The following is a 57,671-nucleotide window of genomic DNA, read 5'->3' as shown; positions in this document are numbered from 1 at the left end:
TGTGGGCCAGCCGGAACAGCCGTACCACCAACGACTACTACGCCGGCGGGCGGGAGTTCTCCGGGGCGCAGAACGGGCTCGCGATCGCCGGCGACTACATGTCGGCGGCGTCCTTCCTGGGCATCGCCGGGCTGATCGCGCTGTTCGGCTACGACGGCTTCCTCTACTCGATCGGCTTCCTGGTCGCGTGGCTGGTCGTGCTCATGCTCGTGGCCGAACTCGTGCGCAACTGCGGGCGGTTCACCATGGCCGACGTGGTCGCCTTCCGGATGAGTCGCAAGCCGGTGCGGACCGCGGCGGGGGCCGCCACGATCGTGGTCTCGATCTTCTACCTGATCGCGCAGATGGTCGGTGCGGGCACGCTGGTCGCGCTGTTGCTCGGGGACGGCGGCGGCTCGGCGCAGACCTGGACGATCGTCGGGGTGGGCGCGCTGATGGTGGTCTACGTGACCTTCGGCGGGATGAAGGGCACCACCTGGATCCAGATCGTCAAGGCGGTGCTGCTGCTCGGCGGCGCGATCCTGATGACGATCCTGGTCCTGCTCCGCTTCCACTTCGACCTCAACGAACTGCTGCGCACCGCCGCACACACCAGCGGCCACGGCCGGCACTTCCTGGAACCGGGCCTGAAGTACGGGAAGGACCTGACCAGTCGGCTGGACTTCATCAGCCTGGCGATCGCCCTGGTGCTCGGCACCGCAGGTCTCCCGCACATCCTGGTGCGGTTCTACACGGTGCCCACCGCGCGCGCCGCGCGGCACTCGGTGATCTGGGCGATCGCCCTGATCGGCACGTTCTACCTGCTCACCATCGTGCTCGGGTTCGGCGCCGCGGCGGTGCTCGGGTCGGATCGGATCCGCACGTCCAACGCGGCGGGCAACACCGCGCTGCCCCTGCTCGCGGAGGAACTCGGCGGGGGACCGGACACGTTGGGCGGCGTGGTGCTGCTCGCGGTGATCGCGGCGGTGGCGTTCGCGACCATCCTCGCGGTGGTGGCCGGCCTCACGCTGGCCTCCTCGGCGTCTTTCGCGCACGACCTGTACACCAATGTGATCCGCACCCGGGAGACCGACGAGAAGAGCGAGTTGCGGGCCGCTCGGCTGTCCGCGATCGTGATCGGCGGGATCGCGATCGGGCTGAGCCTGTCCGCGCAGAAGCTCAACGTCGCGTTTTTGGTCGCGCTCGCCTTCGCGGTGGCCGCCTCGGCGAATTTGCCGACGTTGCTCTACACGCTGTTCTGGCGGCGGTTCAACACCAACGGCACGGTGTGGGCGATCTACGGCGGGCTCGGTTCGGCGCTGTTGCTCGTGTTGTTCTCGCCGGTGGTCTCCGGTGGCAAGACCCCGCTGATCACCGGGGTCGACTTCCACTGGTTCCCGCTGGAGAACCCGGGGATCGTGTCCATCCCGATCGGCTTCCTGTGCGGCTGGATCGGCACGTTGCGCTCCGACGAGGCGGCGGACGAGGCGAAGTACGCCGAGTTGGAGGTGCGTTCGCTGACCGGGGCGGGGGCCTACTGACGGTGCGTCAATAGCCGGGCCCGCATGCTGGTCGGGCGGCCCTCGCCCTTGCCGCAACTCTCCGGCCGGGCGGGGGCCTCGGCGCGCGCGTCCACCGCGACCGTCCAGGTGCGGCCGTCGGTGTGGTCGACCCGGATCGTCCAGCCGCCGTCGTCCTCGGCGCGCTCGTCGTAGACGGACAGCGCGTCGGCCCGGCGTTCGCCGCAGTCGGCGCGGACCGCGAGCTCGGCGGCCTGGCCGGCCCGGGAGTAGGTGGACCGGCCCCGGCAGTGGTCCGGCACCATCTCGCCGCGCCGCGCGGCGGTGAGCACGGCGCCCGCCGAGCCGGGGTCCAGGCGGCCGTACAGGTAGCCCTGCGGGAGCACCGCGGCGGTCGGGGCGAACCGGTGACCGCCCAGGTGGGTGACCTCCCAGGTGGCCTCGGGGAAGCTCACGGCGAGCGCGGCGGCCAGCGGTCGACCCGCCACCGCGCAGCAGCGGTCGCGTTTGCCGTTCGTGCACACCAACAGAAGCGGCTCGGCGACCGGCTCGCCGATCGAGGGCTCGGTCGGTCCGGCCAGCGCGACCAGGTCGAGCGTGAGCAGCTCGGCGGCGGTACGCACGCGCAGTCGGCGCAGCCAGGTGCCGCCGGGCTCGGTCCAGGCCAGGAAGACGGCCCGGAGACCGTCGGGGGCTGTGCCGGCCTCGTCGGCCGGGATCCGGCCCGGCTCGTCGGGCCTGCGGATCAGCGCGGCGCGGAAGCCGGCCCGGTCGGCGCGTGCGTCCAGTTCCCGGCCCACCTCGGCGTCCAGGCCGCGGCTGCCGGTCAGCGCCTTGGCGGCCCACGGGCCGGGGTGTTCGACGAGCAGCCAGCCGCGGGTGGTCGGCGCGGTGCCGGCCAGCGGTTCGGCGAGTTCACGGGAAAGAAAGACGCAGGTGGCCACGACTGTGCACCTTATGGCGTCCGCCTCCGGGGCGACCTGATCGACCCCGCCCCGAGCGCCCGGTGCGGCCGACCCCGGTACGGTTGTTGCACACGGTAATGATGGGAGGCGGCCATGCCCCAGGGACGGCCCGACGGGAGCGCGGCGATAGCCGGCTTCACGTTGGACGACGCGGTGGCGCTCGCCAGGGCCGCGCACGACGGTCAGTTGGACAAGGGTGGCCATCCGTACATCACCCACCCACTGCGGGTGATGAACCACGTCGAGGGCACCCAGCAGCGGATGGCGGCGGTGTTGCACGATGTGATCGAGGACACGCCGGTGAGCGCGGACGACCTGCGCGCCGCCGGGGTGCCGGAGCGGGTGGTGGCCGCGGTGATAGCGCTGTCCAAGCTGCCCGGCGAACCGCTGGAGGTCAGCATCGCCCGCGCGGCGGCGGACCCGATCGCGCTGGTGGTCAAGCGGGCCGACATCGCGGACAACCGGTCCGAGGCCCGGCTGGGCCAGCTCGACGCGGCGACGCAGGTGCGGTTGCGACACAAGTACGCGCGCTCGATCGAACTCCTGGAGGAGTTCGCCGCGCGCTGAACGATGCGGTCGACGAACGGGTGAGGCCCCGCGGCGAGGGACGCCGCGGGGCCTCGGTGTGTGGGGCCGGTCAGGCGGTGCCGGGCGGTCCGCCGACCACCTCGACGGGCTTGACCAGCGGTGTCCCGGAGCCGTCCCGGCGCGGGTCGAGCGCGGGCAATTCGACCGGCGCGCCCTTCGCGTCCGCGGCCCGGGCAGGCTGCGGGCCCGCCCAGGCCAGCCGCAGGGTGGTCTCGCCCTTGAGGAAACGCTGGCAGCGCACGCCGCCGGTGGCCCGGCCCTTGCGCGGATACTCGGCGAACGGGGTGACCTTGCAGGTGCCGTATTCCGAACCGAACAGCGCGTCGCCGCTGTAGGCGGCGACGGTGACCACCACGGCGTCCGCGCCCGGATCCACCGCGGTGAACGAGATCACCGACTGCTTGGTGCCGAGCTTGATCCCGGCCATGCCGCCCGCCGGGCGGCCCTGCGGCCGGACCATCGACGCCTGGAAACGCAACAACTGCGCGTCGTCGGTGACGAAGACCAGGTCCTCCTCGCCGGTGCGCAGCTCGACCGCGCCGACGATCGAGTCGCCCTCGCGCAACGCGATCACCTCCAGGTCGTCCTTGTTCGCCGGATAGTCCGGCACGACCCGCTTGACCACCCCCTGCGCGGTGCCGAGCGCGAGCCCGGGGGAGTCGGCGGACAGCGTGGTCAGGCACACCAGTCGTTCGTCCGACTCGAGCGAGACGAACTCGGACAGCGGCGCGCCGCCGGCCAGGTTCGGCGCGGTCGCGGTCTCCGGCAGCGCGGGCAGGTCGACCACGTTGATCCGGACCAGCCGGCCGGTGCTGGTGACCGCGCCGACCTCGCCGCGCACCGTGGCCGCGACCGAGGAGACCACCAGGTCGTGCCTGGCCCGATCCCCCTCGGGCGGCAGCGGGCCGCCGGTCGAGGTGCGGGCCAGCAGGCCGGTGGAGGACAGCAGAACGGTGCAGGGCGCGTCGGTGACCTGGAGCGGGACGGCCGCGGCGGAGACCTCCGCCGATTCCAGGAGCACCGTGCGGCGCGGCGTGCCGTACTTCTTGGACACCGCGGCCAACTCGTCCGAGACGACCTTCCGCAGCAGCTTGTCGTCCTCCAGGATCGTGGTCAGCTCGGCGATCTCGGCGCGCAGCCGCTCCTGCTCGGCCTCCAGTTCGATCCGGTCGAACCGGGTGAGCCGGCGCAGCGGGGTGTCCAGGATGTAGGACGCCTGGATGTCGGACAGCGAGAACGTCTCCATCAGACGTTCCTTGGCCTGCGCCGAGTTGTCGCTGGAGCGGATCAGCTCGATCACGCGGTCGATGTCGATCAGCGCGACGAGCAGACCGTCGACCAGGTGCAGCCGCTCCTGGCGCTTGCGGCGGCGGAACTCGCTGCGCCGGCGGACCACCTCGAAGCGGTGGTCGACGTATACCTGGAGCAGTTCCTTCAGACCCAGGGTCAGCGGCTGGCCGTCGACCAGGGCGACGTTGTTGATGCCGAAGGTCTCCTCCATCGGCGTCAGCTTGTAGAGCTGCTGGAGGATCGCCTCGGGGTTGAAGCCGTTCTTGATCTCGATGACCAGCCGCAGCCCGTGCGAGCGGTCGGTGAGGTCCTTCAGGTCCGCGATGCCCTGGACCTTCTTGGCCTGCACCAACTCCTTGATCTTGGCGATCACCCGCTCCGGGCCGACGTTGTACGGCAGTTCGGTGACCACGATGCCCTTGCGGCGCGCGGTGACCGACTCGATCGTCGCGGTGGCGCGGATCTTGAAGGTGCCGCGGCCCTTCTCGTAGGCGTCGCGGACGCCGCCCAGACCGACGATCCGACCGCCGGTGGGCAGGTCGGGACCGGGGACGTGGCGCATCAGGTCGTCGAGATCGGCGGTGGGGTGGCGGATCAGATGGCGGGCCGCGGAGACCACCTCGACCAGGTTGTGCGGGGGCATGTTGGTGGCCATGCCGACCGCGATCCCGGAGGCCCCGTTGACGAGCAGGTTCGGGAACGCGGCGGGCAGGACCCCCGGTTCCTGTTCCTGACCGTCGTAGTTGGGGCCGAAGTCGACGACGTCCTCGTCGATCGAGTCGACCATCAACATCGCGGCCGAGGACAGCCGGGACTCGGTGTATCGCATCGCGGCCGGCGGGTCGTCGCCGCCGAGCGAGCCGAAGTTCCCGTGGCCGTCGATCAGCGGCAGGCGCATCGAGAACGGCTGTGCCATCCGCACCAGGGTGTCGTAGATGGGGCCGTCACCGTGCGGGTGCAGCTTGCCCATCACCTCGCCCACGACGCGGGCGCACTTGACGTAGCCCCGGTCGGGGCGCAGGCCCATCTCGGCGGCTTGGTAGAGGATGCGGCGGTGCACGGGCTTGAGCCCGTCGCGGGCGTCCGGCAGTGCCCGCGAGTAGATGACCGAGTAGGCGTACTCCAGGAAGGAGCCCTGCATCTCGTCGACGACATCGATGTCGAGGATGCGTTCCTCGAAGTCGTCCGGTGGCTGCGGACCGGAAGTTTTCGTACTACGGCGGGCCATGCGCGGCGTTGCTCCTTTGCTTCTTCGGGCCGGCGCCGGGCCGTGTCTCCCGTGTCCGCCCGAGGGCGGCGCGGCCGGGGACGGCCCGCACGGCGTGCCCATTGTGGCGCGCCGGTGCGACATGTGAGTGCATCGACCCGGGTGACAGCGTGCTTGAGGGCCGTGCGAGGGGGGAAGGACAGCCCTTTGGCCCACGGTTGTGCCGCAGTCTCCGGCCGCCGTCCGAGCAGGAAAAGAAAGGGTTCCGCGATGGACGACAAGCAGATCCGCGAACGCATCACCGACATGGTCGAGCAGGAGCGTGCCCTGCGCGAACAACTTGCGCAAGGTGTGATCGGCACCGGCGAGGAGCACGGCCGACTGGCCGAGGTGGAGGCCGAACTCGACCGATGCTGGGACCTGTTGCGGCAGCGGCAGGCGTTGCGCGACGCGGGCGCGGATCCGGCCGCGGCCGCCGCGCGGCCCGCGCGCGAGGTCGAGGGCTACCAGCAGTAGCCGTCGGGCCGCGCATCGTCGCCGCTTCGCCCACCGCGAACAGCCCCACGAGCGGGAGTCGAAGGAGTCCTTCGCGTCGTTAGGGTGAGGGTGGCCGCCGTCGCGGCGGTCACCCTCCAGGAGAGGACGGATGGGCTTATGGCAGGACCGGCGACTGCATCGTTGGGGTTCACCGCGACCACGCACACCCTCGGCAACGGGCTCCGCGTGGTGCTCTCGGAGGACCACGTCGACCCCGTGGCCGCCGTCTGCCTCTGGTACGACGTGGGCTCACGGCACGAACGGCCCGGGCGGACCGGGCTCGCGCACCTCTTCGAGCACCTGATGTTCCAGGGCTCGGCCAACGTGCACGGCAACGAGCACTTCGAGTTCGTCCAGTCCGCGGGCGGTTCGCTCAACGGCACCACCAGTTTCGAGCGCACCAACTACTTCGAGACGATGCCCGCGCATCAGGTCGAACTCGCGTTGTGGCTGGAGGCGGACCGGATGGGCGGGCTGCTGCGGGCGCTGACCGAGGAGAGCCTGGACAACCAGCGCGACGTGGTCAAGAACGAGCGCCGGCAGCGCTACGACAACGTGCCCTACGGCACCGCGTGGGAGCGCCTGGTGGCGATGGCCTTCCCCGAGGGCCACCCGTACCACCACATGCCGATCGGCTCGATGGCCGACCTGGACGCCACCTCGCTGGCCGACTGCCAGGCGTTCTTCCGGACCTACTACGCGCCGAACAACGCGGTGCTCGCGATCGTCGGCGACGTGGACCCCGAGCAGACGCTCGCGTGGGTGGAGAAGTACTTCGGGAGTATCCCCGCGCACGACGGCAAGCCGGTGCCCGCGGACGGCGCGTTGCCCGCGCTGCTCGGCGCCGAGTCGCGCGAGGTGGTGCACGAGGACGTGCCCTCGCCGGCGCTGATGGCCGCCTACCGGATGCCCGCCGACGGCACCCGCGGCGCGGACGCCGCGGACATCGCGCTCACCGTGCTCGCCGAGGGGGAGAGTTCGCGGCTGAACACCCGCCTGGTGCGGCACGACGAACTCGCGGTCTACGCGGGGGCCGGGCTGATGCGCCTGTCGGGCACCGCGTCGGTGGCGATGCTGGACGTGAAGGCGTCCGGCTCGGGTGCGGTGGAGGCGATCGACGCGGCGGTCGCCGAGGAACTCGCCCGGTTCGCCGCCGAGGGGCCCACCCCGGCCGAACTCGAGCGCGCGCAGGCCCAGTTGGAGCGCGCCTACTTGGACACGATGGCCACCGTCGGCGGACGGGCCGACGAACTGTGCCGCTACGCGACGCTGTTCGGCGACGCGAACCTGGCGTTCACCGCGCTGGACCGGCTCCTGGAGATCACGGCCGAGGAGGTGCGGGCGGTGGCCGCCGAGCGCCTGGTGCCGGACAACCGGGCGGTGCTGGTGTACGAACCGACCGACGACGCGGACGAGAACGAGGAGCAGGTCGCGTGACCCAGACCGGCGAGATGGTGTTCCACCCGCGCCCCGGCGCGGGGGTGGCCCGCGAATGGACCTTCCCCGCGCCGCGGCGCTCGGTGCTCGGCAACGGCCTGACCGTGCTGCGGGTGGACCGGCCCGGCCAGAAGGTGGTGGCGGTCGAGCTGGTGCTCGACTCGCCGCTGGCCGCCGAGCCGACCGGGTGCGAGGGCGTCGCGACGATCATGGCGCGGGCGCTGACCGAGGGCACCGACAAGATGGAGGCCGAGGAGTTCGCCGCCGAGCTGGAGAGCTGCGGTGCGACGATCCACACCGACGCCGACCACCCCGGCGTGCGGGTCGCGCTGGACGTGCCCGCCTCGCGCCTGGAGCGGGCCCTGGGGCTGCTCGCGGACGCGATGCGGGCGCCGGCCTTCCCGGCGGACGAGGTGGACCGGCTGGTCCGGCAGCGCCTGGACGAGATCGTGCACGAAATGGCCAGCCCGCCCCGGCGGGCGGCGTTCGCGCTGAACGCGACCCTGTTCGACGACTCGGTGCGGCTGTCCCGGCCGCGCGCGGGTACCGCGGAGAGCGTCGCGCGGGTGGATCGCGCGGCGGTGTGGGACTTCTTCACCGCTCACGTGCGCCCGCAGACCGCGACCCTGGTCGTGGTCGGCGACTTCGCCGGCGTCGATGTCACCGGCGTGCTCGAGCGCACCATCGGCACCTGGAGCGCGGCGCCCGCCGAGCTCTCGCAGCCGGGCCCGGTGATCGCCGACGACCACGCGCGCGTGGTGATCGTGGACCGGCCGGGCAGCGTGCAGACCCAGCTGCTGGTCGGGCGGACCGGACCGGGCCGCGAGGACGCCTCGTGGCCCGCCCTGAGCATCGGCACCTACTGCCTGGGCGGCACCCTCACCTCGCGCCTGGACCGGGTGCTGCGCGAGGAGAAGGGCTACACCTACGGCGTGCGGGCGGCCAACCAGTCGTTGCCGGGCGGCTCGCTGCTGGCCATCCACGGCTCGGTGGAGACCGACGTCACCGGCCCGGCCGTCGCGGACCTGGTCACCGTGCTGCGCACGCTGGCCGCCGAGGGGCTGACCGACGGCGAGCGGGACGCGGCGGTACAGAGCATCGTGGGGGTGGCGCCGCTGAAGTACGTGACGCCGCGCGCGGTGTGCGACTCGCTCGCGGACATGGCCGCCGAGCGGTTGCCGGACGACTACCTGCCGGAGCTCTACCTGCGGCTGGCCGCGGTGCGGACCGAGGACGCCGCCGCGGCGGCGTCCGCCGGGTTCGACCCGGAGCACCTCGTGGTGGTCCTGGTGGGCGACGCGGGCAAGATCCGCGAGCCGCTGGAGGCACTCGCGCTCGGACCGGTCACGGTCGTCGAGTAGCGATGCTGCGGCGGTGGGCCGAGCACAACGGCCGGCCCACCGCCAACGCCTGTTGCTTGGGGCACTTACGGTAGACCCATGACTCAGCCTTTGCCGGGCGCCGGGCCCGGAGAGACGACGGCCATCCCACCGATCGACAGACCCGACGGGAAGGAAAGCGAACCCATCGTGCGCTCCGGTGTGGGACTGACCACCGCGGATGTCGCGGAACGGGTCGCGAGAGGGGACGTCAACGACGTCCCGGTGCGCTCGAGCCGATCGACGACCGAAATCGTCAAGGCGAACGTCTTCACCCGCTTCAACGCCGTGATCGGCGTGCTCTGGCTGATCATCCTGTCGGTCGGGTCGGTCAAGGACGGCCTGTTCGGCTTCGTGATCATCGCCAACACCGGGATCGGCATCATTCAGGAGATGCGCGCCAAGCGCACCCTGGACCGGCTCGCGGTGATCGGCGAGTCCAAGCCGGTGGTGCGCCGCGACGGTCAGGCGGTCGCGCTGTCGCCCTCCGACATCGTGCTCGACGACGTGATCGAGCTGGGCGCCGGCGACAAGGCCGCGGTGGACGGCGTCGTGGTCGAGGCCGACAACCTGGAGATCGACGAGTCGCTGCTCACCGGCGAGGCCGACCCGGTGATCAAGCGTCCTGGCGATCCGGTGATGTCCGGCAGCTTCGTGGTGGCCGGCAACGGTGCGTTCGCCGCGACCCGGGTGGGTCGCGAGGCCTACGCCGCGCAGCTGATGGAGGAGGCCAGCAAGTTCACCCTGGTCGCCTCCGAACTGCGCAACGGGATCAGCACGATCCTCAAGTACGTCACCTGGATCCTGTTCCCGGCCGCGATCGCGCTGATCATCAGCCAGTACCGGCTGGAGAACACCACCGGGCGCGAGGCGGTGACCCGGATGATCGCGGGCATCGTGCCGATGGTCCCCGAGGGCCTGGTGCTGCTCACCTCGCTGGCCTTCGCGGTCGGTGTGGTGCGCCTGGGTCGCAAGCAGTGCCTGGTCCAGGAGTTGCCCGCGATCGAGGGGCTGGCCCGGGTGGACGTGGTCTGCCTGGACAAGACCGGCACGCTCACCGAGGGCGGGATGAACGTCGCCGAGGTGCGCGAGCTGACCGAGGGCCTGCCGGTCCGGGCCGCGCTCGGCGCGCTCGGCACCACCGAGCCCCGGCCGAACGCCAGCCTGGCCGCGATCATCGAGGAATGCCCGGCCGTACCGGGGTGGACGTCGGTGGAGAGCGTGCCGTTCTCCTCGGCCCGCAAGTACAGCGGCGCGACCTTCGAGGTCGACGGCGCGCGGGCCACCTGGTTGATCGGCGCCCCCGAGGTGCTGGTGACCACGCGGGCGCACGGCGAACTGCTCGCCGAGGCCGAACGGCTCGGCGCGCAGGGCCTGCGAGTGCTGATGCTGGTGCGTACCGACGCCTCGCTCGCGCACACCGTGGACTCGCTGGTCGGCGGCCCGGACGGGTCAAACGTGACGCCCGCCGCGCTGATCGTGCTCGAACAGCGGCTGCGACACGACGCGGGCGCGACCCTGGACTACTTCGCCGAACAGGGCGTCGCGGCCAAGGTGATCTCCGGGGACAACGCGATCTCGGTCGGCGCGGTGGCCGCCAAGCTGGGCATCAAGGGCGCCGACCACCCGGTGGACGCCCGCACGCTGCCCACCGACCAGAACGCACTCGCCGACGTGCTGGAGGCCAACACGGTCTTCGGCCGGGTCACCCCGCAGCAGAAGCGGGACATGGTCGCCGCCCTCCAGTCGCGCGGCCACAACGTGGCGATGACCGGCGACGGCGTCAACGACGTGCTCGCGCTCAAGGACGCCGACATCGGCGTGTCGATGGGCTCGGGCAGCGAGGCCACCAAGGGCGTCGCGCAGATCGTGCTCCTGGACAACAGCTTCGCCACGCTGCCGTCGGTGGTCGGCGAGGGCCGCCGGGTGATCGGCAACATCGAGCGGGTCTCCAACCTGTTCCTGACCAAGACCGCCTACTCGGTGCTGCTGGCCATCCTCGTGGTGATCGCCAACGTGCCCTACCCGTTCCTGCCCCGGCACCTGACCCTGCTGGCCTGGTTCACCATCGGTACGCCGGCCTTCTTCCTGGCGCTGGCGCCGAACAAGGAGCGGGCCCGGCCCGGCTTCGTCAAGCGGGTGCTGCGCTACTCCGGGCCGTCCGGGGCGATCGCCGGCGCGGCCACCTTCACCGCGTATCTGCTGGCCCGCTCGCACTACGGCGCCACCGACGCCACGCGTACGGCGGAGACCTCGATCGCGACCCTGACGTTGTTCCTGGTCGGCCTGTGGGTGCTCGCGATCATCGCCCGGCCGTACACGTGGTGGCGGATCGCGTTGGTCCTGGTGATGGGGGCCGGGTTCGCCACGGTGTTGACCGTGCCCTGGTTGCAGAACTTCTTCGAACTCAAGCTGGTCGGCACGCAGATGCCGTGGACCGCGGTCGGTCTCGCCATCGCGGCCGGGCTGCTCCTGGAGGTGGTCGCCTACTGGAACAAGCGCCGGTTGGCGAACGAGGTGGCGGCCTGACCGGCTGCCGACGCACGCACGCGGGTCGGACCGGTGACGGTCCGGCCCGCGTGCGGGTTTCGGGCCCACCACCACCGCTACCGCTCGGCGAGTGCCAGGGCCGTGCCGAGCAGCGCCGAGCCGCCGGCCAGGCAGGCGATGAAGGCGCGGCGCCCGCGCGGCAGTTCGCGCCGGTGTACGCAGGTGATCAGCGTGTCGCCGAGGTCGGCCGCTGCGCCCGCCAGGGCCCAGGGCCGGACCGGCTCGCCCCGGACCGCCGTGTACATCGCGCCCGCCCCGAGCGCCACGTCGCGCCCGCCCAGCGCGCGGGCGAACACCAACGCCCCCGTGCGGTCCGCGTCGGCGCCGATCCACGGCCGGGACACCCGGGGCGGATCGAGCAACGCGACCACGCCGAGCGCCGCGCGGGCCGCGCCCCAGCCGAAGGTCGCCGGGCGGACCAGCCGGTCGGCGAAACGTTCCGTAGTCGTCACACCCGGCACGGTATCGCTCCCGGGTCACTCCAGCGGCGGGTGATTTCGTGCATTAGCCTCGCCCTGCCGTACACACGCACCGGCGAAAAACGAGCGGTCGGCGCCGTCGTGACGATCCGTCACGCATCCACGGGGGTGGAGGGAGGCGTCGGGTCGCACCACGGGGATGGAGAACCACGTTGTACCTGCGCAAGCCCGCCGTCTCGGCACTGCTGATCACCGCTTCCGTCGTCGCGCTCACCGGCGGATGCGGCCTGATCGACAAGGCCAAGGGCGACGACAAGGACGACAAGAAGGACGACAAGAAGAACGCGGCGACCACCGCACCCCAGACGCCCGGCGGCACCGGCGGCGCACCCGCCACCCAGCCCGGCGGCGGTCAGGGCACCGCGCCCGGCACCGCGCCGGCAACCGGCAAGCCCGGCGGCGGCACGATCGACGTGAACGCCAAGGACTTCTGCAACCTGCTGACGCCGGCCGAGCTCAAGGGCGTGGTCGGCGGCGAGGTGGCCCGGACCAAGAACGATGCCACGCTGCGCTCCTGCCGCTACTACGGCCCGGCGGACACCCCGCTGGTGGACGTGCAGTACTTCACGCACAGCGCCAGGCTCGCGGGCACCCCCGACAGTGTGCTGGCCAAGAACGACCTGGCGAAATTCGGGCAGAAGATCACCGATCTCGGCCCGTTCCCCACGCTCTACGTGCCCGGCGGCGGCACCTACCCGGCGCCCACCAGCCCCCAGGTCTACTTCGCCAAGACGCACGGCGACCTGGTCGTGGAGGCGCACGTCTCGCTCACGCCCTTCTCGAAGGACCTGCCGCGCGCCCAGCACATCGCGGTCGCCAAGATCGTCGCGGACCGGATCTGAGCCGCGGCCGCGCCGCGCACCCGTCGGGGCCGGACCGCGGTCCGGCCCCCGATCCGGGCTCAGTTGCCCTTGAGCTCGGGGAAGTCCTCCTCGAACCATTCGAGCGGGCCCCGCCCGGCCAGATCGCCGTCGTGCAACTCACGCTCGCGGCCCCGCAGTTCGACCCGGCGGATCTTGCCGGAGATGGTCTTGGGCAACTCGGCGAACTCGATCCGGCGGACCCGCTTGTAGGGCGAGAGCACCACGCGCGCGTGCCGCAGGATCGCCAGTGCGGTCTCCCGGGTGGGCTCGTGCCCGGGTGCGAGCACGACATACGCCTTGGGCACCGCGAGCCGCACCGGGTCGGGTGAGGGCACCACCGCCGCTTCGGCCACCGCGTCGTGCTCGATCAGCACGCTCTCCAATTCGAACGGCGAGATCCGGTAGTCGGACGCCTTGAACACGTCGTCGGAGCGGCCCACGTAGGTGATGTAGCCGTCCGTGTCCCGGGTGCCGACATCGCCGGTGTGATAGAAACCGTCGCGCATCGACTCGGCCGTACGCTCCGGGTCGTCGAGATAACCCGTCATCAGACCCAGTGGCCGGGCGGCCAGTTCGAGGCAGATCTCGCCCTCGGCGCCGGGTTCGGCGACCACCTCGCCGGAGATCGGGTCGACCAGCGCCACGGCGTAGCCGGGCAGCGGCCGGCCCATCGACCCCGGACGCACCGGCTGTCCCGGCGCGTTGCCGATCTGCGCGGTGGTCTCGGTCTGCCCGAAGCCGTCCCGGATGGTCAACCCCCAGGCGGCCCGCACCTGTTCGATCACCTCCGGGTTGAGCGGCTCGCCCGCGCCGATCACCTCGCGCAGCGCGGTGCGCCAGCCGCCGAGGTCCTCCTGTACCAGCATCCGCCACACGGTCGGCGGCGCGCAGAACGAGGTCGCCCCGCAGCGCACCATGGTGTCCAGCAACGGCCGGGCGGCGAACCGCTCCTGACGCACGATCAGGATGGTGGCACCGGCATTCCAGGGGGCGAAGAAGTTGCTCCACGCGTGCTTGGCCCAGCCGGGCGAGGAGATGTTCAGGTGTACGTCGCCGGGCCGCAGGCCCAGCCAGTACATGGTGGACAGGTGCCCGATCGGATAGCTCGTCTGGGTGTGGCCCACCAGCTTGGGCCGCGCGGTGGTGCCGGAGGTGAAGTACAGGAGCAGCGGGTCGGTCGCGGCGGTCGGCCCGTCGGGGGTGAACGGCTCGAACGGCTCGTCCGCGTCGTGCGCGTCGGCGAACGTCAGCCAACCCGGAGTCGGTTCGCCCACCACGATCCGGGTCCACTCGCCCGGCACCTCGGCGAAGCCCTCGGTCACCGCCGACTCGGCGATCACGTGCGCGACATCGCCCCGGGTGACCCGGTCGGTCAGGTCGGCCGGCGCCAACATCGTGGTGGCCGGAATGATCACCGCGCCCAGCTTCATCGCGGCCAGCATCGCCTCCCACAATTCGAGCCGGTTGCCCAGCACGAGCAACACCCGGTCGCCGCGCCGCACCCCCCGCGCGCGCAACCAACCGGCGACCCGGTCCGAGCGCCGGGCCAGTTCGGCGAAGGAGACCTTGGTGTCGGTGCCGTCCTCGGCCACGATCCACAACGCGGTGGTGTCGTTGTCGCGCGCGATCGCGTCGAACCAGTCGAGCGCCCAGTTGAACTCGGTGGGATCGGGGCGCGGGAAGTCCCGGCACGCGGTGGGCTGATCCTCGCGGTGTTCGAGCAGGAAGTCGCGCGCAGCGCGAAAAGCCTCGGTCGCACCCGTCGTCATCGCCGAATTCCTCCGTCTGTCGTGCCGTGTCGCGATACCTCGGCACCGCGTCGTGGGTGCCGGAACGCACCCTCGCATCACCCGTTCGAGCGGTCAACGACCGGGACCGGGCTCCGCACGTTGACCGTCACGGTGCCGGGCCGCAAGACTCCGGGAAGGCATGGAACCAAGCGGATAAAAATGATCTTGATCTGACAAACGGGACCGTAATTGACAGACAGTACGGGGCGATCCGGTCCACGTGTGCTCGTCCTCGCCGACGACCTCACCGGTGCCAACGCGACCGCGGTGCGCTTCGCCCGGCGCGGCATGCGCACCCTGGTCACCGGAGGGCCGCCTCGGGAATGTGTCAGCGCGCCGGACGTGCTCGTGCTGGACCTGGCCACCCGGCATCTGCCCGGAGTGCAGGCCGCCCGCCGGGTGGTCGCGGGCGCGTCCGTGTTCCCCGACGTGCCGCTGGTGGCCAAGCGGGTGGACAGCACGCTGCGCGGCAACCCCGGCGCGGAGACCGCCGCGTTGCTCCAGGTCCTGGACACGCGCTCGGGGCCGCCGGTGCGCGCCCTGGTGGTGGCCGCGCACCCCGAGGCCGGGCGGACCACCGAGGGCGGCATCCACCACGTGCACGGCGTGCCGATCGCGGACAGCGAGGCGGCCCGCGATCCGTTCGACCCGGTGACCTCCTCGTGTGTGCTGCAGACGTTCGACGCGATCGACCGGCCGATCGCGCACGTCCCGCTCGACGTGGTGCGCGGCGACTCGTCCGGCCTGGCCCGCGCGCTGCTCGACCCGGGCGCCCGGGTGCTGGTGTGCGACGCGGTCACCGAGGCCGACGTGGAGACACTCGCGCTGGCCGCCGCCGCCGCGGCCCTGGGCGGTGAGCTGCGCTGGTTGCCGGTGGACCCCGGGCCGTTCGGCGCGGCCCTGGTCGGCGCCCTCGGCACGGTGCCCACCGGGCGGCCGGTGCTGGGCGTCGCGGGCAGCCTGAGTCGGCTCAGCCGTGAGCAGATCGCCGAGACCGATCGCCGGCTCGGCGCCCGCTGGCTGGAGGTGGGCGACGCGCCCGATCCGGTCCGGGTGGCCGCCGACCTGGTGGCGCTGGCCCGCACCGGCACGGCGCTGATCGGGATCCGCACCCGGGTGCCGGACCGGGTCGACCCGGTGCTCGCCGCGCGGCTCCCGGTGCTGCTCGGCGAGGCGGTCCGGCGCACCCTGGTGGCCGCGCCGTTCGCGGGGGTCTTCGCGACCGGCGGAGACATCGCGGGCGCGGTGTGCACGGCGTTGGACGCGGACGGGCTCGCGGTGGAGACCGAGGTACAGCCGCTCGTGGTGGCCGGCCGGCTGGTCGGCGGGCCGCACGACGGGCTGCCGTTCGCGGCCAAGGGCGGCCTGGTCGGCGACGCGCACGCCGCGGTGGCCTGCGCGCTGCACCTACGGATGAGATCCACCGTCGCGCCGGCCGCGCCGATGGTGGTCACGGTTGGGGAGATCGATGGCTGACGGCGTTGGGCACCCGCGGCCCGTGGTCGCGCTGACCCTGGGCGACCCGGCCGGTATCGGTCCGGAGATCGTCGCCCGCACGCTGGTCGACCCGGGCCTGCCCGGCCTGGTGCGGTGCGTCGCGGTCGGCGACGCCGCGGCGCTGCGGCGCGGCGCCCGGGTCTGTGGGCTGGACCTGAGGGTGCGGCCGATCGACTCCCCGGAGCGGGCGCCGGACCCGGACCCGATGGTGGTCGACATCCTGGACACCGCGACCGTCACCGACGCGACGATCGCCGACGCGATGCCGTGGGGGCGGGTCGGCGCTCCCGCGGGCGCCGCGGCGCTCGCCGCGATCGAGCGCGCGGTGCGAGTCGCCGAGGCCGGGCAGGTCGACGCGATCGCCACCGCGCCGATCAACAAGGAGTCGATCTGGGCGGCCGGCTCCCGGCAGTTGGGCCACACCGAACTGCTCGGCGAACTCACCGGCGCCGTACACCCGGACACGATGTTCGTGGTCGGCGGCCTGAAGATCTTCTTCACCACACGACACGCGTCCTTGCGCACCGCGCTCGACCTGCTCACCGCCGAGCGGGTGGACGCGGCGATCCGAGCGGCGCACGACGCGCTGCTCGTGTTCGGCGAGGACGAGAACCCGGTGCTCGCGGTGGCGGCGGTCAACCCGCACGGGGGAGAGGGCGGCGCGTTCGGCGACGAGGAGATCACGATCCTGCGACCGGCCGTCGAGCGGGCCCGGGCGGCCGGGCTCGAGGTGGTCGGTCCGATCCCCGCCGACGCGGTCTTCCATCAGGGGCTGCGCGGGCGCTACGCGGGGGTGCTGTCGCACTTCCACGACCAGGGCCACATCGCGGCCAAGACGTTCGACTTCGACGGCACGATCTCGGTCACCGTCGGCCTGCCGATCCTGCGCACGTCCGTCGACCACGGCACGGCGTTCGACATCGCGGGCACCGGCGCCGCCGAGTACGCCTCGATGCGCGAGGCGGTCCGCGCGGCGGCCCGATTCGCGCACGCGGTACCGAGGATGCGCGCCCGCTGGCCGCGGGTGACCGGCGGACCGGAGCCGGCGGGCCGGTGACCGGGCGCGGGCACTCGCTCCCGCGTCCGTGCCTCGGTCACCGGACCGATTCGGTGTCGTGGGTGCCGTCGGCGCCTGCGGCGGGCCGCCGGCCGTCCGTCGGCCGAGTCAGCCGATGGTCAGGGCCCTCGCGATCCGGGCCGCCAGGTCCGCGTTGCCCAGGATCAGGGCGACGTTGGCGGCCAGGCTCGCGCCGCCGGTCTCGCGGTGGAAGAACTCCAGCAGGTACGGAGTGACCGCCTTGCCGCGGATCCCGCTCGCGGCCAGCGCGGCCAGTGCCCGATCGAGCACCCGATCGTGCAGGACCGGATCCAACTGCTCGGCCCGAGGCACCGGATTGGCCACCACCACGGCGCTGCGCCCCAGTCCGAGCGCCTCGTGCGCGCGCACCACGTCGGCCACCTCGTCCGCGGTATCCACCCGCCACTCCAGGCGATGGCCCGAATCGGCCAGGTAGAACCCGGGGAAGGCATGCGTACCGAACCCCACCACCGGCACGTTGAGCGATTCCAACCGCTCCAGCGTCGCGCCCACGTCCAGGATCGACTTGATCCCCGAGCACACCACGGTCAGCCCGCATCGGGTCAGCGCGACCAGATCCGCCGACTCGTCCCAACTCTCCCGAGCCTGCCGATGCACCCCGCCGAGCCCGCCGGTGGCGAACACCCGGATGCCGGCCTGATGCGCCAGATGGGCGGTCGCGCCCACGGTGGTCGCGGCATGCCCGCCCCGCGCGGCGATCAGCCCCAGATCACGCATCCCGGCCTTGAGCACATCCCGCGAGGTGGCCACGAACTCCAGCGTCTCGGGGTCGAGGCCGATCGACGGGCGACCGTGGACCAGCGCGATCGTCGCCGGAACGGCGCCCGCGGCCCGGACCCGGCTCTCGATCTCGCGCGCCACCCGCAGGTTGTCCGGACGCGGCAGCCCGTGCGCGATGATCGTGCTCTCCAGAGCGACCACCGGTCGCCCCGCGGCGAGCGCGTCCGCGACCTCCGGCAGGATCCGCAAGCCGTTCACCGGAAGCACGCTACCGGGCGCGAGCGGCAGGGGCGCCGCATACGCGCCGGGACGCGGCGGCTCGGCGTCGCCCCGGCGCTCGGATACTCCGATGATCATGGCAATCCGCCGTCCCGCCCCGACCCGCGCTCAGTGCCGGGGCTGGTACAGCACGGCGGTCCAGCCGTCCGGCCCGGTCACCCGCGCGCGCACCTCGTGCGGGCCCTCGACCGACTCGCCCACGGTGAACCCGCCCTCGCGCAGCGGCACCAGCGCCGCGTCGAGGTCGGCGACCTTGACCATCACCGACGCCGACTCGCCTTCTCGATCGGTGCCCGCCAGCGCCAGGCGACCTCCGTTGACGTCGAATTGCGCCCAGCGTTCCCCGTCCACGAAGGTCGGTTCCGCGCCGAGCACCGCGGTCATGAACCGCACCGCGGCGGCCATGTCGGCGACGGGGAAAGCGGCGGACAGGCCCTGAGCGGACATGGGATGCCTCCTACGGCGAGAGACGGGCACGGTATCTGATGGTCTATCAGGCGCACCGGACACCGGCCGAGTCGGGTCGGCGCCAACCCACCGACAGCGCGTCCCACCGGTTAGCCTCACAACCGTGGAGCCCACCGACACCGCAGGTCCGCCGGCCGAGCCCCCCGCGCACTGGGAGGCCGACGTCGTGCTGCGCGACGGCGCGACCGCCCACGTACGCCCGGTCGGTCCGGACGACGCGGGTCGCCTGGTCGACTTCTACGCGCGCGTCTCGGCCGAATCCAAATACCTGCGCTTCTTCACGCCCTACCCCAGGCTGTCCGACCGCGATGTGCGCCACTTCACCACCCACGACTGGGTCGACCGGGTGGGCCTGGGCCTGTTCGTCGGCGACGAGATGTTGGCGATCGTGCGCTACGACCGGATCGGCCCCGACGGCCGCTCCGTGCGCACCGGCCCCCAGGGCCGCTCCGCCACCGCCGAGGTGGCCTTCCTGGTCCAGGACGACCAACAGGGCCGCGGCGTCGCGTCGGTCCTGCTCGAACACATCGCCGCGGTGGCCCGCGAACGCGGCATCCGACGCTTCGTGGCCGACGTACTGCCGTCCAACCGGCGGATGGTCACCGTGTTCACCGAGGCCGGCTACACCCAGCAGTCCGCGTTCGAGGACGGCGTGGTCCGACTCACCCTGGAACTCGCGCCCACCGAGACCTCACTGGGCGTCATGCTCGGCCGTGAACACCGCGCCGAGGCCCGCTCGATCGCGCGCCTGCTCACCCCGCGCTCGGTCGCGGTGATCGGCGCCAGCCGGCGCGAGGGCACGGTCGGCCACACGCTCCTGGCCAACCTGCGCGCCGGCGAGTTCACCGGCGAGGTGTACGCGGTCAACCCGAAGGCGGGCCGCGAACCGATCGACGGCGTGCCGACCTACGCCTCCGTACTGGACATCCCCGGCCAGGTGGACCTGGCCCTGGTCGCGGTCCCCGCCGACGCGGTCCGGCAGGTGGTCGAACAATGCGGCCGCAAGGGCGTGCACGGCCTGGTCGTGGTCTCCTCCGGCTTCGCCGAGACCGGCCCCGAGGGCCGCGAACGCCAGCGCCGACTGGTCCGCGCCGCCCGCCGACGCGGCATGCGGGTGATCGGCCCGAACTGCCTGGGCGTGCTCAACACCGACCCCGAACTGCGGGTCAACGCGAGCCTGTCGCCGCGGATGCCGCGCCGCGGCCGAGTGGGCATGTTCGCCCAGTCCGGCGCGCTCGGGATCGCCATCCTGGAATCCACCGTCGGTCGCGGCATCGGCTTGTCCACGTTCGTTTCGGCGGGCAACCGCGCCGACGTCTCCGGCAACGACCTGCTCCAATACTGGGAGGACGACCCGGCCACCGACGTGGTGCTGCTGCACCTGGAATCGATCGGCAACCCGCGCAAGTTCACCCGCCTCGCCCGCCGGGTCTCGCGCAGCAAACCGGTGGTCGCGGTCAAATCCGGACGGCACAGCCAGGGCGTCCCGCTCGGCCACGTCACCCGCGCGCTGAGCCTGCCCGACTCGGCCGTGGACGCGCTGTTCCGCCAGGCGGGCGTGATCCGGGTGCCCACCGTCGCCGAACTCTTCGACGTCGGCCAACTGCTCGCCTACCAACCGCTGCCCGCCGGCGACCGGATCGCGATCATCGGCAACTCCGACTCGCTCGGCCTGCTCACCCAGGACGCCTGCGCCAGCGCCGGCCTGAACCCGCTGCGCCCGGTCGACCTGACCACCTCCGCGACCGCCGACGACTTTCGCGCCGCGCTCGCCGACGCGCTGGCCTGCACCGAGACCGACGCGGTGATCACCGTGTTCATCCCGCCGCTGACCACCTCCGGCGACGAGGTCGCCGGCGCGATCGCGGACATGGCCGGACGGGCGGCGGAGATCGGCAAGCCGTTGCTGACCACCTACCTCGCGCACGAGGGACTGCCCACCCAACTGCGCCGACTCGACGCGGACGGGGTGCCCGCGTTCGGCTCGGTGCCCTCCTACCCGGCGCCGGAGAACGCGGTCCGCGCGCTCGCCGAGGTGGTGCGCTACGCCGCGTGGCGCCGCCGGCCCACCGGCCGGGTGCCCGAACACCCCGAGGTACGCACCGACCACGCCCGCGCGCTGGTCCGCGCCCGGCTCGGCGGCGAGGACGCGGCCGGCCTGTCCCCGGCGGACGCGGCCGAGCTGCTCGACTGCTACGGCATCGAACTGCGGCGCGCGGTAAGGGTGGACGGCGAGGACGCGGCGGTCCGCGCGGCGACCGAACTCGGCTACCCGGTCGCGCTCAAGACCATCGCCGAACATCTGCGCCACCGGGTGGACGTGGACGGTGTGCGGCTCGACATCGGCGCCGAGGCCGGACTGCGCCGAGTCTTCCGGGAGTTGACCGCCCGCCTGGGCGGCCCGGACCAGGCCCGCCTGGTGGTGCAGTCGATGGCGCCGCACGGGATCGCCACCGTATTGGGCCTGACCTACGACGAATCCTTCGGCGCGGTGCTCTCGTTCGGCCTGGCCGGACCGGCCACCGAACTGCTCGGCGACGTGGCGCACCGCCTGGTCCCGGCCACCGACCAGGACGTGGCGGACCTGGTCCGCGAGGTCCGGGCGGCTCCGATGTTGTTCGGATATCGCGGCGCCCGTCCGGTGGACGTGCCCGCCCTCGAGGACATCCTGCTGCGGCTGTCCCGGCTGGCCGACGACCTGCCGCAGGTGACGTCGATCGAACTGAACCCGGTCGTGGTGGCCCCCGAGGGCGCACACGTACTCGGCGCGCTGATCCGCCTGTCCCGCCCCCCGGCCCGCACCGACCTGGGCCCGAGGTCCCTGTCCCGGCCGTAGCCGGTGCGCACCCGGATATCTCGCACGTGGGCATTTCGTACCTGGACGTTTCTTAGGAGGACATACGGAACCGCCGCCGTACTCACATGCCACCCCGAGCTGTGGCACCTACGTACGGCGACGGCTCCGGGCCGGATCCGCTCCGCGGCATGCCCCTCCGCGCCTGCCCTCCACATGGCCGCGCATTTCATGCCGTTCGACGCTTTCCGGACCGAGCCGCCCCGCGCCGGTCGTTTCCCCGAGTGTCCCCGGCGGCGAGGCGGTGTCACTCGTACCCCCGCCCGGGGGCCCGAGTGTCGTGAGAGATCCGCCGGTGCCACCGTCTACACGGCGCGTCCCTGTTGCCCCGGCCGGGCCTCTCGAGGGATCAGTCAACCCCGCCGAACCGTCGAACGGGAGGGCGCACGGAAGGCGCACGGTGGCGATCCGTGGATGCCGTACCCACAGTGCGCATCCACCTCACCCGTTCGGGCCTGTCATTACGTCGACAAACCGTCACCATTCGGCAACGGCCGGTATGCGACCCGATCTTCGGACGAGGTGGATGGCGCACGTGTGCCCCCGGAGGTGCCAGGATGGGGGTATGGCTAAGACCACCACCTCGACCCAGGGGCTGCGCACGGCCATCGAGCGCAGCGGTTACTACCCGAGCCTCGTTGCCGACGCGGTCGAGTCCACGATCGGCACCGAGCCGGTCGACGCTTTCCTGGTGCACCAGGAGACCACGTTCGATTCCAATGAGGTCCGCCGCCACATCACCGTTCTGGTGCTCACGCCAGGCCGCTTCCTGGTCAGCCACACCGACGAACACGCGCCGGACGACACGTCGCCCACGCCGTACGCGACCACGTCCACCGAGACGGTGCGGATCGACCGACTCGAATCGGTCGTGGTCAGTCGCGTCGTGGGCAACCCCGCCGAATACGTTCCGGGCGCCCCGCCGCGCGAGGCCGTGCTCACCATCGGGTGGGGCGCGGTCGGTCGGATCGACCTCGAACCGGCAGGTTGCGCCGACCCGAACTGTGAGGTCGATCACGGCTACACCGGTTCGCTGACCGCCGACGACCTCTCGCTGCGGGTCAGCGAGGCCGCCGACGGCCCCGAAGCGGTCGAGCTCACCCTCACGTTCGCCCGCGCGCTCTCCGAGGCCGTGGCCGGCATCAACCAGTGAGCGCCTCCGTTTGGCTCGACGAACAACCCCCGGTCCCGTTGCCCCGCTACGGGACCGGGGCGCTGTCCGACCTGATGCCCTCCATAGCCGCCTCCCTCGGTCTGCCGGGGGAGCGGAACCCGCTCGGCCTCGCGCCCGCGCGCGCCGCGTGCGTGTTCCTGATCGACGGCCTGGGTTGGGAGCTGCTGCGGGCGCATCCGGTCGAGGCGCCCTACCTGCACTCGCTCCTGCCCACGTCGTTCGCCGGCAGCGGTCGCCCGCTGACGGCCGGCTTCCCGGCCACCACCGCGACCAGCCTCGCCTCCTTCGGCACCGGGCTGACCCCCGGGGTGCACGGCCTGGTCGGCTACTCGACGGTGGTGCCCGGCGAGAACCGGCTGATGAACCAACTGCGTTGGGCCGACGACGTGCGCCCGCGCGACTGGCAGCCCTATCCGAGCGTGCTGGAACGCGCCGCGGCGGCGGGCATCACCGTCGCGCAGGTCAACGACGCGATGTTCGAACACACCCCGCTGACCAAGGCGGTCCTGGCCGGGGGCCGCTACTACGGCGCGGAGTTCGGCGAGCCCAGAGTCAAGTCCGTACACCGGCAACTCGCCCGACCCGGACCGGTCCTGGTCTACACCTACGCGAGCGAACTCGACCGCTGCGGCCATGGCACGGGCGTCGACTCACCCGAGTGGCGCGCCGAACTGCGCCGGATCGACGGGGTGGTCCGGGCACTGGCCGAGGGGCTGCCCGCCGACTCGGTGTTGTACGTGACCGCCGACCACGGCATGGTCGACGTGGCCCCCGAACACCGCGTCGATGTGGACGCCGACCCGGGCCTGTCCGCCGGTGTCGCGCTCCTCGGCGGCGAGTCCCGCGCCCGGCACGTCTACACCCGGCCCGGTGCGACCAAGGACGTGCACGCGATCTGGGACGACATGCTCGGTGACCAGATGTGGGTGGCCACCCGCGAAGAGGCCATCGACTCGGGCTGGTTCGGCCCCAAGGTCGAGGATCGGGTCCGCCCTCGCATCGGCGACATCGTGGCGGCGGCCTTCGGCGACATCGCCGTCATCGCCTCCCGCCGCGAACCGGGCGAAGCCCGCCTGATCGGCGTCCACGGCTCGATGACGGCGGCGGAGCAGTCGGTCCCCCTGCTCGAAGTCCGCGCCTAGTTCGCGGCCGCAGGGCCCTGCCGGGTCGGGGGACTCGGTTCGCTCGCGACCTTCGTCTTCGCGGATGGTCGCCGGGCCCACGCCGGCCACGGCAAAGGGGCGGTCTCCTCGGAGCCCGCCCCTTTGCCGAATCCCGCCTGATTCAGGCCTGGTTGCGCCTCTTCGAAGCGACGAGCGTGGCGACGCCCGCAGCGGCGCCGAGCAGCAGGACGATCTTGAACAGCTTGCCCATGGGAATGGACCCCCTCGATGGTCGGACGATATGCGTCTCCCGGCCGAGGAAGGTCGCGGGCGGCGCGATTCCGTGTGTACGTAGGCGCACGGGTCCCGTCGATCCCGGACCCCGTTTCCGGACGGGAGCCCGTCGGACTCGACTCTACGTCACCCGTTTGGTTCAAGGGTGGAGTGGTTTCCGGTCGGAGTGGCGAGCTGGGTTCGGCCGCTCCGCCGGCCCCGATCGGCACGCCCGCTATTCCGGGTCGTTCGGGTTGGACGCCACCGCGATCACGTTGAACACCGCGCCCTGTGGGTCCTGCAGGGCCGCGACCCGGCCATATGGCGATTCCTCCGGCCCGCGCAGCACCTTGCCGCCGAGCGCGTCGACCCGATCGACCGTCTCGTCCGCGTCGCCCACCGCGAAATACGCGGCCCAGTGCGGCGGCGGCCCGTTGCGGGCGCCCGCGACGCCGCCCCGCGGCACGTCGCCCACCTGGAATGTCGCGTAGTCGAAGTCGGCGTCGGACATGTCCTGGTAGGTGTAGCCGAACGCCGCCGCGTAGAACTCCTTGGCCCGCGCGCTGTCCGGCGTGTAGAGCTCGTTCCACACCACCGCGCCGGGCTCGCCGACCACCCCCGCGCCGAGGTGGTCCCGCGCCTGCCAGATGCCGAACACACCCCCGGTCGGATCGGCCGCGAGCGCCATCCGGCCGAGCGTCTCGACCTCCATCGGCGGCACGATCACCCGGCCGCCGGCCCCGGTGATCCGGCGGACCGTCGCGTCGGCGTCGTCCGCCGCGAGGTAGGTGGTCCAGGCGATCGGCCCCTGCTGCGCCGGCGTCCGGTCCAGCAGGCCGGCCACCGGGCGCCCGTCCAGCGCGCAGGTCGTGCAGTGCCCGAGGTGGGCCGGACCGAGCTCCCCCTCCCAGCCGAACAGCCCCCGGTAGAAGGCCAGTCCGGCCGCGACGTCGGGCACCGCCAGGTCCACCCAGCACGGCACCCCGGTGGGATATCGCGAGGTCCAATCGCTCATCACTGCCTCCTCGGCAGACGGTGACAAATTCGGGCAATACGAAGTCGATGCTGCCACCCGGGTCGGACATCTGCTCGTCGCCGGCCGCCGTACGCGGCAGGATGCCGGTATGAGTTCCCTGATCAGCGCGGCCGATCTGGCCGCCGCCCTGGACGGTTTCGGGCCGCCGCTGGTGCTCGACGCCACCTGGCAGCTCGGCGGCCCGCCCGGCATCGACGCCTACCGGGTCGCCCATGTGCCCGGCGCCCACTTCGTCGACCTCTCCACGGAGTTGTCCGGACCACACACCCCCACCGGCGCCGGCGGCCGGCATCCGCTGCCCGAACCGGCCGCGTTCGGTGCGACCATGCGCCGGTTCGGGGTCGGACCGGAGACCGACGTGGTCGTCTACGACGGCGGGCAGAGTGTGGCCGCGGCCCGCGCCTGGTGGCTGCTGCGCTACTTCGGCCACGACCGGGTGCGCGTGCTCGACGGCGGCCTCGCGGCCTGGACCCGGGAGGGTCGGCCGGTCACCGACGTGGTGCCGGAACCCGCCGAACCGGGCACGTTCGTACCGCGCCCGGGCACCCTGCGCCGGCTGGACGCCGAGGAGACCGCGGCCCTGGTGGCCGCCGGTGGTGTCCTCCTGGACGCCCGCGCCGGTGAACGTTTCCGCGGCGAGACCGAGCCGATCGACGCGAAGGCCGGGCACATCCCCGGCGCGGTCAGCACGCCGGCGACCGAGTACACCCACCCCGACGGCCGCTTTCGCGAACCCGCCGAGCTGGCCGAATACTTCGCGGCCAAGGGCGCCGTCCCCGGCGCGCGGGTCGCCGCGTACTGCGGCTCCGGCGCGACCGCCGCGCACGAGGTGCTCGCCCTGTCCCTGGCCGGCATCCCGGCCGCGCTGTACGCCGGTTCGTGGAGCGACTGGATCACCGACCCGCGACGCCCGGTGGCCACCGGGGAGTAGCCCCTCCCGCCGAACCCGCGGAAAAGGAGCCGAGGGCCCGGGTAACGGACCCTCGGCTCCGGAAACCTCGATCGACCCCATCGATCATTCCCGCCGCTTGCGCCTGCTCCCGAAGACGATCTCGTCCCAACTGGGCACCGTGGCCCGGCGACCGGGACGCACGCCGTCCGCCTCGGCCTGTCGGTCGGTGCTGCCGACCAGTCGCTCGCGATGCGGCCCGACCACGCCGCGCGGTACCAGCACGTTCTCGTACGCGCTGCCCGCGCCCGCCGCGGCGGCCGGTGCCTGGGCGTCCTCTTCCTCGATCGCCTCGGCCCGCTCCTGGCGCTCGGCCCGTTCGGCGCGCTCGACGCGTTCGATGCGATCCGGGCGCTCGGCGCGTTCGATGCCGCCCACGCGCGGGCGCTCGGCCAGCGCGGTGACGTCGATCCGCATCGGCCCGGGGGAGGCATGTTGCGGCTGACCCTGCGGTTCGCCGCGCAGTCCGGGTACGGCGTCGAGCAGGCTGGTGATCGCGTCGTCCTCGTTCTCGCGCGGGATCGTGGCCAGGCGCGGTCGGAACGGGAACGGGGTCTCGGACGCGGCCGGGTGCTCGCCGATCAGCGACCGGGCCTCGTCGTCGTTGGTGGTGACCAGGCGTCGGGGCGGGTCGAAGCTCCAACTCGCCGAGCCCAGCTCGCCGTCGGCGCGGTAGAGCAGCAGGATCTCCCAGCTGCCGTCGTCGCGCCGCCACGAATCCCACTGCACCGACTCCGAGTCCGCGCCGCGCAGATGCAGCCGCTCGGTGACGATCTCGCCGAGCAGCGGCCCGGTGGTCTCGCCCTGGCGGCGGATCGGGGTCTTGCGGGCACGTTCGGCCATGAAGGCGCGCTCGGCGAGTACGGGACCCTCGAAGCGGCGCACGCGGTCCACCGGGATGCCGGCGAGCTGCGCGACCTCCTCCGCGGTGGCCCCGGCCCTTATCCGGGCCTGGATGTCCCGCGGGCGGAGCTGGCTTTCGACTTCGATCTCGATCTGGCCGAGTCTGGCGCGGTCGCCCCGGACGGCGGCGCGGAGCCGTTCGTCGATGGGCAACATGTACTCAGTGCCGTCGGCAGCCTTCAGCACCAACCGTGTGCCGTCGTTGCTGACGGCCACGACACGCAGTTCGGGCATGGGGACCTCCCGGGTGGTGCCTGCCGACGTCACCTGCGTCGTTGCTCCCGCTACGAGTGTGACCTGCCCAGCCTCGACAAAGCCACAACCTGACCGAGTTGTCCGGCGTGTCGGATTTATTACCTGACTGGCCGAATTGCCCTGGTTACACCATTTCGGGTAGATGCCGGGGCGGTGCCCCACCCTGACCCCTGCGGTTGGTCGCCTCCCCCTTCGCGCACGGGTCGTTCCGGAACCTGGCGTGAACAGTACTCCATTCGGGGGCTCTACCGGGACACACCGCGCCGCATCGGCGCGTCCCGTTCGGAGGAGTCGTTTTCGGCCGTCCGGGGTGATGTCGATCACAAGAATGAGCCGATCGGAACGATACGGATGGGCTGTTCAGTCGTAATCAGGGTGAAGTCCTGTTTTTCATGATTAGCCGCTGTCCGTGACCGAATGTGCGATGAACATGCAAGGAAAGTGATGCCGGAAAGGACCGGGAGTGAACGCCGCCGGATCGATGTCAACGTGGTGCAGGTCGTGGGCAGTGCCCTGGCGGCGATCTCCTCGGCTTTCCTGCTCTCCACGCTCGGTGTCGCCGGGACGGTGATCGGCGCGGCGCTCGCGAGTGTGGTCGCCACGGTGGGCAGCGCGCTGTACGTCCACCTCTTCCGGCGCACCGGCGAACAACTGCGCGAGGTATTGGTCCAGCCGAACGAGGGTGGCCCCGGGCCACTGCCCGGCACGCTCGATCCGCGGCCGGCGGCGGCCGAGACGATGGTGCTGCCGGTCGGTGGCTACGAGTGGATCGAGCCCGCCGCGACCGGCGCGGACGAGGTCGAACCCGCCTCGGACGGCCCCGAGCGGGTCTGGCTGGCCCGCTCGCTGATCGGGGCCGTACTGGTGTTCGTCGTCGCGATGGGTGTCGTCACGCTCGCCGAGACCGCGATCGGCCGCTCGTTCGCGAGCCTGTTCGGACACGGCGGCGGGAGCGACTCGACCATCTCGCGGATCGTGGACAACAAGCCCGCCCGGCACGAGACCCCGCGCCCGCCGAGCGGTTCGACGCCGGCCCCCGACGCGTCGGCGACGCCGGAGCCGACCCGCAGTGCGGCCGGCGGCGACAAGGGCACCTCGGGCGAGCCCGGCGGCGCTACCCCGGCCCCCTCGACCACGCCGGCCACGCGCCCGAGCGGCACCCCCTCGTCCGATCCGACCACGTCCAAGCCGCCGACCACGTCCCGGCCCACCACCCCGCCCGCCGACGGCTCGGGCGGCGGTGCGGGTGCGGGTGCGGCGAACGGTGGCGCGGCGGCCGGCGGCAGCGCGCTCGGCGGCGCCGACCACGACCCGCGGTCCGACGCGGCAGCCGGGACCGACACCACCCGGCGCTGAACCGCGCGCGGCGGCCCGGCCGGCACCCGCGCCCGCTCAGTCGCCCAGTACCCGCCGCAGGTATTCGTTGCCGAAGCGGCGCTCCGGGTCCACCCGGTCCCGGAGCGCCGTGAAGTCGGCGAACCTCGGATAGAGCTGCGCGAGGCGGTCCGCCTCGCGGGTGTGCATCTTGCCCCAGTGCGGGCGCCCGCCGTGGCCGACCATGATCTTCTCCACCTCGGTGAAGTAGCGCTCGTGCGGCGTCCCCTTGTACATGTGCACCGCGAGGTACGCGGTGTCGCGGCCGTACGCCGTGGACATCCACAGGTCGTCCGCCGGGGCCACCCGCACCTCCATCGGGAAGCCGATGGGCAGCCCGGCCGCCTCGACGAAGGCCCGCACCTCGGTCAGCGCGGCAGTGGCCGCGGCGCGCGGCAGGGCGTATTCCATCTCGATGAAGCGCACCCGGCGCGGGCTGGTGAACACCTTGTGCGAGGTGTCCGAGTAGGTACGCGCGGACAACGCGCGGCTGGACAGGCGCGCGATCGTGGGCACCGTCCGGGGCGCCGCCCTGCCGACCCGGCAGGCCAGCGAGAACACGCCGTTGGACAACAGTTCGTCGTCCAGCAGGAAACGTGCCTTGGACAACGGCTGCGCCGGCCCCTCGATCCGGTTGTTCCGCTTCACATTGCAGTTGTCGGTGTGCGGGAACCAGTAGAACTCGAAATGTTCGTTGTCCGCGCACAGCGCGTCGAAGTCGGCGAGCACCGCGTCCAGCTTCATCGGCTCCTCGCGCGCCTCCAACACGAAGCTCGGCTCCACCGCGAAGGTCAGTGCGGTGACGATGCCCAGCGCGCCCAGGCCGACCTGGGCACCGGCGAACAACTCGGCGTTCTCGGTCGGGGAACACGTGGTGATCTCGCCGTCGGCCAGCACGATCTCCAGGCCGCGGATCTGCGCGGCCAGCGAACCGGACGCCCGACCGGTCCCGTGGGTGCCGGTGGAGGTCGCGCCCGCCAGGGTCTGCACCGCGATGTCGCCCATGTTGGTCAGCGCCAGGCCGTACCCGGCGAGCAGCGCGTTGAAATCGCTCAGCCGCATCCCGGACCCCACCGTCACGGTCCCCGCCGCCCGGTCCAGCGCGTGCACCGCGGTCAGTCCCTCCGGGCGGATCTGCACCCCGTCGGTGACCGCGACCGAGGTGAACGAGTGCCCCGCGCCGACCGCCTTGACCGCCAAGCCCTGCCCGGCGGCCCGGCGGACCGCGGCCGAGACCTCCTCTGCGGAGCGCGGGGTGAGCACCGAGTGCGGTCGCGCGGACTGGTTTCCGGTCCAGTTCCGCCACGTGGGCGGCGTCTTGGCAACGGCGGGGGTGGTGCTGCTCAACGCGTTCCTCCTGGGGTCGCCGCGGGATCTGCCGGACACTACTCGCGCGCCCACGGACCCGGAAGGGTTCGCGCGTCGATCCGCCGCAACTGACCTCCTCCGCAGGTCGGGTGCGGGGGAGGGGGTCCGCGATGCGAGGATCACAGGCATGCACGCGACACCGGCCCCCGACCCCAGTCCGTTCGACGCGCTCCTGGTGCTCTCCTTCGGCGGCCCGGACGCCCCCGACGAGGTGCTGCCGTTCCTGGAGAACGTGACCGCGGGACGCGGGGTGCCCCGCGAACGCCTCGAGGAGGCCGCCGGGCACTACGCGCACTTCGGCGGCGCCAGCCCGATCAACGCGCAAAACCGCGCGCTGATCGCGGCGATCGAGGCCGACCTCGCCGCGCACGGGCCGGCCCTGCCGGTCTACTGGGGTAACCGCAACTGGCGCCCCTACCTGGCGGACACCGTGCGCCGGATGGCCGACGACGGGATCCGCCGCGCCGCGGTCCTGGTGACCAGCGCCTACGCCTCCTACTCGGGCTGCGCGCAGTATCACGAGAACCTGCTCGCGGCCCAAGGCGAAGTCGGCGACCGGGCCCCGGCGTTCGACAAGTTGCGGCACTTCTTCAACCACCCCGGCTTCGTCGAGCCGCTGGTGGACCACGTGGTGGCCGCGCTGGCCGAACTGCCCGAGCCGGTCCGCACCGGCGCCCGACTGGTCATGGTCACCCACTCGATCCCCACCGTCACCGCGCGCACCGCGGGCCCCGACGGGGACGCGTACGTGACCCAGCACCGGGAGACCGCACGCCTGGTCGCCGAGGGCGTGGCGCGCGTGGTCGGGCGCGCGCACGACTGGGACCTGGTCTACTCCAGCCGCAGCGGGCCGCCTCAGGTGCCGTGGCTGGAGCCGGACGTCAACGACCACCTGGTGGCACTGGGGCGGGGCGGTGCGGTGCCCTCGGCGGTGCTGGTGCCGATCGGATTTCTCTCCGATCACCTGGAAGTGGTCTACGACCTCGACGTGGAGGCCGCCGCGACGGCCGCGCGGATCGGGCTGCCGATCAGCCGGGCCGCGACCACCGGCGCCGACCCCAGGTTCGCCGGCGCGGTGCGCGAACTCGTCCTGGAACGTGCCGCGACGCTGCGCGGCGAGGCGCCCGCGCGCTGCGCGCTCGGGGTGTCGGGCGCGGCGCACGACGTGTGCCCGATCGGCTGCTGCCCCGACCCCAGGGCGCTGAGCGCGAACCCCCGGGCGCTGCCCGCCGACCCGGCGACGGCCGCCCGGGCGCCCCGCGGGCAGGCGCTGCTCGGCCGAGCCGCCGGCAGGATGGCCCCATGACGATCGACACCGCGGAACTCCTGGCCATCGCCCGCGACGCGGCCCGGCACACCGGCGGCTTCCTGCTGCACGAGCGGCCCGCCGACCTGGGCGTGGCGGCCACCAAGAGCAGCCCCACCGACGTGGTCACCGAGATGGACACGGCCGCGGAGAAACTGATCATCGAACGTATCCGCACCCATCGGCCCGACGACGGCTTCCTCGGCGAGGAAGGTGACGCGAGCGAGGGCAGCAGCGGCGTGCGCTGGGTGATCGACCCGATCGACGGCACCGTCAACTACCTCTACGACCTGCCCGGTTGGTGTGTGTCGATCGCCGCCGAGACGGCCGAGGGCACGTTGCTCGGCGTGGTCGAGGTGCCGGTGGTCGGCGAGACGTTCCACGCCGTGCGCGGCGGCGGCGCGTACCGCAACGGCAAGCCGATCCGCTGCCGCCCCTCGGCCTCCTCGGACCGGGCCCTGGTGGCCACCGGATTCGGCTACACCGTCGAGCGGCGCACCCGACAGGCCGCGGTGATCGCCGCGCTGCTGCCCCGGGTGCGCGACCTGCGCCGGGCCGGCTCGGCCGCGATCGACCTGTGCTCGGTGGCCTCGGGACGGGTGGACGCCTACTACGAGCGCGGGCTGAACCCGTGGGACGTGGCGGCGGGCGCGCTGATCGCCCGCGAGGCCGGCGCCGAGGTGGTCGAGGACCTGTGGCCCGAGCCCGACGGCTCGACCGTGTGCCTGGCCGCGCCCGCCGCACTGCGCGCCGAACTCGAGGCGGCACTGGCCGCTCTGCACGCGTAACTGCGCACACCCGTGAGGCCCGGATCGTCTCGATCCGGGCCTCACGGGTCCTGGCGTTGCTCGCCCCGACAGCCGAACCCCCGGCGTCCGCTGGGGACCTCGCCGGGGGAGAACAAAAAAGTACCGCTGTGTCGTGGTGCGTTGGCTCGGGTCGGTGTGGCTCAGGCGCTTTCCGGCAGCACCCGCACGCCGTGCTCCGACGCCATGCGCAGAAGGTCGTCCAACTCGGACTGCTCGACCTCGACGAGGAAATCGTCGCCGGTGTCGCAAGCCTGCTTCAAAGCCTGTTCGGTCTCACGTATGCGTCGCAGTACGCCGGCCGTGAATTCGTCCATAAGGCCGCCCCAATGTCACTCGTCGTCGCCGGTTTCGGTTGTCCTACCCCCCGTGCAACGCCGGGGAAACCACCGATCCGGGCCTTTGCCGCCGCCTGATCGAGGGGCCTGACCAGCGGCCTTGCGCCGACCAACGGCCCGGTGTCGGACTTTCCGGGGCGTACCGGAATCCTTCCCTCCCGCAGGGGGTGCCGTAACGTCCGGAGGCGGTCCACCGCCCGGCGCACCCGGCGCACCACCCGCGCCGGCTCCGGTCCGCAGGCCGGCTTACCGGGGCTTTACCGGGGGGCGGGGGAAGATGGAGAACGGATCCGTCCGATTCGTGGATCCATTCCATTCAGCGAGCAGGAGGCACAGCCGGTGCGGGTTCTCGTAGTCGAGGACGAGCAGCTCCTGGCGGACGCGGTCGCGACCGGGTTGCGCCGGGAAGCCATGGCCGTCGACGTCGTGTACGACGGGGAGGCGGCGCTCGAACGAATCGCCGTCAACGACTACGACGTGGTGGTGCTCGACCGGGACCTGCCGATCGTGCACGGCGACGACGTGTGCCGCGCGGTCGTGGACACCGGCATCCCCATGCGGGTGCTGATGTTGACCGCCGCCGGCGATGTCAGCGACCGGGTCGAGGGCCTGGAGTTGGGGGCGGACGACTATCTGCCCAAGCCGTTCGCGTTCAGCGAGCTGATCGCCCGGGTGCGGGCGCTGGGCCGGCGGGCGGTCTCGCCGCTGCCGCCGGTCCTGGAGCGGGCCGGCATCCGGCTGGACCCCAACCGGCGCGAGGTGCTGCGCGAGGGTGTGCCGGTGCACCTGTCGCCCAAGGAGTTCGCCGTCCTCGACGTGCTGATGCGCGCGGACGGCGCGGTGGTCTCGGCCGAGCAACTCCTCGAGAAGGCCTGGGACGAGAACACCGACCCGTTCACCAACGTCGTGCGCGTCACCGTGATGACGCTGCGCCGCAAGCTCGGCGAGCCGCCCGTCATCCTGACGGTGCCCGGCGCCGGATACCGCATTTGAGGACCGCCATGAACGACAGCTCTCGGGCCGTCCCGGCGGAAGCCGGCCAAACCGCGACCGGCTCCGCGGAGCCGGGCCCGGGCGCCTCGACCGCGCCCGCAAAGCCGGGCCCGGCGGCCCGGTCCGGCCCACCCCCGCGCCCGGGCCGGCCGCCCCAGCCGCCGCGCCCCAGCGCGCCGCCCACCCCGGGCGCACCCGCCGCGCCGGTCCCACCCGGTGGCTCGGGCGCCACCGGCGCGCCGCCCAGGCCCAACCGGGAACCCGTTCGCGATCCACAACGCCCGGCCGCCGGCGGCCGGCGGCTGATCCTGGGTCGGGACGCGGACGACGCGGCGGAGATGTCGCGGCTGTCGCGGATGGCCCCCTCCCAGCTCCCGGCGCTGCTGCGATCCACCATCAAGATGCGGCTGACCGCGCTCTACGGCGGCATGTTCCTGATCGCCGGAGTGCTCCTGCTCGGCACCGTCTATCTGCTGGTGCGGCAGAGCCTGACCGAGGGCCGGCTGAATCTGAGCCTCGCGCCGAACACGTTGATGACCATCAACGGGGTGCCGATGACACCCGATCAGTTCGAGCAGTGGCAGACCATCCAGCAGATCCACCAGCGCGACACCGCGCTGAACTCGCTGCTCCAGCAGTCGCTCCTGGCCCTGCTCCTGCTGTCGGTGGTCGCCTTCGGGTTCGGCTACGTGATGGCCGGGCGGGTGTTGCGCCCGCTGGGGCGGATCACCGCGATCGCGCGCGAGGTGGCCGGATCCAACCTGCACCGGCGGATCGACCTGGACGGCCCCGACGACGAGTTCAAGGAGCTCGCGGACACCTTCGACGACATGCTCGACCGGCTGGACCGGTCCCTGGAGTCGCAGCGCAAATTCGTCGCCAACGCGTCCCACGAGCTGCGCACCCCGCTGGCGATCAACCGCACCCTCCTGGAGGTCGCGCTCGGCGATCCGGAGGCGTCCGTCGAGCTCAAGCAACTCGGCAAGACCCTGCTGGCCACCAACGAGCGCAGCGAGGGCCTGATCGAGGGCCTGCTGCTGCTCGCCCGCAGCGACAACGAGCTGACCGAGCGCAAGCCGGTGGACCTGGCCGAGGTGGCCCGGCGCGCGGTGGACCAGACCGGCGCGGAGGCCGCCGAGCGCAAGGTGACACTGCGCGACGAGCTGGGTCCCGCGGTGCTCCAGGGCAACGGGGTGCTCCTGGAGCGGGTCGCGATGAACCTGATCCAGAACGCGGTGCGCTACAACCGGGCCGACGGCACCGTCGACATCTCCACCGAAACCGGCGCCGGGGTCTCGGTGCTGACCGTGACCAACACCGGCCCCGTGGTGCCCGGCTACGAGGTGGACAACATGTTCGAGCCGTTCCGGCGGCTGCGCACCGAGCGGATCGCCAGCGACAAGGGTGTGGGCCTCGGGTTGTCCATCGTGCGCTCGATCGTGCGCGCGCACGGGGGCTGGATCGAGGTCGAGCCCCGTGACGAGGGTGGCCTGATGATGCGGATCGGCTTCCCGACCGGTTGATCGCCGGGTGCGGCGGCCCGCTCGACCGGGCCGCCGCGACCGAACCGGCTCGCACGTATGTACGAGAGTCGGGGATCACATTTCCGTCTGGGGGTGGAACCAACCTACGCTGTCGTAAGTTACGGAATCGTAGGGACGCGTCGTGCGGGCGATGCACAGCGTCGTCCTCCGTGTCTGCCACCTTTACGACGTTGTCTGCCGATGCCCTGGAGAGCCGATGAACCTTCTCGCCCCCGCCCCGACCGGCGCCGACCTGCTCCATGAGTTGGAGCAGGTCGTCGCCGTCGAGCTGGACCGCCACCTGGCCGTGGCCAAGGAGTGGTTCCCGCACGAGTACGTGCCGTGGAGTGCCGGTCGCGACTTCGACGGTGTGCTCGGTGGCGAGGCGTGGACCCCGGAGGAGTCCGGGCTCACCGACGTCGGCCGGATAGCTCTCACGCTCAACCTGCTGACCGAGGACAACCTGCCCAGCTACCACTACGAGATCGCCGCGATGTTCGGCCGCGACGGCGCGTGGGGCACCTGGGTGCACCGCTGGACGGCCGAGGAGGGCCGGCACGGCATCGCGATCCGCGACTACCTGATGGCCGCCCGCGCGGTGGACCCCGTCGCGCTCGAGCGCTCGCGCATGGAGCACATGGAGGCCGGCTATCAGGGCGACCACATGGACAACCCGCTGCACGTGATCGCCTACGTGACCTTCCAGGAGCTGGCCACCCGGGTCTCGCACCGCAACTCCGGCCGCACCTGTGGCGACCCGATCGCCGAGCAGCTGCTCGCGAAGGTGGCCACGGACGAGAACCTGCACATGGTCTTCTACCGCAACCTGCTCAAGGCGGCCTTCGAGATCGCCCCCGACCAGGCGATGCGCGCGGTCACCGAGATGGTCACCGACTTCCGGATGCCCGGACACGGGATCAGCGGCTTCGAGCGCGCGGCGGTCAAGCTCGCGGTGGGCGGCGTGTACAACCTGCCGATCCACCAGAACGACGTGATCCTGCCGGTGCTGCGCCACCTCAAGATCATGGAGCGCACCGACCTGGGCCCCGAGGGCGAGAAGTCCCGTGAGGAGCTCGCCCTGTTCCTGGGCGACCTGGACTCCCAGGTGGTGCGCTTCGAGGAGCGCCGGCTGGCGCTCGCGGCCCGCAAGGCGGCCAACCGGGCCTGAGCCCGAGCCCGACCACGACCGGGTCCGCCGCCCCCTCGGGGACGGCGGACCCGGGTTCCGTATTCGTGGCCTCAGCGCTTGCGGGTCGCGCCCAGCGACTCCTTGAGGGCGACCTTGCCACCCATCCGCAACACCGCGCCCTCGTACATGCGCGCGGCCAGCCGGACCAGCCCCACCAGGGCGAGCAACGCGATCGCCAGCGCGGCGACGTTCTCCCATACGGAGACCTCGTCGGCGGCGGTCAGGGTCGGCTGGAGCATCGCCGAGAACGGTGGGACGTAGGCCAACACGTGGGCGAGCGTGCCGCCCTCCCGGCCCAGGAACACCGCGGCCAGGAACGAGGCGATCAGCAGCGACGACATCGGCGTGACGACGTTCTGCAGATCCTCCTGGCGGGAGACCCGGGCCGCGGCGGCGGCGAACATGCACGCGTAGATCGCGTAGCCCACCACGAACCACAGCAGCACCAGCACCACCGGATAGACCATCGCGCCGGTCAACTCGACGGTGCCCAAGGCGGACGCGGCGGCCATGCCGACCACTGCGGTGACCAGCATCTGCAACAGGCCGAGCAGCCCGATGCCCAGGATCTTCCCGGTCAACAGCGCCCGCGCGGGCACGGTGGCCAGCAGGATCTCCACGATCCGGCTCGACTTCTCCTCGACCACACCGCTCGCCACCCACATGCAGAACAGCATCAGCATGCCGTAGAGCACGAGGGTGCCGACGAAGGCGATGCCCTTGCGGGTGTCGCGCTGCTTGGCCTTCGGATCCAGGGTCGTTTTGGGCATCGGGGCGATCGCCGACGCCTGGTTCACCGCACCCGGGTCGATGCCCGCCGCGCCGAGGCGCTGATCGCGCTCCACGGTGGCCCAGGAACTCTGCAGGACGGCCGCCAGCGGATCGGGCAGTTTGCTGTCCACCAGGATGCGACCGTTGTCCACGACGGCGTCCAGTTTCCCGTCGGAGAGCGCCTTCTCGGCCGCTGCGCGGTCGGCGACCGCGCCGACCCGCACGTCCACGTCGAGCAGCGTGGCCTGGCGCTCCGCGGTGCGCGCCAGCTGGGCCTGCTGCGGTCCGAGGAAGGCCACGTCGTAGCTCTTCGAGCCGCCGCCGAGCGCGGCCGGGACGGCCACCGAGGCCAGCAGGATCGCCAGCATCACGCCGACCGAGATCTGGAAGCCCCGATCCCGGATGCGCTCGGTGAACTCGCGCCGCGCGACCAGCCGGACGGCGGACCAAAACGTGCTGTCGCCGGATCTCATGCGCCGACCTCCGTACCGTTCACGACCTCACGGAAGAGTTCGGCGAGCGAGGGCGTCGCGGGCGCGAACGCCAGCACCCGGCCCGCCGCGCGGGCCGCGTCGAGCAGCGCCTGCTCACCGGTCCCGGAATGCAGTTCGACCAGCGTTTCCTCGCCCTCGACGGCGAGCACCGCGAGGCCGGGCAACTCGTTCGCCCAGTCCGCGGGCGCGCCCGCCACCCGTACCCGATAGCGCACCGCGCGCCGATCCCCGCGCAACTCGGCCACCGTGCCCGAGGCGTGCATCCGCCCGCCGTTGATGATCCCGACCGCGTCGCACAACGACTCGACCAGTTCGAGCTGGTGACTGGAGAAGAGCACCGATGCGCCGGCGGCGGTGCGCTCGCGCAGCACGCCGGCCATCACATCCACACCGACCGGGTCCAGGCCGGAGAACGGCTCGTCCAGGACCAGCAGCTCCGGCTCGTGGACCAGTGCCGCAGCCAGCTGGACCCGTTGCTGATTGCCCAGCGAGAGGGACTCCAGGCGGTCCTCGGGGGCGCCCGCCACGTGGAGCCGCTCCAGCCAGTGCCCGGCCGACGCGCGCGCCGCCGAGCGGGTCATCCCGTGCAGCTCGGCCAGATAGACCAACTGGTCCCGGATGCGCATCTTGGGGTAGAGCCCACGCTCCTCGGGCATGTAGCCCCAGCGCCGACGGACCTCCCGGTCCACCGCCGCGCCGCGCCAGCGGATCTCGCCCGCGTCCGGCGTCAGAACACCCAGCGCGATGCGCATGGTGGTCGTCTTGCCGGCCCCGTTGGTACCCACGAATCCAAACATTTGGCCCGGTTGCACGCTCAGCGAGAGGTCGTCCAGGACGACCTTCCCGCCGAATCGCTTGTCCAGGCCCGACAACTCGAGCACGAATCTCCCCGTATGGTTCAGCCCCCCCATATCGCACTTATATACGGGTCGATCGGGAGCGGCCAAACCTGCTTTCGAGTGTGCGATCCGACACACCCGGGTGAACCTCGCGCGGCCCGTCGATCAGTCCACGCGGCGCAGGTCCCGACGGAATCGGCGGCCGTTCTCGACGTAGCTGCGCACCGCCTCGGCGAATGCCCCGGGCGCGACGGCGTTCTCGCGGATCCTCGCGGGCACTCCGAGGGCCATCGCGTAGGACGGCACCTCGATCCGGTTTCCGACCACCGCACCCGCTCCCACCAGGGCACCCGTGCGAACCACGGCCTGATGCATGACCACCGCGCCGTTGCCCACCAGGCAGCGGTCCTCGATCACGCAGCCCTCCAAATGCACAATGTGACCGATCACGCACTCGTCGCCCACTACCGTCGGCCACGGCGCCGTCGTGTGCAGTACGCACCCGTCCTGTACCGACGTGCGCTCGCCGATCACGATCCGCCCGTGATCGGCGCGTAGTACGGCGCCCGGCCACACCGTAGAATCCGCGCCGATCTCCACGCTGCCGATCACGACCGCATCGGGGTGCACGTACGCATCGGGGTGCACCTTGGGCATTTGATCACCCAGCGCGTAGACCGTCACGATTCCTCCTGGTTGTGCAGGGCGGTACGGGGTTACAGTGGCCCCCCATCCAACCAAGTCACCTCTTTGGGGGTTCGGTTGGGTGTCGATTGCGTAACGAGCCTTGATGTAAGGCAAAATCTGCGCTTCGGGTCGGGCACAACTCCGGCCCCTCAAGCGTTACGTGCGCTGAAGGCATCGTCCAAGAGGGTTCACGGGCGGTGTCTGCACGACTGAGCACCGCAGATCCACCCGGAGGGGGAGAGGTACATGGCAACCGACTACGACACCCCGCGTAAGACCGACGACGACATCAACGAAGACAGCATCGAGGAGCTGAAGGCTCGACGCGTGGACAAGTCGGCCGGTTCGGTCGACGTCGACGAGTTCGAGCAGGCCGAATCTCTCGAGCTTCCCGGCGCGGACCTCTCCAATGAGGAGCTGTCCGTCCGGGTCGTCCCGAAGCAGGCCGACGAATTCACGTGCTCCAGCTGCTTCCTGGTGCACCACCGCAGCCAGCTGGCCAAGGAGAGGGACGGCCAGATGATTTGTAGCGACTGCGCCTGATCGTGTTCGGTCGAGGACGACCGGCGATGAACGGCAACCCTGCACACGCCATCCGGGTATCGGCAGGAGTTGGACCGTAGACGTTCGCCGAGCGTCCTCGAGCGCAACGGCACGACAGGGAACGAAGCGAAGCATCGAAACAATCGAAGACGCACGCACGACGTACGAAGTCGAACGTCCGCCGACGCACGGCGGGCGTTCTTGACTGTCCGGCGCCGGACCCCGGCGCCGGTCGGTCCCGCACACCCCGGGACGGGTCCGCGCCGCGCTCAGGCGCGGGCGCGCATCGCCGCCACCACGTCGATCAGCCGCTGCGGGTTGCGCGAGGACAGATAGAGGTAGGGCGTGGGATCGGCCGGGTCGACGACCTCGATCCGCGCGGCCAGCGGCAGATAGGCGCGCAGCACCATGAACGCGCGCGGGTCCGCGCTCTCCATCCGCAACGCGCGCGCCTGCTCGGGGTCGAGCGCGACACCCGCGCCCAGCGCGCTCAGCGGGATCCGGGCCCGGCCCGCGAGCAACTCGGTCTCGGTCACGGTGATCCGCGCCGCGCCGTAGGCACCGGTGGCCCACGCCGTCAGCGCGGCCAGGACCAGGGCCAGCACGATGGTCGGCACGATCCCGAAGGCCAGGCCCACCAGCCCGCCCGAGACGCCCATGAGCACGGTCAGGGCCCACCACGAGGCCGGCACGCCGAGTCGTTCGCTGTACGCCTGCATGGGACCAGCCTGTCATGCGCGGCGGACACGGTTCAGCGGGGGCCGTGCCGCCGGGTCAACCGGGCCAGCGTGCGGGTGACCCGCTCCGGCGGAGTGCGCAGCCCCGTCGCCACCCCTTTGGCGTAGTCCGAAAGGGCCGTCGGGGCCAGCAGGTCGAGCACCGCACCGGCCCGGGCATCGCCGCCCACCAGGTAGCGCGGGCGCGGCCGGGGCACGCTCAGCGCGGTGCGCACCGCGTGCGCGACCGGGGCCGGGTCGGGCAGCGCCTTGGCCCGGCGCACGATGTCGTCGGCGAGTTCGTACGAGTCGTGGTAGGCCGACGTCTTGCGCGGCGGCAGCCTGGACATGCCGCGCTCCCAGATGTCCGTCCCGAAGCCGCCCGGCTCGATCAGCACCACCTTGACCCCGAATCCGGCGGTCTCCATCCGCAGCGCGTCGGTGATCGCGCCCAGCCCCTGCTTGCTCGCGCAGTACCAGCCCACGAACGGGGTGGAGATCCGGCCGGAGATCGACGAGATGTTGACGATCCGCCCGTCCCGGCGCTGCCGCATCCGCGGCAGGACCAGGCGCGCGATCCGCGCGGGCGCGATCAGATCGGTCTCCAGTTGGGCGCGGACCCGTTCGTCGTCCACGTCCTCGATCGCGCCGGGCTGACCGATCCCGGCGTTGTTGACCACCGCCCACGGGCCGCCGCCGGTCATCTGGGCGATCTCGGTGAAGGCCCGCACCGTCGAGGTCGCGTCGGCGACGTCGAGCAGGACCGTGCGCACCCCCACCTCGGCCCGCTCGGCCGCCGCGCACAGTCGTTCGGCCTTGTCCCGGGTCCGGGCCGTGCCGATCACGTCGAAGCCGGAGCCCGCCAGCTCCAATGCGACGGCCAGGCCGATCCCACCGGTCGCCCCGGTGACGACCACGCTCTTGGTCATGCGCTTCCTTCCGTCCCGCGACCTGTTCGGCCGCGGCGCCGGCGGCCCCCGAGCCGCTGCGCAGGTGTCGGTCGCAACGACGGTAGTGTCATTCGGCGTGAGTCGACCAACATCCCTGACCCCGCCTCCGGACGCGGTGGTGCCCAGGCCCCACCCGGATGCCCCACCGCCCGGCACGGAGCTGGGCGAGCACTACAGCGACTGCTTCGGCTGCGGCGAGGCCGCCCCCGGCGGGCTGCGCATTCGCGCGCGCGCCGGCGAGGGTGTATCCGTGGACGCCGAGTTCACCGTCACCACGCTGCACCAGGGCGCCCCGGGCCTGGCCCACGGCGGGCTGCTGACCTGCGCGTTCGACGAGGCGCTGGGGGCGATCGGCTACATGCTGCACACCACGGCGGTGACCGGGCACCTGGAGACCGACTTCCGGCGCCCGGTCCCGGTGGGCGCCACGCTGTACATCCACGCGTGGTGCGAGGCGGTGGCCGGCCGCAAGATCTACTCGCGCGCGGTGGGCCGACTCGACTCGCCGGACGGGCCGGTCGCGGTCGAGGCGGCGGCGCTGTTCGTGAGCGTGGGACTGCGGCACTTCGTCGACAATGGACGTGCCGAAGACGTACAGCGCGTCATGGACAACCCCGACCTGTCGAAGGCGGCCCGAGCATTCGAGGTGAACCCGTGAGCACGAGTGTGGACATCCTGGTGCGCCGGCTCGACCCCGATCTGCCGCTGCCCGCCTACGAGCACCCGGGCGACGCGGGCGCCGACCTGGTGACCGCGCAGGACGCGGAGATCGCCCCCGGCGAGCGGATGGTGCTGCCCACGGGCATCGCGATCGCGCTCCCGGACGGCTACGCCGCGTTCGTGCACCCGCGCTCCGGACTCGCCGCGCGGTGCGGAGTATCCCTGGTGAACGCCCCGGGCACAGTCGATGCGGGATACCGTGGCGAAATCAAGGTTGTCGTGGTCAACCACGACCTGCGTACGCCGGTCGTTTTTCGTCGCGGCGACCGAATCGCCCAACTTGTGATCCAACGGGTCGAGCGAGCGGGGTTCCACGAGGTCGCCGAGCTGCCCGGTTCCGGGCGGGGCGAAGGCGGCTTCGGTTCCACCGGCGGGCACGCGGCGGTCGGCGTTGGTGCGCCGGACGCGGCGGGCAGCGCGGGCATCGTGCAAGACTCGGCTTCCGACAGGGAAGGACTGTGACGTGTTCGGTCGTCGCCGACGCAGCGAAAAGGATGATCTGCCCGTCGAGGAGCGCGAAGACCTCGACGACATCATCGAGGACGAGGACGACGCCGACGAGGCGTCGAGTGAGGCGGCCGGGTCGGCCGCCGACGACTCGGACCTCGACGAGCTGAGCCGACCGATCCCGCCCGCGCCCCGGCCGGACGGTCCGTGGGACTTCGAGGAGCTCGAGGACCCGCACGAGGATCGCATCGACCTCGGCGGGATGCTCATCGCCGGCGACCCGCGGATGGAACTGCGGGTCGAGGTCTCCAACGACCTGATCATCGCGGCCACGGTGGTCCTGGAGGACAGCGGTCTGCAACTCCAGGCGTTCGCCGCGCCGCGCAACGAGAGCATCTGGCACGAGGTGCGGGCCGAGATCGCCTCCGGCATCACCCAGCAGGGTGGCGTCGTGGACGAGCAGGACGCCGGCCTCGGCTGGGAACTGCGCGCCCAGGTGCCGGTCCAGCTCCCGGACGGGACGCAGGGCCACCAACTGGTCCGCTTCGTCGGGTGCGACGGGCCGCGCTGGTTCCTGCGCGGGGTGATCTCCGGTCGGGCGGCGGTGGATCCCACCGTCGGCGCCGACCTGGAGGCGATGTTCCGCGACACGGTCGTGGTGCGCGGCAACGACCCGATGGCGCCGCGCGACCCGATTCTGCTGCGGCTGCCGGAGAACGCCCAGGTCGACCCGAACAGCGGGCTCGCGGTGCCGCCGCAGGGCGCCGAGGAGAACCGCTTCGCGGGCGACCTCGACCCCTTCCAGCGCGGCCCGGAGATCACCGAGGTGCGCTGACTCGCGGCGGTTCGCGAGAAAATCGAATACCCCCGAAGGACACCGAGGCCCGGGCCCGCCGAAAGGCGGGACCGGGCCTTGTGCATGTGTGGTTCCGGAAACCGCGAATCTTGATGTCAAGGGCACGTCAAGAAGGCATATGAGCACGTTAGGGCGCCGCCAACGCTTTCGGATTTGCCCTTTTTATGAGGATTTTTGACGGCTTGGAACTGCTATCAATGACCTCGCCACGGGCGATCAAGCGCCTGTCCGTTCCGAGGAGTACCCGCGATGGCTGATGTGGCCTTCGTATTCCTGACGATCGCGTTCTTCGCGCTGGTCGTCCTGATCGCCAAGGGGGTGGCGAAGCTGTGAACGCTGACAGCATCGTCGGCCTGAGCGTCGCCATCGCCCTGCTCGGCTACCTGGTCCTGGCCCTGATCTTCCCCGAGAGGTTCTAGGTGAGCGTCACGCTCGCGGGGATACTCCAGATATCCCTGCTGATAGCCGTCTTGGCCGCGATCCATCGCCCGTTCGGCGACTACATGGCCCGCGTGTACTCCAGCGAAAAGCACATGCGCGGCGAGCGCGTCCTGTACAAGCTGATCGGTGCCGATCCCAACGCCGAACAGCGCTGGACCGTCTACCTGCGCAGCGTGCTCGGGTTCTCGATGTTCTCGCTGCTCGGCCTCTACGCCCTCCAGCGGTTCCAGGACCACCTCCCGTTCAACCTCGGGATGCAGCCGATCAAGCCCGACCAGGCGTTCAACACCGCCGCGTCGTTCACGGCGAACACGAACTGGCAGTCGTACTCCGGTGAGACCGCCATGGGCCACACGGTCCAGATGGTCGGCCTGACCGTGCAGAACTTCGTGTCGGCCGCCGTGGGCATGGCGGTGGCGATCGCCCTGGTGCGCGGGTTCGTTCGGGTCCGCTCGGGCGAGATCGGCAACTTCTGGGTCGACCTGGTCCGCGGTTCGGTGCGGATCCTGCTGCCGATCGCGATCATCGGCACCATCGTGCTCGTCGCATCCGGCACGATCCAGAACCTGTCCGACCCGCACACGGTGCAGACGCTCTCCGGCGCGTCGCAGACGATCCCCGGCGGTCCGGTCGCCTCGCAGGAGGTGATCAAGGAACTCGGCACCAACGGCGGCGGCTTCTTCAACGCGAACTCGGCCCACCCGTTCGAGAACCCCAACGCGTTCACCAACCTGTTCGAGATCTTCCTGATCCTGGTGATCCCGTTCTCGATGCCGCGCACCTTCGGTCGGCTCGTGGGCAGCCTCAAGCAGGGCTACGCGATCCTCGCCGCGATGTTCGTGATCTGGTTCGTCGCGGTCTGCCTGATGTGGTGGACCGAGGCGCACGGCAACGGCGCGGCGCCGGAGCTGGCCGGTGGCGCGATGGAGGGCAAGGAACAGCGGTTCGGGATTCCCGGCTCGTCGCTCTTCGCGGTATCCACCACGATGACCTCCACCGGTGCGGTGAACTCGTTCCACTCGTCCTACACCGGACTGGGCGGCGGGCTCACGATGCTGGGCATGATGCTCGGCGAGATCACGCCCGGCGGGGTCGGTTCGGGTCTGTACGGGATCCTGATCATGGCGATCCTGGCGGTGTTCGTGGCCGGTCTGATGGTCGGTCGTACGCCCGAATACCTGGGCAAGAAGATCGGCGCCGGCGAGATGAAGCTGGTCGCGATGTACATCCTCGTGGTGCCCGCGACCATCCTGACCTTCACCGCGATCGCCATCGCGCAGCCCGGCGAACAGGCGTCGATCATGAACTCCGATTCGCCGCACGGCCTTTCCGAGGTGTTGTACGCCTTCACCTCGGGTGCGAACAACAACGGCAGCGCGTTCGCCGGGCTCAACGCGAACACCGAGTTCTACAACACGATGATCGGGTTGGCCATGCTGATCGGTCGATTCGTCCCCATCGCCCTGGTGCTCGCCCTGGCCGGGCGACTCGCCGAGCAGAAGAGCATCCCGGACAGCGCGGGCACCCTCCAGACCCACAAACCGCTGTTCGTGGGTCAACTCGTCGGCGTGATCATCATCATCACCGGCCTCACCTTCTTCCCCGCCCTGGCTCTCGGGCCGCTTGCCGAGGGATTGGCATGACAGACACCGCAATACGCCCCACCGAAGAACACGTCGACGCACCCGCCGGCAACGGCCGGGTCTCGGCAGGCCTGTTCGAACCCCGTCAACTGGTGAAGTCGCTGCCCGGAGCGCTGCGCAAGCTCGACCCGCGGATCATGGTCCGCACCCCGGTGATGTTCGTGGTCGAGATCGGCTCGGTCATCACCACCGTCATGGCCATCAAGGACCCGAGCGTGTTCGCCTGGGTCGTCACCGTCTGGCTCTGGCTGACCGTGGTGTTCGCCAACCTGGCCGAGGCGGTCGCCGAAGGCCGCGGCAAGGCGCAGGCCGACACGCTGCGCAAGGCCAAGACCGACACGGTCGCCCGGCGCCTGGTCGGCACCAAGGAAGAGCGGGTCGCGGCCACCGAGTTGACGGTCGGCGATCTGGTGGTGTGCGAGGCCGGCGACATCATCCCCGGTGACGGGGATGTCGTCGACGGTGTCGCGAGTGTGGACGAGTCGGCGATCACGGGCGAGTCCGCGCCGGTGATCCGCGAGTCCGGCGGTGACCGCTCGGCGGTGACCGGCGGCACGAAGGTGTTGTCCGACCGGATCGTGGTCAAGATCACCACCGAGCCCGGCAAGACGTTCATCGACCGGATGATCGCGCTCGTCGAGGGCGCGGCCCGGCAGAAGACGCCGAACGAGATCGCGCTCAACATCCTGCTCGCGTCGCTGACCATCATCTTCCTGTTCGCGGTGGTCACCCTCCAGCCGCTGGCCCAGTACTCGCACGCCAAACAATCGCTGATCATCCTGGTCGCGCTGCTCGTCTGCCTGATCCCCACCACGATCGGCGCGTTGTTGTCGGCGATCGGTATCGCGGGCATGGACCGGCTGGTGCAACGCAACGTGTTGGCCATGTCGGGGCGCGCGGTCGAGGCCGCGGGCGACGTGTCCACGCTGCTCCTGGACAAGACCGGCACGATCACCCTGGGCAACCGGCAGGCGTCCGAGTTCGTCCAAGTGGACGGGGTGACGGAGGCCGAACTGGCCGACGCCGCGCAGTTGTCCTCACTCGCGGACGAGACGCCCGAGGGGCGCTCGATCGTGGTGCTGGCCAAGGAACGCTACGGGCTGCGCGAGCGACACCAGGGCGAGCTCACGAACGCCGAGTGGATCGCGTTCACCGCGCAGACCCGGATGTCGGGCGTGGACCTGACCGACGAGCGTGGTGTGCGGATGGTGCGCAAGGGCGCCGCGTCCGCGATCAACGCCTGGGTGTCCGAGCGTGGCGGCGTGGTCCCCGCGCAGTCCGGCGAACTGGTCGACGGGATCTCCGCGGCCGGTGGTACGCCGCTCCTGGTCGCGGTCGAGGACGTGGACGGCGCCCGGGTCCTGGGCGTGATCCACCTCAAGGACGTGGTCAAGGAGGGCATGCGGGAGCGGTTCGACGAGCTGCGCCGGATGGGCATCCGGACCGTGATGATCACCGGCGACAACCCGCTGACCGCCAAGGCGATCGCGGACGAGGCCGGCGTCGACGACTTCCTCGCCGAGGCCACCCCCGAGGACAAGCTCGCGCTGATCAAAAGCGAGCAGGCGGGCGGCAAGCTGGTCGCGATGACCGGCGACGGCACCAACGACGCCCCCGCGCTGGCCCAGGCGGACGTCGGCGTGGCGATGAACACCGGCACCTCGGCGGCCAAAGAGGCCGGGAACATGGTCGACCTCGACTCCAACCCGACCAAGCTGATCGAGATCGTGGAGATCGGCAAGCAACTGCTGATCACCCGGGGCGCGCTGACCACCTTCTCGATCGCCAACGACGTCGCGAAGTACTTCGCGATCATCCCGGCGATGTTCGCCAGCATCAAGGGCGCCGAGGCGCTCGGCCCGCTGGACAAGCTGAACATCATGCAGCTCGCCACCCCCGAGTCGGCGATCGTCTCGGCGGTGATCTTCAACGCTCTGATCATCGTCGCGCTGATCCCGCTGGCCCTGCGCGGCGTGCGCTACAAGCCGATGTCGGCCGACAAGCTGCTCGGCCGCAACCTGCGGATCTACGGCCTCGGCGGCCTGATCGCCCCGTTCGTCGGGATCAAACTCATCGACCTGCTCGTCTCGCTCATCCCCGGAATCGGCTGATTCAGATGGCAACCAACTTCAGTACCCGCATCCGCGTCCTGGGCGCGTCGCTCCGGGCCTTCCTGGTGCTCACCGTGCTGCTGGGCATCCTCTATCCGCTGTCGATGACCGGGGTGGCCCAGGCCTTGTTCAAGGACAAGGCCGACGGCTCCAGCGTCAGCCTCAAGGGCAAGGACGTCGGCTCCACCCTGATCGGCCAGTCCTTCGACCTGGTCGACGCGCAGGGCAACGCGCGCAAGTTCGACGCGGACGGCAAGGAGGTGCTCGCCACCGCCGACGGCAAGGGCTACACCTACCTCCAGGGCGGTGGCGCGCTGACCGACGAGCAGGCCACCGGTGTGAGCACCCAGCCCGACCCCAAGTGGTTCCAGCCGCGTCCCTCCGCGTCCAACTACGACGGCCTCGCTTCGGGGGCGTCCAACTACGGCCCCGAGAACCCCGCCTTCGTCAAGATCATCCGGGACCGCAAGACCCAGGTCGCCACGTTCAACGGAGTGAGCGAGGACCGGGTCCCGGTCGACGCGATCACCGCGAGCGGCTCGGGCCTGGACCCGCACATCTCCAAGGCGTACGCGCGGCTCCAGGTCGAGCGGGTGGCCAAGGAGCGAGGTCTCGACCCGGCCAAGGTACGTGCGCTGGTCGACAAGCACGTGGACGATCGCAACATCGGGTTCCTCGGCCAGGAGCGGGTGAACGTGCTGGAACTCAACCTCGCGCTCGCCAAGCTCGCCGGCTGATCGGGCGACCGCGATGTTCCCGGGTCGGAGCGTGCCGGTGTCGGCGCTCTCCGACCCGAGACAGAGAATGGTTGACATGGCACGTGGCAAGCTTCGGATCTATCTCGGTGCGGCGCCCGGTGTCGGCAAGACCTACGCGATGTTGGGCGAAGGGCAACGCCGGCGCGGGCGCGGCAGCGACGTCGTGGTCGGTTTCGTGGAATGCCACGGCCGGCCCAGCACGGAGGCGGCACTCGACGGTCTCGAGGTCGTCCCCCGGCGGGAGATGAGCCACCGCGGTGGCTCGTTCACCGAGATGGACGTCGACGCGGTGATCGCCCGGCGGCCCAGGATCGCCCTCGTCGACGAACTCGCGCACACCAACGTGCCCGGTTCGCGCAACGAGAAGCGCTGGCAGGACATCGAGGAGATCCTGGACGCCGGGATCGACGTGATCTCCACGGTCAACGTGCAACACCTCGAATCGCTCAACGACGTGGTCGAGTCGATCACCGGCGTGCCCCAGCGCGAGACCGTGCCGGACGAGGTGGCCCGCCGGGCCGACCAGATCGAACTGGTCGACATGGCCCCGGAGGCGCTGCGCCGGCGGATGGCGCACGGCAACGTGTACGCGCCGGAGAAGGTCGACGCGGCGCTGTCCAACTACTTCCGGGTCGGCAACCTCACCGCGCTGCGCGAGCTGGCGCTGTTGTGGACCGCCGACCGGGTGGACGAATACCTCCAGCAGTACCGCAACGAACACCAGATCGACGCGACCTGGCCGGCCCGCGAGCGGATCGTGGTCGGCCTCACGGGTGGCCCGGAAGGCGAGACGCTGCTGCGTCGAGCCGCCCGGATCGCCACCCGAGGCTCCGGCGGCGAACTGCTCGCCGTCTACGTATCGCGCAGCGACGGGCTCACCGGCGCCTCCCCGGAGGCCCTGGCCCGACAGCGCGCGCTGGTCGAATCGCTCGGCGGCACGTTCCACTCGGTGGTCGGGGAGAACGTGCCGACCGCGCTGCTGTCCTTCGCGCGCGGCGTCAACGCGACCCAGATAGTGCTCGGCAGCAGCCGGCGCAAACCCTGGCAATACCTGTTCGGCCCGGGCGTGGGCGCCACCGTCGCCGCGCAGTCCGGGGACATCGACACGCACATCGTCACCCACGAACACGCGGGCGTGGGCCGGGTGTTGCGCCCGCTGCGCTCGCCGCTGGGCCGGGGGCGACGGATCGCCTCGTGGGCGGTGACGGTGATCGGCCCGGTCGCGCTCACCTTCACCCTGGCCGAGACGCGCGGCAACCACGGCCTGTCCACCGAGATGTTGCTGTTCCTGACGGTCACCGTCATGGTCGCGCTGATCGGCGGACTGTGGGCATCGGTGCTGACCGCCGTGGTGTCCTCGATACTGCTCAACTACTACTTCACCCCACCGCTGCACAACCTGACCATCGACGACCCGGAGAACATGCTCGCGCTGGGCATCTTCGTACTGGTCGCGCTGTCCGTGGCCTCGGTGGTGGACCTGGCGGCCAGACGTACCCATCAGGCCGCGCGCAGTCAGGCCGAGGCGCAGACGCTGAGCTTCCTGGCGGGCAGCGTGCTGCGCGGCGAGCAGGCGCTGCCGGCGCTGCTCGACCGGGTGCGCGAGACGTTCGGGATGGAGTCGGTGGCGCTGCTCCAACGCGAGGAGCACCACAGCCCGTGGATGTGCGTGGGCAGCGTGGGGCCGCATCCGGCGGTCAAGCCCGAGGACGCGGACGTGGACGTGCCGGTGTCCGACTCGCTGGCCCTCGCACTGTCCGGGCGGGTGCTGCCGGCCGAGGACCGGCGGGTGCTCGGCGCGTTCGCGGCGCAGGCCGCGGTGGTCCTGGAGCGCCGGCAACTGGTCGCCGAGGCGGCCCAGGCGCGGCAGCTCAAGGAGGGCAACCGGATCCGCACCGCGCTGCTCGCGGCGGTCTCGCACGACCTGCGCACCCCGCTGGCCACGATCAAGGCGAGCGTGTCCAGCCTGCGGGCGGAGGACGTGAGCTGGTCGGAGGAGGACGAGGCCGAGCTGCTGGCGGCGATCGAGTTCGGCGCGGATCGGCTCGACACGCTGATCGGCAACCTGCTCGACATGAGCCGGTTGCAGACCGGGACGGTCACCCCGCTGATGGGCGACATCGGCCTGGACGAGGTGGTGCCCGGCGCGCTGGCCGGGGTGGCCGAGGAACGGGTCGTGTTGGACATCCCCGAGACGCTGCCCGCGGTGTGCGCGGACGCGGGATTGCTGGAGCGGGTGTTGGCCAACGTGATCGAGAACGCGGTCAAGCACAATCCGCCGGGCCGGCGGGTGCACGTGTCGGCCGGGGCGTTGAAGGACCGGGTCGAATTGCGGGTGGCCGATCGTGGTCCCGGCGTACCGGACGAGTCCAAGGGGCGGATCTTCGAGCCGTTCCAGCGCTTGGGCGACGCGCCCAAGGGCAATGGGGTGGGACTCGGGCTCGCGGTCGCCCGCGGCTTCGCGGAGGCCATGGACGGGACGCTGACCGCCGAGGACACCCCGGGTGGAGGACTGACGATGGTGCTGGCACTGCGGACGGCCGGGCTCCCGGTCGGGGGACCGACCACTGCGGCGGCAGAAGAAGCGACCACACAAGCGAGCACAGCGACCACTTGGGAGGAACGACGATGACACGGGTCCTGGTCGTCGACGACGAACCACAGATCGTGCGGGCCCTGGCCATCAACCTCAAGGCCCGCGGCTACGACGTGGACACCGCGGGGGACGGTACGGCGGCGCTGACCGCGGCGGCGGACCGGCATCCGGACGTGGTGCTGCTCGACCTGGGGCTGCCGGACATCGACGGGGTCGAGGTGATCAAGGGACTGCGCGGGTGGACCAAGATCCCGATCATCGTGCTGTCCGCGCGACACGCCTCGGCCGAGAAGGTCGCGGCGCTCGACGCGGGCGCGGACGACTACGTGACGAAGCCGTTCGGGATGGACGAACTGCTCGCCCGGCTGCGGGCGGCGGTGCGGCGCGCCGTGCCGGAGGAGGAGGCGCCGATCGTGGTCACCGACTCGTTCACGGTCGACCTCGCGGCGAAGCGGGTCTCCCGGGACGGGGCCGATGTACGGCTGACCCCGACCGAGTGGCATCTGCTCGAGGTGCTGGTCCGGCACGCGGGGCGGTTGGTCAGCCAGCGGGCGCTGCTGCAGGAGGTGTGGGGGCCGCAGTACGGGACGGAGACGAACTACCTGCGGGTCTACATGGCGCAGTTGCGGCGCAAGCTGGAGAACGACCCGTCGCATCCGCGGCATCTGTTGACGGAGCCGGGGATGGGGTATCGGTTCGAGGGGTAGGCGGCCCGGCTCGACTCGGCTTGGCTCGACTCGTCCGGGGTTCGTCTCGCTGCGCTCGGTGAGTGGGGTGGTGAGGGCCGGCGTCGGGCCGCGGGAGAGCGGTGGTTTCGGCCTTCGGGAGGCCGTCGGTTAGGCGGTACCCTTGCCGGCATGAGTGGTAGCGCAGCCGGGGTGGAGCGGAAATCCGGGCGATTGCGGCGGATGTTGGATCGATGGACGTCGACCCATGAGGAGCTGCACGCCGAGGAGCTGCTGCACGACACCCAGCGGCTCGGCTGCACCAAGATCGTGGACGTGGTCGAGCGGGACCTGATCACGGTCGGCGGCACGCTGCGCACGGTGACCTTTCGACCCCGCGCGGGCGTGCCCGCGCTCGAGGCCGAGTTGTACGACGGTTCGGGCGCGTTGTCGGTGGTCTGGCTCGGTCGACGGCGAATAGCCGGGATCGAGCCGGGGCGGCAGTTGGTCGCCCATGGTCGGGTCAGCACCACTGCGGGCCGACCCGTCCTGTTCAACCCCAGGTACGAGCTGCGCCCCGTCGGCCGAGAGTGAACGAGTGACCGCCCACATGGAAAAACCCGCCTCCGGCGTGCCCGGCGAGCAGCCGGCCCCCACCGACAGTGCGGCCTCGATGATCGCCGCGTTCGGTGGTGTGCGCGGCATGATCGACATGACCGTGCCGGGGCTGGTCTTCGTGATCGCCTACACGATCAGCCATTCCACGTGGACCTCGGCGATGACCGCCGGTGGTGTCGCGCTGGTGTTCGCGGTGGTGCGGATCGCCCGCCGGGAGACCCTGCAGCACGCGCTCGGCGGCTTCCTGGGCGTCGCGTTGGCGGGCTGGATCGCGGTCAAGTCCGGCAAGGCGGAGAACTTCTACGCGTTCGGGATGTTTCTGTCGGGCGGCTACGCGCTGGCCTACCTGATCTCGTTGCTGGTGCGCTGGCCGATCATCGGCGTGGTGCTCGGCCCGGCGCTCGGCGAGAACTTCACTTGGCGGCAGAACCCGGCCCGGTACGCGGCGTATCGCAAGGCCACGTGGGTCTGGTTCGTGATGTTCGTGCTGCGCATCGTGATCCAGATCCCGATCTACTGGACCGGCAATGTCACCGCGTTGGGCATCGCCAAGGTCGCGCTCGGCGTGCCGCCGTTCCTGGTGGCGTGCTATATCACGTGGCTGATCATGTCGAAGGCGCCGCCGCCGGTGAAGGTGGCCGACGCCGACGAGGACCGGGACGAGGCCGCGGGGAAGTCCGCGGGCGGCGCGGCGGTGGCCGAGGGCGCGGCCGCGGGCGAGCGGGACGAGCGGCGGGGAGACCGCGTCGCGGATTGAGTGGGTCCGCCGGGTCGTGGGGCCTTGGGTTGCCTCGGTGATTGCCTCGGCCGTGTGGGTTGTTAGCCGTGTGGGTTGTTTTCGTACCGGGGCTCGTGGCGCCGCGTGAGCGACGAAGTCCGCGCGGCGTGCCCGCCGGTGTGCGCCGGTGTGTGCGCCGGTTCACGAATCGATCGGAAGATGATCAACAGGCTGATCATTCGGACGATTCGGAGTGGTCGATTCCGGAGAATTTGCACCATGTCCGGTCGGATCAGTCATTCCTGCATGATCCCGTAACCGGCCGATTAGCGTCCCCGTTAGACCTCCAGTGGACGAAGGAGGCGGGGACGGTGGCCGGAAACGGTGACCTCATCGCATTGGTAGCGGAAGCCGGTCTATCCCGGCGCGAACTGGCCCGCTGGGTCAACGTGGTCGCCGAGCGACGCGGGCTGCACCTCGGGTGCAGCCACACCTCGGTGGCCCGATGGCTCGACGGCGCCCAGCCGCGGTGGCCGATTCCGGAGCTGTTGGCCGAGGCTCTCGGTCGCCGGCTGGACTGCGAACTGACGGTCGAGGACCTCGGTTTGCGGGATCGACGGCCACCGACCCCCGACTCCTTCGACGGGCTGATCGTCGCCCGGACCGCGGCCGAAGTCAGACACGCCGTGGCCGAATTGTCGGAGAGAGACATGAACCGCCGTACTTTCCTGGCCAACACGTCCTTCGGCGTGGGGGCGTTCGCCGCCCCCGCGTTGTTCTGGTCGACCGCATCCAGGGCCGAGGGCGAGCCCGAGCAGCTCGCCTCGCACGGCCCCACCACGGTGCGCGACGCCGACGTACTACGCATCCATCAAACCGTCCTGGCCTTTCGCCGACTGGACCGCGCCCAGGGCGGTGGGGATCTGCGGGACACCGTGGTCAACCATCTCAACGGGGTCGCGCGGACCAAATTGGCCGGCTCCTACGGCGACGAGGTGGGCCGCCGGCTGTTCCGCGCGGTGGCCGAACTCACCGAGTTGGCGGGCTGGTTGTCGTTCGATTCCGGCCGGCACGCGCTGGCCCAGCGCTACCACATCCAGGCCCTGCGACTGGCCCAGGCGGCCGACGACCCGGCATACGGGGCGTACGTGATGGCCAACATGGCCTGCCAGGCGGTCTACCTCGGGCACGGCTGGGAGGCGGTACAACTGGCCCGGGCCGCCGAGCAGGGCGGCGGCAGCAAACTGGGGCCGCGGGCGCGGGCGATCGTGGCCTCGATGGAGGCGCGCGGCTACGCGGCGCTGGGCGATCGGCGCGCCTGCGAGCGGGCGATGGGGGTCGCCGAGCGGCACCTGGACGCGGCCGGCGCGATCGAGGACGACCCGTCCTGGTGCAACTACTTCGACGAGTCCGAGCTGCAACACGAGTTCGCGCACAGCCACCGCGACCTCGGGCTGCCGGACAAGATCCACGACTTCGCGGGCGAGTCGATGAAACTGCGCCGGGCCGGCGCGTCCCGGCGCTGCGCGCAGGACACCACCTTCATGGCCGCGGCCCACCTGGCCCAGGGCGACCTGGACGCCGCCTGCGCCAAGGCCACCGACGCGCTGCGGATCACCGGCAATCTGTCGTCCACACAGTGCAACGACTTCCTCGCGGACTTCCGCCGCCGGCTGCGCCCGTACGGCCGGGAGCCGATCGCGCGGGCCTTCAGCGAGGAGGCGGACCAGGTCATGGGTGACCTGGCCGCCGCCTGAGCCGTCGTTCGAACACCGCCGTTCGAACACCGCCGTCGGTCAGGCCGACAGCAGTTCTTCCAGTTCCTCTTCACGGTGCGGCGCCGCGACGAACAACAGTTCGTCGCCGGCCTCCAACGAATCGTCCTTGCCCGGGACCAGCACCCGGCCCTCGCGGATGATCGTCACCAGCGCCGTGTCCTCGGGCCACGCCACGTCGCCGACGCGCGTGCCGACGAGGGCGGCGTCGCCCGGAAGGGTCAGCTCGACCAGGTTGGCGTCGCCCTGGCTGAACCGCATCAGCCGGACCAGGTCGCCGACGCTGACCGCCTCCTCGACCAGAGCCGACATCAGGCGCGGCGTGGACACCGCGACGTCCACCCCCCACGCCTCGTTGAACAACCACTCGTTCTTCGGGTTGTTCACCCGCGCGACCACCCGCGGCACCCCGTACTCGGTCTTGGCCAACAGCGACACGACCAGGTTCACCTTGTCGTCGCCGGTCGCCGCGATCACCACGTTGCAGCGTTGCAGCGCGGCCTCGTCGAGCGAGGAGATCTCGCACGCGTCGGCGAGCAGCCACTCGGCCTGCGGCACGCTGTCCACCTTGATCGCGTCCGGTGCCTTGTCGACGAGCAGGACCTCGTGGCCGTTCTCCAACAGTTCCGCGGCGATGGAGCGACCCACCGCGCCGGCGCCCGCGATTGCGACCCGCATCAGCCCTCCTCCGGTGCCTTCTCGAAGGCCGCCTCGACGGCGGCCACATCCGCCTGGTGCATGACCACGTGCACGAGGTCGCCCTCCTGGATCACGGTCTCCGAGGTGGGCAGGATGCCCTCGCCCAGACGGGTGATGAAGGCGACCCGGGCGCCCGACGCCTGTTCGAGCCGGGTGATCCGATGGCCCACCCACGCCGAGTTCACGTGCACCTCGGCCAACTGCACGCTCCCGGAGGGGTCGCGCCACAGCGGCTCGGCGCCGCTGGGCAGCAGCCGGCGCAACATCTGATCGGCGGTCCAGCGCACCGTGGCCACCGTCGGGATGCCCAGGCGTTCGTACACCTCGGCCCGGCGCGGGTCGTAGATGCGCGCGGCCACGTTCTCCACGCCGAAGGTCTCGCGCGCGACCCGCGCCGCGATGATGTTCGAGTTGTCGCCACTGCTGACTGCCGCGAACGCGCCGGCCTCTTCTATACCGGCCTCACGCAGGGTGTCCTGGTCGAAGCCGATGCCCTTGATCCGGCGGCCGGAGAAGTGCGACCCCAGCCGGCGAAACGCGGAGGGATCGCGGTCGATGACCGCCACCGAGTGCCCCAGTTCCTCGAGCGTCTGGGCCAGCGTGGAACCCACGCGCCCGCAGCCCATGATGACGATGTGCACGGCCGTCCTTCCGGATTTGGTCCGTTGTGCCCGGTCTGATGCTCGTTTGTGGTGTTACCAGGGTGGCAGACCTCGCCGAGACGTTACACGTGGGCGCCTTGCGGCATGCCCCCGGCCCGGCGAAAGTCGATGGGCTTACGATCACCTGCGTGTCAAGACTGACCGATCTGTCCAAACGGATTCTTGTCGGCCGAGCCCTGCGCAGCGACAAGCTGTCCGAGACGCTCCTGCCGAAGCGCATCGCGCTGCCCATTTTCGCCTCCGACGCACTGTCCTCCGTCGCCTACGCGCCGGACGAGATCCTGCTCACCCTTTCCATGGCGGGAATGGCGACCTACCACTTCTCGTGGAAGGTCGGTCTGGCCGTCGTCGTGGTCATGCTGACCGTCGTCGCCTCCTACCGCCAGAACGTGCACGCCTACCCCAGCGGCGGCGGTGACTACGAGGTCGCGAGCGTCAACCTCGGCCCCAACGCCGGCTTGACGGTCGGCAGCGCGCTGCTGGTCGACTACGTGCTGACCGTGGCGGTATCGGTCTCCTCGGGGGTGGCCAACATGGCCTCCGCGGTGCCCGCGCTCGAGGGACACAAGGTGCTGTTGGCGGTCGGCCTGGTGCTGCTGCTGATGGCGATGAACCTGCGCGGCGTCCGCGAGTCGGGCAAGCTCTTCGCCGTTCCCACCTACGCCTTCATGGTCGCGATCCTGGGCATGACCGCGTTCGGCATGATCCGGGCCGCCACCGGGGCGAACATGGAGGCGGAGAGCGCCGGGTTCCACATCCAGGCCGAGGACAGCTTCACCGGCTTCGCGCTGGTGTTCCTGCTGCTGCGGACCTTCTCCTCCGGCTGCGCGGCGCTGACCGGCGTCGAGGCGATCAGCAACGGTGTACCGGCCTTCCGCAAGCCCAAGAGCAAGAACGCGGCCTCCACGCTGCTCCTGATGGGCACCATCTCGGTGACCATGCTGATGGGCATGCTGGCGCTGGCGAACATGACCAAGGTGCGCTTCGCGGAGAACCCGACGAGCCAGATCCAGGGCGCGCCGGCCGGCTACGAGCAGAAGACCGTGGTGGCGCAGGTCGCCGACGCGGTCTTCGGCGGCACCTTCGCGTCGCCGCTGTTCTATCTCGTGCTCGCGGTCACCGGACTGATCCTGATCCTGGCCGCCAACACCGCGTTCAACGGCTTCCCGGTGCTGGGCTCGATCCTGGCCCAGGATCGCTACCTGCCGCGCCAGTTGCACACGCGCGGCGACCGGCTCGCGTTCAGCAACGGCATCATCATGCTGGCCGCGTTCGCGATCGTGCTGATCGTCGCGTTCGACGCCGAGCCGACCAAGCTGATCCAGCTGTATGTGGTCGGCGTCTTCGTGTCCTTCACGATGAGCCAGGCCGGGATGATCCGGCACTGGACCCGACACCTGAAGACCGAGACCGACCCGGCCGCGCGCCGGCGGATGATGCGCAGCCGGGTGATCAACGCGTTCGGTCTGTTCATGACCGGCACGGTGCTCGTGATCGTGCTGGTGACCAAGTTCGCGCAGGGCGCGTGGATCGCGATAGCCGCGATGGGCTTCCTGTTCGTGCTGATGAAGCAGATCAGGCGGCACTACGACCGGGTCGCCGCGGAGCTCGCGGCGGTGGAGATCGACGACGCGAAGCTGCCCTCGCGCGTGCATGCGATCGTGCTGGTGTCCAAGCTGCACAAGCCGTCCCTGCGGGCGCTGGCGTACGCGCGGTATTCGCGGCCCAACGTGGTCGAGGCGGTCACCGTCAACGTGGACCCGGCCGAGACCGAGGTGCTGCGGCGGGAGTGGGACGAGCGTGGCATAGAGGTGCCGCTGAAGGTGCTCGACTCGCCGTATCGGGAGATCACCCGGCCGGTGATCGAGTAC

50 protein-coding genes (2 of these 50 cut by a window edge) are annotated in these 57,671 nt (G+C 71.2%); 33 read left to right on the top strand and 17 right to left on the bottom strand.

What is annotated here, in order from left to right:
- A protein-coding gene (locus ABIA38_RS28805) for a solute symporter family protein (RefSeq protein ID WP_424641774.1) crosses the window boundary here: on the top strand, positions 1-1,520 show its 3' portion. 94 nt of this gene lie to the left of the window's left edge; the window shows 1,520 of its 1,614 coding nt (coding positions 95-1,614); its start codon lies beyond the left edge, outside the window; it ends in the stop codon at positions 1,518-1,520.
- On the opposite strand, the gene ABIA38_RS28800 is transcribed toward ABIA38_RS28805, so the two are convergent.
- On the bottom strand, positions 1,514-2,443 hold the full coding sequence (locus ABIA38_RS28800; RefSeq protein WP_424641773.1) for a sucrase ferredoxin: 930 nt from the start codon (positions 2,441-2,443) through the stop codon (positions 1,514-1,516). The two genes, ABIA38_RS28805 and ABIA38_RS28800, sit on opposite strands and share 7 nt — an antisense overlap.
- Before the next feature lie 114 nt (positions 2,444-2,557).
- Here ABIA38_RS28800 and ABIA38_RS28795 point away from each other — a divergent pair, with 114 nt between their 5' ends.
- Positions 2,558-3,031: an HD domain-containing protein gene (locus ABIA38_RS28795; protein WP_424641772.1), complete on the top strand. Its 474-nt coding sequence runs from the start codon at positions 2,558-2,560 to the stop codon at positions 3,029-3,031.
- A gap of 70 nt (positions 3,032-3,101) precedes the next feature.
- Here ABIA38_RS28795 and ABIA38_RS28790 read toward each other — a convergent pair whose 3' ends face one another.
- Positions 3,102-5,570: a DNA gyrase/topoisomerase IV subunit A gene (locus ABIA38_RS28790; RefSeq protein ID WP_424641771.1), complete on the bottom strand. Its 2,469-nt coding sequence runs from the start codon at positions 5,568-5,570 to the stop codon at positions 3,102-3,104.
- A 249-nt stretch (positions 5,571-5,819) separates the two neighbouring features.
- Between ABIA38_RS28790 and ABIA38_RS28785 the strand changes: the two genes are divergently transcribed.
- The 4 genes from ABIA38_RS28785 (at position 5,820) to ABIA38_RS28770 (ending at position 11,431) form a co-directional block, all read left to right on the top strand.
- Positions 5,820-6,065 (top strand): DUF2630 family protein, encoded by a 246-nt coding sequence (locus ABIA38_RS28785; protein WP_424641770.1) that lies wholly within the window; start codon positions 5,820-5,822, stop codon positions 6,063-6,065.
- A gap of 138 nt (positions 6,066-6,203) precedes the next feature.
- On the top strand, positions 6,204-7,523 hold the full coding sequence (locus ABIA38_RS28780) for a M16 family metallopeptidase (protein ID WP_424641769.1): 1,320 nt from the start codon (positions 6,204-6,206) through the stop codon (positions 7,521-7,523).
- Positions 7,520-8,884 (top strand): M16 family metallopeptidase, encoded by a 1,365-nt coding sequence (locus ABIA38_RS28775; protein WP_424641768.1) that lies wholly within the window; start codon positions 7,520-7,522, stop codon positions 8,882-8,884. Before ABIA38_RS28780 ends, ABIA38_RS28775 begins: the two co-directional genes overlap by 4 nt.
- 78 nt (positions 8,885-8,962) lie before the next feature.
- Complete coding sequence (locus ABIA38_RS28770; protein ID WP_424641767.1) at positions 8,963-11,431, top strand: HAD-IC family P-type ATPase; 2,469 nt, start codon at positions 8,963-8,965, stop codon at positions 11,429-11,431.
- A 77-nt stretch (positions 11,432-11,508) separates the two neighbouring features.
- Here ABIA38_RS28770 and ABIA38_RS28765 read toward each other — a convergent pair whose 3' ends face one another.
- Complete coding sequence (locus ABIA38_RS28765; protein WP_424641766.1) at positions 11,509-11,904, bottom strand: hypothetical protein; 396 nt, start codon at positions 11,902-11,904, stop codon at positions 11,509-11,511.
- A gap of 179 nt (positions 11,905-12,083) precedes the next feature.
- Between ABIA38_RS28765 and ABIA38_RS28760 the strand changes: the two genes are divergently transcribed.
- Positions 12,084-12,773: a hypothetical protein gene (locus ABIA38_RS28760; RefSeq protein ID WP_424641765.1), complete on the top strand. Its 690-nt coding sequence runs from the start codon at positions 12,084-12,086 to the stop codon at positions 12,771-12,773.
- A 59-nt stretch (positions 12,774-12,832) separates the two neighbouring features.
- Here the strand turns inward: ABIA38_RS28760 and ABIA38_RS28755 are convergent, their stop codons facing one another.
- Positions 12,833-14,563, bottom strand: coding sequence for an AMP-binding protein (locus ABIA38_RS28755; RefSeq protein WP_424641764.1), 1,731 nt, complete (start codon positions 14,561-14,563; stop codon positions 12,833-12,835).
- Positions 14,564-14,806: 243 nt separating this feature from the next.
- On the opposite strand from ABIA38_RS28755, the gene ABIA38_RS28750 reads away from it, so the two are divergent.
- Both ABIA38_RS28750 and pdxA read left to right on the top strand, forming a co-directional pair.
- Positions 14,807-16,060 (top strand): four-carbon acid sugar kinase family protein, encoded by a 1,254-nt coding sequence (locus ABIA38_RS28750; protein ID WP_424641763.1) that lies wholly within the window; start codon positions 14,807-14,809, stop codon positions 16,058-16,060.
- Complete coding sequence (gene pdxA / locus ABIA38_RS28745) at positions 16,053-17,138, top strand: 4-hydroxythreonine-4-phosphate dehydrogenase PdxA (protein ID WP_424641762.1); 1,086 nt, start codon at positions 16,053-16,055, stop codon at positions 17,136-17,138. The genes ABIA38_RS28750 and pdxA overlap by 8 nt, the downstream gene beginning before the upstream one ends.
- 108 nt (positions 17,139-17,246) lie before the next feature.
- Here the strand turns inward: pdxA and ABIA38_RS28740 are convergent, their stop codons facing one another.
- Together ABIA38_RS28740 and ABIA38_RS28735 are read right to left on the bottom strand one after the other, a co-directional pair.
- Entirely contained in the window at positions 17,247-18,257 is a 1,011-nt protein-coding gene (locus ABIA38_RS28740; RefSeq protein ID WP_424641761.1) for a pseudouridine-5'-phosphate glycosidase, read from the bottom strand.
- 30 nt (positions 18,258-18,287) lie between these two features.
- The gene (locus ABIA38_RS28735; protein WP_424641760.1) at positions 18,288-18,626 is read right to left on the bottom strand and encodes a VOC family protein; all 339 of its coding nucleotides are present in this window, start codon (positions 18,624-18,626) and stop codon (positions 18,288-18,290) included.
- A gap of 124 nt (positions 18,627-18,750) precedes the next feature.
- On the opposite strand from ABIA38_RS28735, the gene ABIA38_RS28730 reads away from it, so the two are divergent.
- The 3 genes from ABIA38_RS28730 (at position 18,751) to ABIA38_RS28720 (ending at position 23,817) form a co-directional block, all read left to right on the top strand.
- Positions 18,751-21,483 carry a GNAT family N-acetyltransferase gene (locus tag ABIA38_RS28730; protein ID WP_424641759.1) on the top strand — a complete coding sequence of 911 codons (2,733 nt, stop codon included), beginning with the start codon at positions 18,751-18,753 and terminating at the stop codon, positions 21,481-21,483.
- A gap of 583 nt (positions 21,484-22,066) precedes the next feature.
- On the top strand, positions 22,067-22,654 hold the full coding sequence (locus tag ABIA38_RS28725) for a DUF5998 family protein (protein WP_424641758.1): 588 nt from the start codon (positions 22,067-22,069) through the stop codon (positions 22,652-22,654).
- Entirely contained in the window at positions 22,651-23,817 is a 1,167-nt protein-coding gene (locus ABIA38_RS28720) for an alkaline phosphatase family protein (protein ID WP_424641757.1), read from the top strand. The genes ABIA38_RS28725 and ABIA38_RS28720 overlap by 4 nt, the downstream gene beginning before the upstream one ends.
- 469 nt (positions 23,818-24,286) lie before the next feature.
- Here ABIA38_RS28720 and ABIA38_RS28715 read toward each other — a convergent pair whose 3' ends face one another.
- Positions 24,287-25,066 carry a VOC family protein gene (locus ABIA38_RS28715; RefSeq protein WP_424641756.1) on the bottom strand — a complete coding sequence of 260 codons (780 nt, stop codon included), beginning with the start codon at positions 25,064-25,066 and terminating at the stop codon, positions 24,287-24,289.
- Positions 25,067-25,175: 109 nt separating this feature from the next.
- On the opposite strand from ABIA38_RS28715, the gene ABIA38_RS28710 reads away from it, so the two are divergent.
- Positions 25,176-26,018 (top strand): sulfurtransferase, encoded by an 843-nt coding sequence (locus ABIA38_RS28710; RefSeq protein WP_424641755.1) that lies wholly within the window; start codon positions 25,176-25,178, stop codon positions 26,016-26,018.
- An 84-nt stretch (positions 26,019-26,102) separates the two neighbouring features.
- On the opposite strand, the gene sepH is transcribed toward ABIA38_RS28710, so the two are convergent.
- Positions 26,103-27,206, bottom strand: coding sequence for a septation protein SepH (gene sepH / locus ABIA38_RS28705; RefSeq protein ID WP_424641754.1), 1,104 nt, complete (start codon positions 27,204-27,206; stop codon positions 26,103-26,105).
- A gap of 432 nt (positions 27,207-27,638) precedes the next feature.
- On the opposite strand from sepH, the gene ABIA38_RS28700 reads away from it, so the two are divergent.
- Complete coding sequence (locus ABIA38_RS28700; RefSeq protein WP_424641753.1) at positions 27,639-28,550, top strand: hypothetical protein; 912 nt, start codon at positions 27,639-27,641, stop codon at positions 28,548-28,550.
- Positions 28,551-28,586: 36 nt separating this feature from the next.
- On the opposite strand, the gene ABIA38_RS28695 is transcribed toward ABIA38_RS28700, so the two are convergent.
- On the bottom strand, positions 28,587-29,915 hold the full coding sequence (locus ABIA38_RS28695; protein ID WP_424641752.1) for a D-arabinono-1,4-lactone oxidase: 1,329 nt from the start codon (positions 29,913-29,915) through the stop codon (positions 28,587-28,589).
- 148 nt (positions 29,916-30,063) lie between these two features.
- On the opposite strand from ABIA38_RS28695, the gene ABIA38_RS28690 reads away from it, so the two are divergent.
- Together ABIA38_RS28690 and ABIA38_RS28685 are read left to right on the top strand one after the other, a co-directional pair.
- Positions 30,064-31,242, top strand: coding sequence for a ferrochelatase (locus ABIA38_RS28690; protein ID WP_424641751.1), 1,179 nt, complete (start codon positions 30,064-30,066; stop codon positions 31,240-31,242).
- Positions 31,239-32,030: an inositol monophosphatase family protein gene (locus ABIA38_RS28685; protein WP_424641750.1), complete on the top strand. Its 792-nt coding sequence runs from the start codon at positions 31,239-31,241 to the stop codon at positions 32,028-32,030. The genes ABIA38_RS28690 and ABIA38_RS28685 overlap by 4 nt, the downstream gene beginning before the upstream one ends.
- A gap of 161 nt (positions 32,031-32,191) precedes the next feature.
- Here ABIA38_RS28685 and ABIA38_RS28680 read toward each other — a convergent pair whose 3' ends face one another.
- Complete coding sequence (locus ABIA38_RS28680) at positions 32,192-32,365, bottom strand: hypothetical protein (RefSeq protein WP_020555845.1); 174 nt, start codon at positions 32,363-32,365, stop codon at positions 32,192-32,194.
- Positions 32,366-32,725: 360 nt separating this feature from the next.
- Here ABIA38_RS28680 and ABIA38_RS28675 point away from each other — a divergent pair, with 360 nt between their 5' ends.
- The 3 genes from ABIA38_RS28675 to ABIA38_RS28665 all read left to right on the top strand — a co-directional run bounded on the left by ABIA38_RS28675 (position 32,726) and on the right by ABIA38_RS28665 (position 36,070).
- Positions 32,726-33,379: a response regulator transcription factor gene (locus ABIA38_RS28675; RefSeq protein WP_078974953.1), complete on the top strand. Its 654-nt coding sequence runs from the start codon at positions 32,726-32,728 to the stop codon at positions 33,377-33,379.
- Between the two features lie 8 nt (positions 33,380-33,387).
- Positions 33,388-34,902, top strand: a complete 1,515-nt coding sequence (locus ABIA38_RS28670; RefSeq protein ID WP_424641749.1) for a sensor histidine kinase — start codon at positions 33,388-33,390, stop codon at positions 34,900-34,902.
- 217 nt (positions 34,903-35,119) lie between these two features.
- Complete coding sequence (locus ABIA38_RS28665; RefSeq protein WP_424641748.1) at positions 35,120-36,070, top strand: acyl-ACP desaturase; 951 nt, start codon at positions 35,120-35,122, stop codon at positions 36,068-36,070.
- A 71-nt stretch (positions 36,071-36,141) separates the two neighbouring features.
- Here the strand turns inward: ABIA38_RS28665 and ABIA38_RS28660 are convergent, their stop codons facing one another.
- The 3 genes from ABIA38_RS28660 to ABIA38_RS28650 all read right to left on the bottom strand — a co-directional run bounded on the left by ABIA38_RS28660 (position 36,142) and on the right by ABIA38_RS28650 (position 38,879).
- Complete coding sequence (locus tag ABIA38_RS28660) at positions 36,142-37,335, bottom strand: ABC transporter permease (RefSeq protein WP_424641747.1); 1,194 nt, start codon at positions 37,333-37,335, stop codon at positions 36,142-36,144.
- Complete coding sequence (locus ABIA38_RS28655; protein ID WP_424641746.1) at positions 37,332-38,237, bottom strand: ABC transporter ATP-binding protein; 906 nt, start codon at positions 38,235-38,237, stop codon at positions 37,332-37,334. Before ABIA38_RS28655 ends, ABIA38_RS28660 begins: the two co-directional genes overlap by 4 nt.
- 123 nt (positions 38,238-38,360) lie before the next feature.
- Positions 38,361-38,879 carry a gamma carbonic anhydrase family protein gene (locus ABIA38_RS28650; RefSeq protein WP_424641745.1) on the bottom strand — a complete coding sequence of 173 codons (519 nt, stop codon included), beginning with the start codon at positions 38,877-38,879 and terminating at the stop codon, positions 38,361-38,363.
- A gap of 249 nt (positions 38,880-39,128) precedes the next feature.
- Between ABIA38_RS28650 and ABIA38_RS28645 the strand changes: the two genes are divergently transcribed.
- Positions 39,129-39,425, top strand: coding sequence for a DUF4193 domain-containing protein (locus ABIA38_RS28645; RefSeq protein ID WP_424641744.1), 297 nt, complete (start codon positions 39,129-39,131; stop codon positions 39,423-39,425).
- Positions 39,426-39,694: 269 nt separating this feature from the next.
- Here ABIA38_RS28645 and ABIA38_RS28640 read toward each other — a convergent pair whose 3' ends face one another.
- Both ABIA38_RS28640 and ABIA38_RS28635 read right to left on the bottom strand, forming a co-directional pair.
- Positions 39,695-40,144, bottom strand: coding sequence for a DUF3093 domain-containing protein (locus ABIA38_RS28640; protein WP_424641743.1), 450 nt, complete (start codon positions 40,142-40,144; stop codon positions 39,695-39,697).
- A gap of 32 nt (positions 40,145-40,176) precedes the next feature.
- Positions 40,177-41,070: an SDR family oxidoreductase gene (locus tag ABIA38_RS28635; RefSeq protein WP_424641742.1), complete on the bottom strand. Its 894-nt coding sequence runs from the start codon at positions 41,068-41,070 to the stop codon at positions 40,177-40,179.
- A 97-nt stretch (positions 41,071-41,167) separates the two neighbouring features.
- On the opposite strand from ABIA38_RS28635, the gene ABIA38_RS28630 reads away from it, so the two are divergent.
- From ABIA38_RS28630 to ABIA38_RS28575, 12 genes are all read left to right on the top strand, one after another.
- Positions 41,168-41,749 (top strand): PaaI family thioesterase, encoded by a 582-nt coding sequence (locus ABIA38_RS28630; RefSeq protein ID WP_424641741.1) that lies wholly within the window; start codon positions 41,168-41,170, stop codon positions 41,747-41,749.
- Positions 41,746-42,273 (top strand): dUTP diphosphatase, encoded by a 528-nt coding sequence (gene dut, locus ABIA38_RS28625; RefSeq protein ID WP_424641740.1) that lies wholly within the window; start codon positions 41,746-41,748, stop codon positions 42,271-42,273. Before ABIA38_RS28630 ends, dut begins: the two co-directional genes overlap by 4 nt.
- A gap of 1 nt (position 42,274) precedes the next feature.
- Positions 42,275-43,093, top strand: a complete 819-nt coding sequence (locus ABIA38_RS28620) for a DUF3710 domain-containing protein (protein ID WP_424641739.1) — start codon at positions 42,275-42,277, stop codon at positions 43,091-43,093.
- Positions 43,094-43,443: 350 nt separating this feature from the next.
- Positions 43,444-43,533, top strand: a complete 90-nt coding sequence (gene kdpF / locus ABIA38_RS28615) for a K(+)-transporting ATPase subunit F (RefSeq protein WP_020555859.1) — start codon at positions 43,444-43,446, stop codon at positions 43,531-43,533.
- Entirely contained in the window at positions 43,534-45,198 is a 1,665-nt protein-coding gene (gene kdpA / locus ABIA38_RS28610; RefSeq protein ID WP_424641738.1) for a potassium-transporting ATPase subunit KdpA, read from the top strand.
- The gene (kdpB, locus tag ABIA38_RS28605) at positions 45,195-47,309 is read left to right on the top strand and encodes a potassium-transporting ATPase subunit KdpB (RefSeq protein WP_424641737.1); all 2,115 of its coding nucleotides are present in this window, start codon (positions 45,195-45,197) and stop codon (positions 47,307-47,309) included. The genes kdpA and kdpB overlap by 4 nt, the downstream gene beginning before the upstream one ends.
- Positions 47,310-47,314: 5 nt before the next feature.
- On the top strand, positions 47,315-48,046 hold the full coding sequence (locus tag ABIA38_RS28600; protein ID WP_424641736.1) for a potassium-transporting ATPase subunit C: 732 nt from the start codon (positions 47,315-47,317) through the stop codon (positions 48,044-48,046).
- 76 nt (positions 48,047-48,122) lie between these two features.
- Positions 48,123-50,699, top strand: coding sequence for an ATP-binding protein (locus tag ABIA38_RS28595; RefSeq protein WP_424641735.1), 2,577 nt, complete (start codon positions 48,123-48,125; stop codon positions 50,697-50,699).
- Positions 50,696-51,370: a response regulator gene (locus ABIA38_RS28590; protein ID WP_424641734.1), complete on the top strand. Its 675-nt coding sequence runs from the start codon at positions 50,696-50,698 to the stop codon at positions 51,368-51,370. The genes ABIA38_RS28595 and ABIA38_RS28590 overlap by 4 nt, the downstream gene beginning before the upstream one ends.
- A 150-nt stretch (positions 51,371-51,520) precedes the next feature.
- Positions 51,521-51,922, top strand: a complete 402-nt coding sequence (locus ABIA38_RS28585; protein ID WP_424641733.1) for an OB-fold nucleic acid binding domain-containing protein — start codon at positions 51,521-51,523, stop codon at positions 51,920-51,922.
- A 16-nt stretch (positions 51,923-51,938) separates the two neighbouring features.
- Positions 51,939-52,703, top strand: coding sequence for a DUF3159 domain-containing protein (locus ABIA38_RS28580; protein WP_424641732.1), 765 nt, complete (start codon positions 51,939-51,941; stop codon positions 52,701-52,703).
- A 332-nt stretch (positions 52,704-53,035) separates the two neighbouring features.
- Positions 53,036-54,421 (top strand): transcriptional regulator, encoded by a 1,386-nt coding sequence (locus tag ABIA38_RS28575; protein WP_424641731.1) that lies wholly within the window; start codon positions 53,036-53,038, stop codon positions 54,419-54,421.
- Positions 54,422-54,460: 39 nt separating this feature from the next.
- Here the strand turns inward: ABIA38_RS28575 and ABIA38_RS28570 are convergent, their stop codons facing one another.
- A complete protein-coding gene (locus ABIA38_RS28570; RefSeq protein WP_078974936.1) occupies positions 54,461-55,117 on the bottom strand; it encodes a potassium channel family protein in 657 nt (218 codons plus the stop codon).
- Positions 55,117-55,779 (bottom strand): potassium channel family protein, encoded by a 663-nt coding sequence (locus tag ABIA38_RS28565; RefSeq protein ID WP_424641730.1) that lies wholly within the window; start codon positions 55,777-55,779, stop codon positions 55,117-55,119. Before ABIA38_RS28565 ends, ABIA38_RS28570 begins: the two co-directional genes overlap by 1 nt.
- 149 nt (positions 55,780-55,928) lie before the next feature.
- Here ABIA38_RS28565 and ABIA38_RS28560 point away from each other — a divergent pair, with 149 nt between their 5' ends.
- On the top strand, positions 55,929-57,671 hold the 5' portion of the coding sequence (locus tag ABIA38_RS28560) for an APC family permease (protein WP_424641729.1). Its footprint extends 465 nt past the window's final position; the window shows 1,743 of its 2,208 coding nt (coding positions 1-1,743); its start codon is at positions 55,929-55,931; the stop codon falls past the right edge of the window.

Origin of the sequence: Embleya sp. AB8, from assembly GCF_049739465.1 — a bacterium.
Taxonomy (GTDB): Bacteria; Actinomycetota; Actinomycetes; order Streptomycetales; family Streptomycetaceae; genus Embleya.
This window is presented reverse-complemented; position numbering and strand designations above follow the sequence as displayed.

Bases quoted from the DNA above. Each gene is read 5' to 3' on its own strand.
- ABIA38_RS28600 (WP_424641736.1), top strand. From the start codon at position 47,315: ATGGCAACCAACTTCAGTACCCGCATCCGCGTCCTGGGCGCGTCGCTC.
- ABIA38_RS28710 (WP_424641755.1), top strand. From the start codon at position 25,176: ATGAGTTCCCTGATCAGCGCGGCCGATCTGGCCGCCGCCCTGGACGGT.
- ABIA38_RS28755 (WP_424641764.1), bottom strand. From the start codon at position 14,563: ATGACGACGGGTGCGACCGAGGCTTTTCGCGCTGCGCGCGACTTCCTG.
- pdxA (WP_424641762.1), top strand. From the start codon at position 16,053: ATGGCTGACGGCGTTGGGCACCCGCGGCCCGTGGTCGCGCTGACCCTG.
- ABIA38_RS28665 (WP_424641748.1), top strand. From the start codon at position 35,120: ATGAACCTTCTCGCCCCCGCCCCGACCGGCGCCGACCTGCTCCATGAG.
- kdpB (WP_424641737.1), top strand. From the start codon at position 45,195: ATGACAGACACCGCAATACGCCCCACCGAAGAACACGTCGACGCACCC.
- ABIA38_RS28660 (WP_424641747.1), bottom strand. From the start codon at position 37,335: ATGAGATCCGGCGACAGCACGTTTTGGTCCGCCGTCCGGCTGGTCGCG.
- ABIA38_RS28740 (WP_424641761.1), bottom strand. From the start codon at position 18,257: ATGATCATCGGAGTATCCGAGCGCCGGGGCGACGCCGAGCCGCCGCGT.
- ABIA38_RS28795 (WP_424641772.1), top strand. From the start codon at position 2,558: ATGCCCCAGGGACGGCCCGACGGGAGCGCGGCGATAGCCGGCTTCACG.
- ABIA38_RS28690 (WP_424641751.1), top strand. From the start codon at position 30,064: ATGCACGCGACACCGGCCCCCGACCCCAGTCCGTTCGACGCGCTCCTG.
- ABIA38_RS28635 (WP_424641742.1), bottom strand. From the start codon at position 41,070: ATGACCAAGAGCGTGGTCGTCACCGGGGCGACCGGTGGGATCGGCCTG.
- ABIA38_RS28595 (WP_424641735.1), top strand. From the start codon at position 48,123: ATGGCACGTGGCAAGCTTCGGATCTATCTCGGTGCGGCGCCCGGTGTC.
- ABIA38_RS28570 (WP_078974936.1), bottom strand. From the start codon at position 55,117: ATGCGGGTCGCAATCGCGGGCGCCGGCGCGGTGGGTCGCTCCATCGCC.
- ABIA38_RS28685 (WP_424641750.1), top strand. From the start codon at position 31,239: ATGACGATCGACACCGCGGAACTCCTGGCCATCGCCCGCGACGCGGCC.
- ABIA38_RS28770 (WP_424641767.1), top strand. From the start codon at position 8,963: ATGACTCAGCCTTTGCCGGGCGCCGGGCCCGGAGAGACGACGGCCATC.
- ABIA38_RS28780 (WP_424641769.1), top strand. From the start codon at position 6,204: ATGGCAGGACCGGCGACTGCATCGTTGGGGTTCACCGCGACCACGCAC.
- ABIA38_RS28640 (WP_424641743.1), bottom strand. From the start codon at position 40,144: ATGCAGGCGTACAGCGAACGACTCGGCGTGCCGGCCTCGTGGTGGGCC.
- ABIA38_RS28785 (WP_424641770.1), top strand. From the start codon at position 5,820: ATGGACGACAAGCAGATCCGCGAACGCATCACCGACATGGTCGAGCAG.
- ABIA38_RS28670 (WP_424641749.1), top strand. From the start codon at position 33,388: ATGAACGACAGCTCTCGGGCCGTCCCGGCGGAAGCCGGCCAAACCGCG.
- ABIA38_RS28790 (WP_424641771.1), bottom strand. From the start codon at position 5,570: ATGGCCCGCCGTAGTACGAAAACTTCCGGTCCGCAGCCACCGGACGAC.
- ABIA38_RS28590 (WP_424641734.1), top strand. From the start codon at position 50,696: ATGACACGGGTCCTGGTCGTCGACGACGAACCACAGATCGTGCGGGCC.
- ABIA38_RS28725 (WP_424641758.1), top strand. From the start codon at position 22,067: ATGGCTAAGACCACCACCTCGACCCAGGGGCTGCGCACGGCCATCGAG.
- ABIA38_RS28585 (WP_424641733.1), top strand. From the start codon at position 51,521: ATGAGTGGTAGCGCAGCCGGGGTGGAGCGGAAATCCGGGCGATTGCGG.
- ABIA38_RS28680 (WP_020555845.1), bottom strand. From the start codon at position 32,365: ATGGACGAATTCACGGCCGGCGTACTGCGACGCATACGTGAGACCGAA.
- ABIA38_RS28735 (WP_424641760.1), bottom strand. From the start codon at position 18,626: ATGTCCGCTCAGGGCCTGTCCGCCGCTTTCCCCGTCGCCGACATGGCC.
- ABIA38_RS28700 (WP_424641753.1), top strand. From the start codon at position 27,639: ATGCCGGAAAGGACCGGGAGTGAACGCCGCCGGATCGATGTCAACGTG.
- ABIA38_RS28715 (WP_424641756.1), bottom strand. From the start codon at position 25,066: ATGAGCGATTGGACCTCGCGATATCCCACCGGGGTGCCGTGCTGGGTG.
- ABIA38_RS28645 (WP_424641744.1), top strand. From the start codon at position 39,129: ATGGCAACCGACTACGACACCCCGCGTAAGACCGACGACGACATCAAC.
- ABIA38_RS28580 (WP_424641732.1), top strand. From the start codon at position 51,939: ATGGAAAAACCCGCCTCCGGCGTGCCCGGCGAGCAGCCGGCCCCCACC.